The sequence below is a fragment of the Parapedobacter indicus genome (genome assembly GCF_900113765.1).
GTDB classification, from domain to species: domain Bacteria; phylum Bacteroidota; class Bacteroidia; order Sphingobacteriales; family Sphingobacteriaceae; genus Parapedobacter; species Parapedobacter indicus.
Map to the genome: position 1 here is coordinate 173015 of NZ_FOQO01000007.1, position 57671 is coordinate 230685.

The following is a 57671-nucleotide window of genomic DNA, read 5'->3' on the forward strand; positions in this document are numbered from 1 at the left end:
GTCGGAAATAAATCGGTTGAATTCAGCACAGAGATACTATCGGTACCACCTGCACGCACCCGGCCGGGCCAACGGACAATAAACGGCATGCGTATTCCACCCTCGTACAGGGAGAGTTTAGTACCCCGCAACCCACCTGCACGGCTACCCCGAAAGCTGGGTAATGGCCCATTATCGCTCGTGAAAATCACAAGGGTATTTTCAGCCACGCCCAGTTCTTCCAGTCCATCAAATAAGCGCCCCAGCTGCCGGTCAAATTCCGCCAAGACAAGCTTGAAAGTAGCTTCTTCCGCAGGGTCCATCGGAAATTCCCCCTGTTGCCGCTGGTTTTCCTCCGGCACCCATGGCGTATGCATATCATCCGGCCACAGGTTCACAAAGCAGGGCGTACCCCGATGACGCCGCAAAAAATCGAGCGTCTTATCCACGAAATAAGCCGTGCGATTCCAACGCTTTACACTGTCTACCTCCGACCAAATCCAATCCGTAGCGGTCAGTGCCGGATCTGGCTCCGGACTTTCGTACGTACTGGCATGCTCGTCAAACCCGTATTTTTTAAATTTCGGGGCATTTTTTATATCCCTTCCGCCTCCCATGTGCCATTTTCCGAAATGCCCCGTTGCATAACCCGCATCTTTCAGCACCCTGGCCAGGGACGGTGCATGTACGTTGAGGTAGTTGGCCTGTTCAGCTAACTCATTGCTCCGCCTGTTGTTGAGGAATGTGGTAAAATTCCATTCCGAAGGAAACATGCCGGTCAGAATACTCGTGCGCGAGGGGCTACAAATCGGCGAAGCGCTGTAGTATTGGGTAAACCGGGTGCCTTCCTGGGCAAAGCGATCCAGCCGTGGTGTGGGCACAAAATTGCCACCGAATGCACCAATATCACTGAAACCCATGTCATCGGTCAAGATGACAATAATGTTGGGTTGCTCCTGAGCCCAAGCCGAACTTCGTATTAGCAACCCAACCAATAAGAGACCGAAACCAATTGCGTTCGTACTTTTCATACCACAAGAAACGTATTTAACCCCAACAGTCAAAATGGGATTAACGCAATTTCACTACCTGCGAATAGATCGCTTGATCTTTGCCAACCGGCCTCACGCCTACCCGCGCAAATAAAGGTGCACCCGCATTGAAATCTCCATTACCCGATAAATCCACCGATTGGGTAATCGTGGTACCCGCTTCAGGATCGCTTAGATCTTCCCGAACGATGTATACCACATCATCTACGAACGCCGTTTTACTTACTAATATCATGGCATAATCAACAGCGCCATCTTCTACCACTTGATCAATCTGGAAAGAAGCGCTCAGCGCATTTCCATTTAACGCTAATGAGACATCAGACAACGTAAAATAAGGCGTGACTTCAATATCCACGTTGGTCGTACCCCGCAGATCAACCACGGTCGTATCCCGGTCGTTTACCCAGGGTCCATTGTTATCCCGGGTCACCAATTTATATTCACCGTCAAATAATGTGGCTTCAAAGGTACCGTCCTGCGCTACGTAAACCGGAATGGGATTCCGTAATTCGTACCCATCCTGATAAAGTTGCAACTGCACGGCTTCTCCGGTCCCCCTTACGCCAAGCGCTTCCCCGTTGTAGGTAACCCGCCCGAAAAGCTTCGACTGGGGTTCATCGTAGTTATCGAATCCGCAACCACCGGCCATCAGTGCCAGTGGCAGCAATACAATCCATATCTTCTTCATAATCATTCGATCGTTAAGTTTTTCTTACTGGAACGGATTTAATACGATCCGCGGATTGGCATTCTGCCAGGCGAGATCGATAAAATTATAATAATTACGCAGCTGGAAAAAACGTGGAAACGGAGAGTTACTGAATGGCCGTCTATCAAACACATATTTTCCATCATTGGGCGTGCCCGGCGCCACGACGAGGTAAGGGAATAAGGCATATTGGGTAGCCGTGGGATTATTTTGTACACCATTCCACACGATATGGGCGCGCCGCCAGCGCTTCAGGTCCCAGTACCGGTGATCCTCAAAGGCAAATTCCACGCGCCGTTCCCGGATAATGTCGTCGAGGGTCATCGATTCCAACGGCTGGATGCCCGCCCGTTCACGGATCTGATTCAGGTAATCCAGCGCGACTGACTGCTGTCCCAGCTCCAATGCGGCTTCGGACGCAATCATCAATGCTTCAGCAAATCGCAATCTTGGGAACCACATTTCACTGTTCCGCCCCCGGGTGGACGCTCCCTGTGCCTCGTCCAAGAATTTTCGGAAGAAGAATCCGGTTTTATTAATAAACTGTTCATTGGAATTATTCGGGCCATTGGTGGATGTGATCAACCGGCCCTCGTCATCCTCGTCTCCCGGCTGGCTTGTCCGGGTTTGCCACGATCCGTTGTTCCAGATTTTCTGGCCTGCCTGGAGGATGACCGGTTCTCCCTTAAAGAGTGCCCCCGGCACAATGACAGAGCCGCCCAAACGCGCATCCTTATTCGCAAATGCGTCTTCAAGGTTATCGTAAAAAATGTAGTCACCATTGACATCCCGGATGTGTATGGTTCCGTCGCGGTCATCGGTATATTCAAAAGCCTCCACCAGGTTCAAAATCGGGCCCGCATACGCCCGGTCAATGTCTTCGGCATGGGAGCCCGGAATATTAACCCTTGTAAATCCGGTCTGTTGCCCGGCTCCTGGATAGATGTGATCCCGTGCCCAGATTACTTCGCTGTTACTCACTTTGACACTGAGGGCCTCATAGAAGTTACGTTCCAGGTTGCCCGGTTGGGTCATGTTCAGCTGATAGGGGCTGTTATTAATGATGTCCTCGGCGGTAGTCAGCGCCGTTTGGTAATATCCTTCCGTCAATTCCGCCGGAATACCAACTTCGCCGCCGGCTGTCCGGATGGGGCTGGGCATTTTGTTATTGTAATTGGCCAACGATCCGGCATAAATGGCAGCACGTGCTTTCAACATCAATGCAGCCCATCGATTTGCACGTGCGGCATTGATGGTCGGCTGATCGGATAAAAACTCCGCAATCGCATCACATTCGGAAATGATGTAATCGTATAAACCCGCTTCGGTAGACCGGGGATATTGCAGGGCAGTCACATCCATTCCCACCTCATAATCAAAAACTTCGTCGCCTACAATGGGCATCCCTCCCATTCCGCGGCACATGTTGAAATAGACCCAGGCACGCAAAAACCGGGCTTCGCCCTCGTAAGCGAGTTTATCTCCTTCTTCGAGGGCGCTGCTAGCACGTAATCCTTCCAAAAATTGGTTAATGTTCCGGATTAATTCATAGTCATAGACCCGCCACAATGTATTGCTATAGTCCTGAATGTTATCCGGTCCGCCGTCGGATTTACCCGCCTCATCCAATATGGTGTATTGATACGAATCATTAATGTGCTGTCCCCACATCACCCGGCCATAAAAATTGGCCAGTACCGATTGGATCAGCGCTGGATCCGCAAACACCTGTTCATCATCAAAAATCCGATCCGGTTCCCGGTCAAGGAAATCGGAACAGCTGTTGAATGCGGTCATCAGACACGCAAGCAACACCGTTTTAACTGTCGTTATGATTGACTTTTTCATCTTATTCTTTCTTTACACCGCTGCCTTATAAGCTTAGGTTAATACCAAAATTATAGATCGTCATCGTGGGATATCCCAGCCCGTTTGTTGCATCACCCTCGGGGTCAACACCTTCAATATTGGCTAGCGTAAACAGATTCTGGCCTGAGAAGTACACCCGTACTCCTGTGATGGACAGCGGTTCGAGGATGCGAGTGGGAAGTGAATAGCCGAATTCGAGGTTCCGGAGTTTCAGGTACCGTACGTTGTGCTTCCAAAAAGTACTGTTCCAGTAATTACTATGCGCGCTGTTACCGATCAATGGCATCGGATATTTGCCAGGAATGAGGTCGCTGTTAGGGTCGAAGATATCTCTTAGTCGCCAGCTATCGTCAAAATAAGATTGCGGATTATTGCCCCCATCGTGGAAAGGATTACGCTGTTCCCACTCCTGGTAAAAGGTAAACATGCCGCCTCCTGTAAAATCAAACGCCAGGTTGAATCCTTTCCATGCAAACGAAAAATTGAGTCCGAAATTCAGAACGGGAGTCTCATTCTGCCGATACCCGATCGGCCGTTCGTCCAATCCATTGATCACTTTGTCGCCATTCTGATCGACATATTTAACATCTCCGGGACGGAGCGTCCGATTGCCTTGCCGATCGTTATCAACCGGCCAATTCTGAATTTCTTCCCAACTCTGGAATTGCCCATCGGCTTCAAGTCCCCAATTCAGGTAGCCGAACCGGCGTACCAATGAATTCCGGTATTCGTCCCACGAGTTGCTGAAACGCGGACGATAACGATCCCAGTCGTAAAACCGAGAGTAGGTGATGTTGCCGCCCACCGAATAGTTCAGTTCGCCCGCTCGGTCGGCCCAACGGACCATACCGTCATAACCTTGATGCATATCCGAATTCAGGTTTTCATTGGGTAAGCCAAAGCCCACTTCGCTTGGAATCAATACATCGTATCGGGCCGCAGGCAATCCGGTACGTTCGCGACGGAAATAGTCCAAGGTCACGGTCAACCGATTATTCAGAAATGCCGCGTCCAAGCCGACATCGAACATCTTTGCACGGATCCAGGATAACGTCCGGACCGGTAGGCCACGTGGTCGTGTACCCAGCACATATTTCCCATCGATCACGGCACCGCCCTGTTTATAATTGTATCCCCCCAAATAGTCAAACGCAGAATAAATAGGTACATCATTGATCGTTCCCAAATCATCATCACCGACCAACCCATACGAGGCGCGGACCTTAAAATCATTTGCGATTGTTCCCAGCTTTCCATCTTTCCAGAAATTCTCTTCGGATATACGCCAGCCGATCGACCCACCGGGGAAGAAGCCCCACCGGTCGCCCGGAGGAAATTTCCACGACCCATCGTATCTACCCATAAATTCCAGCAGGTATTTATTGGCGAAGTCGTAATTTGCCTTAAAAATATAACCCAACCGGGCTTCCGGCCGATCCCCCAGATCGTCATACGTATCCATCGACTCGAAATCAATCAACGGCAGATTGTTCGAGACGGGGATGGAATGCACCCATGTGGTCGGTTCATTGATCAGCATCGTTTCCATACCACCGATGACCGCTACGTTGTGGTTTCCGAACACCTTGCTGTAATTGAGCTGCACGTTGGAGTTCATGCGCTCTTCGTGCCCCATCCGCCGCTCACGCCAGGGATTGTTGTTCTGAAAAATAACCGGATAGGTATCCGTGGCTTCGTCATAGCCGTACAATTGATACGTGTATTCGTGATTGTCCAGACGCTGACCGGCGTAGTAATACCCCACCAATGCCTTCGCCTTCAGCCCGTCGATAATAGTATATTCCGCATCGAAGTTAAGTTGCCCCACACGCCAGGTTTCTTGAAATTTTCCGGAGAGGTCGTAATTCAGCCAGGCGAAATTTGTACCCGGGTCATTAGATGTCAACGTCGGATAGGCGGGGTTGTCGTTGGCAAATGGCCGCACGGTAGGCAGGTTACGAAACGTTGCAAAACGGGGCAGCCACAAATCGTCTCCTCCCGGAACACCGGGATTCTGTGTCTTCTCGTAGCGTGCATTAAAACTCCCGCCGACCTTGAACCGTTCGGAAATCTGGGAAGTGATGTTCATCTGTACGTTTGTTCGTTGGAACCCGCCGTAATTTACGATTACGTCATTTTGATTCAGGTGACCTACGCTGAAATAGTAATTGATGTTTTCAGAGCCTCCGGATACGTTGGCATTCAGATAGGTCTGCGGAGAAGTCTCCCAGATGTATTCATACCAGTCGAAAGGCACATAACCCTTTTCGGTGCCCTGCCGCCATTTGTCTAAATCTTCGGCTGAAAACCGATAACTGTCTACGCCCTGAACGGTCTCTGCCTGGATGTATTTCTCGACGTAGGTAACGGCATTCGCTGGTTTCGGGAAAGTGGACAAATCCTGAAAGCCATAATTGGCCGTCACGTTGATGGTATTTTTAGTGTTCCGTTGTCCCCGCTTGGTGTTCACCACCACAACCCCATTTGCTGCGCGCACCCCGTAGATGGATGCCGACGCGTCTTTCAGTACCGAAATAGACTCAATGTCATTAAAATCTAAGTTGTTAAATTGCCCGGCATCCATCTGGACACCGTCCACTACATACAGCGGCGTGCCCATGTTACGGATCTTGAGTGCAGTCTCAGCACCCGGCCTACCGTCTGTTTGCCGTGAGTTCAATCCGGCTACCTTACCGACCAATGCTCCGGACGCGGTTGAGGAAACCGACCGGCTGATATCTTCCGAACTGATCGAAGAGATCGCACTGGTTAATGATTCTTTTTTCTGCTGTAATCCGAAACCGGTCACCACGACTTCCTGCAAGGATTCGGAGCTGACTGTCAGGTCTACGGATACCGTGCTGGCGTTCGCTTCTATATGGACCACGGCTTGGTCATAACCGATAAAAGAGACCAACAGCGAGTCATTTCCTGACGCCACTTCAATGGAAAATGTACCATCTTGCGCACTTGAAGTGGTACGCTGTGTACCAAACGCCTTGATGGTAGCGCCGTCGATAGGAGTCTTCCCTACCGCATCCCGCACCACCCCATTAACGGAGCGAGTTTGGGCCATTGCTATGGATAGTCCCACACACCATAGCAACGTCATTAGTAACGCTTTGTTCATATTTGTTTTGTTTTAATTGTGTACAACCGCTTTTTGACGCCGGTAATTACGTCAGCAATGTTAACCCGAAGCCTGGAGCATTCGGTGGAATCAGCCTGCCCTCCTTAATTTGGTATCCGCTAAGATCTACGTCGTCGCTGGTACTGGTAACCCCCTCGATCGTGACCGTATTTCCAAGCCCTCCTGCTAGATGCGCGGTATAAAATGACTTAAGGAGCGAACCCCAGGCATGGGGCGATGCCTGCACGCCGTACCGGATCAACGAAGGCATGAGTTTGCGCCAATTGGTAAATCCCAATCCCTCGATATCCGTAATATGCACATCCATCAGCTTCTGCTGCATAAGTGTGTCAAGCAATGCCGGATCCGGATCGGCTTCACCCTCCGCGAGCAGGCTGCTCACATTGGCTGCACGCATCCAATCCCGAAGTTTACGATAGTCTGCTACGGTCTCATGGAAAGGCTCTTCGATCCAAAACAGCGGGGTATCGCCGATTCCCTTGAGGTAGGCGATAAATTCATCCACCGTAAAACCGTTGTTTCCATCCACGAGGATCTCGCAATCGGGAAATGCCTTCGCTACGGCTTTTGTTACCTCAATATCCCGGGCCAAGCCTTCTTTTTGCGACATCCACCGGTTACCCCGGCCAATTTTCAACTTAAACTGCCTGTACCCGTACTCGTAGTCGTAGCGGCATTCGTTAAGCACTTTGTCGATGCCGCCCGGCGCATGTGCCGGCTCCAGGTCATCGAAATAAATCATGCCGCTGTAATACTTGGTAGTATAGGGTGTATCCCTACCCAGCAGTGCATATACGGGCTTATTGAGTACCACCCCGGCGAGGTCGTGCAGTGCCATATCGAAAGGCAAATACCGGTCGTCCGAAATGCCGACCGCCAGGTTGAATACATCGGATAATTTCTTTCCCACCAGCTCGGGAACGAGGCGCTGTGCGTCGTTGCGGCCACCACGTAGCGATGCCCACCCGGCGGCTCCTTTATCTGTGGTTAGGACACAGGCATCCAAACGCGGCCCGAAACCATGCACATCCAGTCTCGCATTCTTTCCTACGAAACGAGGATACTGCATCCGTATCGCCCGAAAGCTGATGGACTGGATGGTATGATAAGCAAGTTCATCCTGCATACGGACGTGCGTCTCCGGCTGCAACCACGCAGCAAGGGACGGCTTAGATACCAGACCGAGTGCCAAGCCTGCATGTAGCGCACGGATAAATTCTCGTCGTTTAATCATTTGGTTTGTTTTAATTAGTTTGTTTAATTGGTTTGTGTACTTACTAGATCTGCCTCATCCAGAAAGGGGCGCTGCCCGCCCGCAAAACGTTTTCTTCAAAAATTCAAAGCCTTCACCAGCCAGTTCGTCGGCGCTGGCCGCCAGAGGTCTCCAGATACTGGCTGCCCGAGCCAATTCTTTGGATGGGGCGCCGAATGTTTCAATCACCAGACTTCCCTGATAGCCGATCGTCTGTAAGGCATCTCGGATTCCCAGCCAATCGAGGTGGCCGGTGCCGGGTGTGCCCCGATCATTTTCGTTGGCCTGGATATGCACCAGCCGGTCGCCCAGTTTGAGAATGCTCGCTGGAATATCTTTCTCTTCGATATTGCTGTGAAACGTATCCAACAGAATCTTCAACCGGTCATTCTTAACCTCATCGACCAAAGCAATCGCCTGGTCGATCGTATTGATCATGTCAGTTTCAAAACGATTTAGCGGTTCCAACGCCAAAGTGACCCCCAACACTTCCGCACGCCGCACCGCCAGGTGAAGATTTTCCAGACACCATTCCCGCTCTTGGCGTTTCTGCGCTTCGGAAACCAGCCGGGTCTTGCCCACCGCAGCGTACAGCGGCCCACCGAAAACCGGACTTTCCAGTTCATTCGCTATTTCAAGGCAATCGATGATATAGGAAAGCCCATTCGCCCGGATTTCAGGCCGTTCGCTGGAAATATCCCGGTCCATCCCGAATGCACCGCTCACGGTTACTTTCAGGCCCAGGTTGCGGCAGGTCTTCAGCAAAGCCTCCCAGTCGATCAATTCCCGGTCTTCCACGGCAATCTCAATAACATCGTAGCCAATGTCTTTGGCTTTTTGCAGGATATCAAAAGATGCCGAGGAAAACGGCGAAACCCAAACAAACGTGCTTATTCCTATATCCATTGTTGTTCGTTCACTTACTTATTCAAAACTTGGAATTTCAATCCGGATGCCGCCGTTCATGGCCGACTCATGTGCACAAATACCCGCGCAGGTGTAATTAGCCGCGAGCGCCGCGTCCACGGCTGAATCCCTTCCTTCCACGATGGCCGCCACAAATTCCTGCACCAGGTGTGGGTGCGAGCCACCATGCCCTGCCCCTTGCAGGAAAGACACGTGATTCGGATCGTCTATTTTCTCACGCTTTGTAAAGTCGGCGATTTCCGGTATCAACAGCTCATCGGTATCCGGTACATCCATCCGTTGTGCATTTTCACCACCGTCAAAGATGACATGTTCTTCATCCTGCAGTTGCTCCCACTCAAAAGACATCTTGGTGCCGTATACATCATAACTTTCACGGTACTGGCGCACCACATCAAACAGCGAACGGGTTGCCTCGGCTACCACATCCGAATCCTTCAATTTGAATGTTGCGGTCTCTACCGCATAGGGTGCATTGTAACGGCTGGCCAAATCGTCCGACAGCCTGCCGGAACCATGGCAAACAACCGACTCAGCAATCGTATTATTAATGCGCAGCAACGGCGATATCGCATGGGTACCGTTCAGCATTGGCGGGTATCCTTTCCAATACTCGGCCCACCCTTCCATGCTCATATCCTGAATATGTGAGCCGCGCACGAACTGGATTTTTCCCAGCTGCCCACTTTCCGCCAGCTTCAGCCCGTAGAGGAACTCCCGGGTATACAGCGCCGTCTCCATCATCATGTACACCTTGCCGGCCCGGCGCTTGGCTTCCACAATTGCCTGGCAGTCTTCCACCGTCATGGCCATGGGGATGGTACAAGCCGTGTGTTTATTCGCATTTAGCGAGGCCAGGGTCATCCGGGCATGTTCCGGTACAGGTGTGACGATATGGATGGCATCCACATCGTCCCGTTTTACCACTTCTTCAAAGTCCGTAAAAACAAGATCCTCATCCAGATTGAATTTATCCTTCAATTCATTGAGCGTGTTTTCGTTGCGTGTACAAATGCCGACAGCTTTGATGTTCGGGTGCTTCTGATAGATGGGAATGAATTCTTTCCCGAATCCCATACCGACGATGACGACTGTAATTTTTGACATGTTCTGATTCTTATTTAGCTAATTATAGTTCCCAGTTAGTTCGAAATCCAGTTAATCGCGTTGATTAACAATTTTTTATATGCCTCGTGGTGATGGCTTCGCTCATCATGACCTGTAGTAATCCCGGCAATTTTTGCCTTCCGGTGCTTCACGGTAAATACTCCGGGATAAACGGCGTCGGTTTCTTTGGATTGACCGATGACCAATACCTCAATTCCTTTCGCAGCGGGGTCGGGCACGAACCGATACAGCTCATCGACAAACTCAAATTTGTCGGAAACCCCTTGCGTGATTGGATGTCCGGAATTAACCACAAAGTTTTTTATTTCCTGAAGCTTTTCGTGGCTCTTGCTGCCACCTCCCACATAATTTAGGTTGTAAGCCGGCCAATCTTCCCAATTATACCATACGGCGGCATGCAACAGCAGCAGTCCCTGTCCTTTCTCGATAAATTTGGTAATCGCTGCTTGCCCCTCGGCATTGATCGGTTGATTGTTGGTTAGAATCAAAAGATCCGTTTGTTTTAGATAGACCGGTATGGAATCGGTCTGCTCCGTATACGTCACACTGTATGCACCGGTTGATTCAATCGTTTTTTTATCTTCTTGTCCGTACCAACGGGCAAAATCATGGGATCCGCCACCGCCCACCATCAGGATACGAAGGGGCTTGGTCTGGGCCAAGGCAATTCCGGTGGTCATCAACATCAGGGCAATCCCTGTTAATAGCTTCATCGTGTTATTCATCATCATATAGTTAGTTCATTGTTTTCATTTTACCACTCGCATAATACCATTCATCCCCCGCCAGTGTCCCGGGAACGTGCATAGGTAAGGATAATCGCCGGGCTGGGTCGGTGCCGTAAATTCCAGTGTAAAGCTCTCTCCCGGATTCACCAGTGGCGTATGGTGCAATACTTCGGGAATCGATGGGATGTATTGCTTTTCATAGGCCTCCGACGACCGGAGCATATCATCTGCTGCCTTGCCTACGATTTCCAGCGTTCCCGGCTGTGCAATCAGCAGATTATGCTGCATGCCGTCCGGGTTTTCAAATACCAGCGTGATTCGTTTGCCTGCCGGCACGGTGACCAACTTTTTATCGTATTGCATGATGTCTTTTACCGCTTTCAGCTCAATGCGCGCCGACGGCGTACTGCTTGCAGAATCATCGGCTCCCGTCTGCATGTGACTGGCATGCGACGGCAAACGGTTTGCCTTGCTCAGTCTTACGGTGATATTATCGAAGCCACCGGTAAATCTCGACGGTCCGCCATAATCTGTAAATGCAGATTCATCGTCGAAATCTTCACTTGATCGGAGATGCAACGTCAGGGGTTCAGCGAAGAGATGCATGATCTTCGCTTTGCCCTGGCTGGCCCCATTTATCGATAATTCGATTGCCGCATCGGCCGTCACCTTTGCATCAACCACGAAACTGTTGGGTGCATTTCCCCGCGAGGCAACCGTCGAAGTCTGGCCGTGCTGGTACACTTCAAAAAAAAGCCGGTTATTTTTCATGAACAGTGCATAACCCGCGTCTTTATCGCCCTGGCCTACGATCAAACCGTTATATGGCTCATTGTCTCGCCTCCTCACCTCGGTTTGGATATGGATTTCTTTATTCGATACGTCGGGCGAAAACTGGAAGCGGCTTCGGCGACCGAGTACATACTGTTCGTCGGCTAGCGATTCGAGGATACGCTTGGCAAAATTGCCTGCGGACTGTGCCCCTGTCACATTGAAGAATTCATCTTCATGGCGCGTGATGGCCCCAAACAACGCTTGCGACAACCATGGGTCCTGTTCGTTGACCGAGTCGTCGGTCGCCTTCAGCAAGGCTTCAGCAATTTCCGTCGACACCGGATATTCGGCTAGCTTCACGAACGCTGCCAACCGCGCGTTCAGGCCGGTATCTGCCAGGATACCGCTGCCTAATATTGCGTCTCGGGCTTGATTAGTTACCGGCAATACCTGCACCGCTGCCTTACGTACACCGGCGGTGGGATGATGCAACGATTTTACCACAGCGTCAAATGCCTTTTGGTTTGATCCAATGACATTGAGTCCCTGCAATGTCCAAAGGGCATGGATAGCGGGGGCATTCAGTCCGATCTTATCCTTTTTCTGGTCGAGTGCGATATCGATCAGATCCGCTACCACATCCTCCTGCTGCCGCTCTACCAAGAGGCGTTGGGCATGCATCCGCCAAAATTTATTATTGCTCTTCAGCGCCTTCAGGAGGCCGTTCGCATCATCCTTCGACAGCTTGTGGGGTGTTTTGTGTTTCGCATCTTTATAGATCAATCGATACACCCGTCCGTGTTTCTTGTCACGCAGGTCGCTATCAAAAGCATTGCCGGGGCCGTGCGGTTGCTCAATGAAGGGCAACACCTTATCAGACGGAGCCTGCGCCGGCACGAACACATTGTGCTGGATAATGAAGTTATACCAGTCGAGTACCCAAACGGCGCCATCGGGACCGACTTCCGCATGGATGGGTCCGTACCATTCATCCGAACTGGCCACCAAGTTCCACCCATCGCGCTCCTTGAAGCCCGCGCCATCGGGTTCGATGATCGCCTTGTGTACCAAGCGTACGGTGGGTTCGGTGACAAAGGCTACCTTGTTCCAATATTCTTGCGGATACTCCCTTGCCGTGTACAATTGGTGGCCCGCAGCAGCCGTAAATCCACCAACGACATCCACCTGCCGGAGATTGGGTTGCATGGCATGAACATCGTAGTGCCCGTCTATTTTCTGGATAGCGCTGAGCTGCGATTGACGTTCACGCTCGATTAGCTTACGGGCAAACAACTGTTCTGGCATCGAATAATACCCACTGTGCGTATTGTTTGCTGTAGAGATAAAGACATTGTTATCTTCACTCATGCCAAGCCCCCACGTGTTATTGCTGGTTGTCGCCAGGAATTCAAAATCCGTTCCGTCAGGCTTAAAATGATATACACCTTGGCCGAAAGCCATCCGTTGACCCTCAATGCGACCATTGAAACCCGAATATCCCACAACTCCCCAAATTTTATTATCAAACCCGTATTGCAGGTTCGACGGACCGGAATGTGTATCGCCCTTGCCCCATCCGGTTATCAACGTATCCCACTGATCGGCAACATCGTCACCATCGGTATCTTTCAGGAAAAGAAAATTGGGTGCCATGGCTACAATGATGCCGTCGTTGGCAAACGTAAGGCTCGTGGCGATGTTCAAACTATCTGCAAATACCGTAAACTTATCCGCTACGCCGTCACCATCTGTATCTTCACAGATTTTGATCCGGTCATTTGCCGCACCTTCGATCTCCACAAAATTATTTGGATAATCAATCGTTTCGATTACCCAAAGTCGTCCTTTTTCATCCCAATTCATGGCAATGGGATTAACGATATCAGGCTCCGATGCAAACAGCTTCAATTCGAAACCGATGGGAACCTGCATGAGTTTCATCGATTCTTCAGGAGATAGCGGATCCTGCATCTTGGGCACGAAATGACGTGCCGTGAAGTCAGCGATGGTATCTTCGTAGATACTGACGTTCGGGATGTCCAGTTGTGCCACTAGTCCCATCACTTTATCGCCGATCGCCCATTGCACGCCTTCGCTGACTAGCCTCAGAAAATCCAGACGCTTCCACGTCGACTCATCACTGCCATACGTGGCATGGAAAATGCGGCCACTCCCTTTCACTACTCGCAGTGCCGAGTCTGCTGTTTCGACCCCCGATACGCCATTGGCCGTTGGCGGTTCATTGATGGCTTCTACATACCATGCTGGGGCATTTGCTGCATCCGCTCCAAGAACAATCAATCCGTTTCCGTCATCTACAAAATTCTCCACGGCGTCCGCTTGATCGGTAGAAAGTGAATCTAACCTGGAAAACAGGATAACGCCGTCGTATTGTGCCAGGTCATCTTCGTTTAAATCGTCCCGATCAGACGTATACGTAAGGTTAATCCCGTTTTTAAAGAGTTCAATAGCCAACCATGATGCGTATTTTGCCGATTCAGCCGATGCATCGGTATTTCCCCAAAAAAGAACTTCCGCCCTTCTGGGAAAGTCGCTTGCACAACGGACAAGCGACAGGCAACAGATGCTAATGATGACGCAGGATAATCGGCTCATAATATAGAATTTTACAATTGTTCATTACAAAGGTAGGTTGGAAAGTGTTCGAAAAACCGTGCTATATTATCACTTTATAGTCAAATTATATCATTATATATTACATTTGCAATCATATAAAGATAAATTATGAAGAAAGGCCATGTAATACCCAAAGCGCTCATCCCTGAAAACCGTTCTTTTGTCATACGGAAACAAATTGAGCCCTACTTCGATCCGACCTTCCATTTGCATCCCGAATTCCAGATTTCCTATGTCATGGAAGGCGAAGGAAACCGTTTCGTGGGCGACAGCATAAAACCCTTCAAGGCAAACGACTTAGTCCTGATCGGTCCGAACCTTCCTCATGTTTGGCGCAGCCACAACGCTTATTTTGAAAAAGACAGCCAGCTAAGCACAACAGTAGTAGTCATTTATTTCCATGACTACTTCTTGGGTGAAACTGTCCATGAGCGAGAAGAACTTGAAAGCATCCGGCACTTGTTTCAACGTTCGCAGTGCGGTATCGAGATTACCGGTAATACGCAGAAACAGGTAGGCGAACTGATGGTGGAATTACTGGAACTGAACGGCATCGACAGCATCATCCAGCTATTGAAAATACTGAATACCATCGCGCTTTCAAACGAATGCCACCTGATTACGGATACGCATTCCAAATCCTATAATACGGAAGCCGAAACTGACCGCATGAATAAGGTATACGAGTTTATCATGAACAACTTTCACCGCAAAATCCAATTGGAAGAAGTAGCCTCCATCGCCAGCATGACCTGTACGTCTTTCAGCAGGTACTTCAAATCACGTGTCAACCAATCGTTTTCAGATTTCCTGAAAGAAATACGCATTGAATATGCCTGTAAACTCCTGAAAGAAGATAAAATGAACATCAATCGCATTGGTTACGAATGTGGCTTCCAATCACTGACCAATTTCAATAAACAGTTTAAGATGGTTATCGGAAAACAACCGCACCAATATCGCAACGAATACCAGAAAATGGCGGTGGAATCTTATCACCACTATTCTTGAAACACCGGCGCACCCTGCACCTTTGTACTTGGCGTACCCCCCGAAATCGCCGGCCAGCCGTCCTGCCACGTAATCCTGTCAAGCATCAACATTCGCCGGCTGGCGCCGCTCGGGGCCTTACCACGCATTTTGTCTATGCCGTGATAGATGAACCAGTCCGTTCCCTCGTCGTCGGCAATCAGTCGCGCATTGTGTCCGGGCCCTACGAACTTATCGTTGCCTTTGAGTAACAGCGTTCCCTTACCCCGTTCCGAAATATCGTCGCCATTTTGGTCCAAGTAAGGTCCTTTCAAGTTTTCAGCCCGCGCCACCAGCACGTGGTATCGGCTGTTAGCACCCTCACAGCAGCTCCCCTTCGAGCCAAAGAAATAATAATATTCATCTCGTCTATGGATCATTACAGCCTCAAAATCGCCAGCCGCGATTTTGAATTTCCGGCTCAAATCCGGTACAGACAGGCCGTCATCTGACAGGGGTACACCATAGGTGCCTTGCGTGGGAGCATTACTGAAACTACCCCAAAAGATGTATTTTTCACCTGCTTCTTCAAAATAAAACGGATCGATCGAATTGGGAACATCCACTTCTTCGCTCGTAAACAGTTTACCGTGATCAATAAATGGCCCTGTAGGTTTCTCCGCCACCGCCACGCCGATACCCGGATTGGGATCGCCCCAAGTGGAGTACGCATAATAGAGGTAATACCTTCCATTTATCACGTTCACATCAGGTGCCCAAAGCCCCCCATTATCCTTCCACGTGGGCTTGCTGGAAAACGCTTGTCCTACCACCTTCCAATCTACCAGATTGGTTGACTGCAAAATCGGCATCAGTCGGCTACCCTGTCCGTCACCCCAGTTGTCCTGTGTGCCGTATGCATAAAAATAGCCCGATTGTGGATCGCGGATGACTGTCGGATCGGCAAGGATCGGCTCGAAAACAGGATTCACATAGGTGCTTTGCGCATCGGCTGGCGGTTGCTGCTCATCTGGATGTGGGTTGTCCGGCGATTTAACACAGCCTATCAATGCGAAAAAAACTGCGAAAATTGGATTTCCGATTATAGTTAGTATCATCCTCAACGATTTTAAATTCTACTGTCAATCTGCAACTAGTTGCCTTACAGGTTTAATGACCTCGTTGCCTTTCACTCGAAATTTGTAAAGGCCTGCTTCCGCATCCCACTGCTTAGTTATGGGAACGATCCGTGTCCTCCGTGGACCTACTTGCTGCTGATCAAAGTGAACGTGGTATACATAATACAAGTGACCGTCTAACCCTTCAAACAAATCTCCATGCCCAGAACCGTTTTCACCCACAATAGAACGATGAAGGATCGGGCTGTCTTTTTGCTTGACCCAAGGCCCGTATGGAGAATCGGCTACTGCGTAGCCAACCGCGTAATCGATATTGCGAAAGTGGTTGGCCGAATAAAACAGGTAATATTTATTGGCTAATTTGATAACAGTGGGGCCTTCCATGATCGGTGCCGACTCATAAGCAGGCGTGGCTTCCCAAGGTTCCGTTTGGTCAAAGCATTTGCGTAATGTTTCGGGCTTGATCTTGCCTTTTTCCAAATCAAATTCAGCCACCCATAGGTAATTACCTCCACCGAATCGAACGTGATATAGATAATAGGTACCATCATCATCTTTGAAAATGTAGGAGTCAATGTTTTTCTCAGTGCCGTCAATCGGTGCGATTTCCTTTTGAGTATAGGGCCCCAATATAGCTGTTGATTGCGCCAATACCGTTTGCTCATCGGCCGTATATGTCAAATAATAGGTGCTCTCTGCCTTGAACAGTTGCGGTGCCCAGAAGCCCCGGGTACCGAAGGCGCGATCGCCTTCGGTGAGGATCTTATATACCGGATCTTCTGCTCCCGCGGGCGGAGTCCAGGTTTTCAGATCGCTCGATACCAAAATCGAAAAACCGGACGCCTCTTTTCCAGTTCCTCCTGTTCCGGTCAGGTAATATTGACCGTTTTCGATATAGATCGTCGGATCTGCAAAAAACAGCTCCTGCTTTTCCTGCGCGGCTAATTGCACGGACGAGATTAACAGTATCGTGATTAAGATAACAGCATAAGAAAGGCAGATTTTCATTTTTGATTAGTTAACGATTAATTTCGGTGTGATATAATTCTCGTCGATGACCATAACCTGTTCACCATCTAGCTCTTCGAATGACACGGAACTAATGTTCATGTATCGGGGATGAATCGACGAAGTACTGCGGTGCGAATGAAAGACAATACGTAATTTCCCTTCTTTGTCCGTAAACATTGCACTATGGCCTACACCTACCAATTCGCCCGGTTTTTGCAGGATCGGATTACCGACATGCTTGGTCCAAGGACCGGTTACTTGGTCGGCCGTTGCATAACCTATCCCGTAAAATGGACTTTCATAGCTATTGGCCGAATACGTCATATAGTATTTATCGTTATGTCGCATCACATAGGGTCCTTCGTTTACCCGTGGCCATACCTCTTCCCACTCTTGAGAAACGTGGATACACTTCTTCATGGTTTCCATCCGTACGGTCATCAAGTCGTCCTCCAATTCAGCAACCCATATATTCAACCCGTCATTGAATCGGTCGAAAAACAAGTAGGGTTTCCCATCTCGATCGATAAACAGTGAGTTATCAATGCATTTTTCTCCTTCGATCATTGGTTTTTTCTGAATCTGTTTAAAGGGACCTAACGGATGATCACTCGTTGCGACACAAATGTGTTCATCTGCTGAATAATACATATAGAATGTACCATCCACAACGTATACCTCAGGTGCCCAAAACCAACGATCACCCCATGAATTCTGCTTACTTAAAGCCAATCGATTGCCGGGCACCCGCTCCCATGACAACAGATCTTGCGAGACAAATACGCCGATACCATCTTCCTCAGAAGTGCCGTATGCATAATAGGTACCTTCGTGCAGGAGAATGAATGGATCGCCCAAAAAGACGTAGGTCTCCACAAAGCCTGGCTTTTCCGGCGATTCAGGCTGCACTCCCGAATCGCTGGAAGAGCAGGCCAATATACTGAAAGCAATACTTAGGATAACAAAAAGAAAATATTTCATAGCTATTGTGATGGGCTTACTTTGGTAAGGTACTTAATTCGTCGTTTACGATTCCAAACCGGCTTACTAAGGTATCGTATTCTTCTTTTGAAATCGTAATCATACAACCATGACGCACGGACTCCGGCAAGCTGTATTTATCCCAATCTGCGTGGAACGTATATCCCGACGCTTGGTACCAAGGACCATTCAAATGATCGGCAATGGATAACCCATAGGAAACACCGGGATATTGTTCATAATATAGATACCAAATTTGATTATCGGGTGAGGGAATCAACATGGGCGCTTCCCTGAAATTAGGACTGACCGGCGGTGACGGCTCAGAATAAGGACCTATGAGCGAAGGCGATCGTGAAATGCGAATCGTTTTCCCAGTAGGCCAATACAACGTCGGATACGTTTCGTCCTTAATGACGGCATAATAATGCCCCCCTATTTTCCGGATGAATACATCGATCGTACCCATATCCCAATCAAATAATTTAACAGGATGATCTGAAAATGTTTTTAGATCTTTTGACAACACATAAAGTGTTCGCTGGCTTGCCCAATACCGTTCGGGGTCTTCTTTGGTCCCTTCCTTGTGCGGGGTATGCCATGTAAGGATATACTGTTGGGTGGACGCATCAAAATAAAGCTTCGGAGCACCTATTCGTTGCAATGCATGTGCATAGTCAGGAGTGCTTCGCAGATCAGGTGTATACGTATGGTGTTTTTCCCATTTTATGAGATCCTGAGAAACCCAGATATCAATAGCTGGCGAAGCATCGTTCGTATTCCCAACCAGGTAGTACCGGCCGTCATGGCCTTTACAGATGTCGGGATGACCACGATAGTCATCGAACACTCTTTTTTTTTCATTTAAGGCATACCAGTGCAGGCCATCCACACTGACCGAATAATATAACCGGCCATAATCCTGATGGGTCATGTGAGCAAATAGATAAGCTTGGTTCACCGCGTCTTCTACACGGTGAACCTGACCCGGTGGATTCGGTTGTTGCCCCATGCTTTTCACGGAGGCCGTTACAACCGATGCCAAAACCAAAATAGTCTTTATGATAATTCCGTTAAATCTATGCATTACCTTAATAATTCGGATTCTGTGTCAACTTGCCATCACTGTTATCTACTTCAATCTGCGGAATAGGTAACCGTTTATGCTTATCGACGATGAAGTTATTGAAATCGGCATCCCTTGATTTCAACTCGTCAATCCCTGTTTGCGTATCCAGCAATCCCCAACGCTTCAAATCCGCCCAACGCCACCCTTCAAAACACAACTCTAATGCTCGTTCCATCTGCAGCCGTTTCAAAAACGCTTCCTTTGAGTTTAACGCACTTGCAAACACGCTGTTCTGTAACGTTGGCAGGTTGGTAGACGGGCGACGACGAACTTTGTCGACATACACGGCCGCCTCTTCCGGCGAACCACCTGTTTCCACGATACATTCCGCATACATCAATAACACATCTGCATATCGGATAAGCCGGTAATTGTTGGGTGCAAAGTAATCTTCCCGATCACGATAGTACCCAGTCGAATATTTCCGGATGAATAGGTGATCGCCCCAAGCGCCATCATCCCACTGCCTGCCGTAAATCAACGGGTTTTCGTCGGGGAAATCCGCCGGACTGCTTTTGTAATACAGGTTATGGTATAAGCGGATGTCGTTATCGCCATCGAGGTTCTTTTCGCGTTTATATTCGCCGACCAGCCAAGCGCGTGCTTTACCATCCTGCCAACCGATTCCACCGGGCGCATAAAACTGGGTGCGCTGGAAGCCGGTAGCCATTGAGGCATCGTTGCCTGTACCGCCCTTATTTTCGTCGTTAAACTGGATCTCGAATACGCTTTCTTTGTTATTTTCATTGTAATGGGTAAAGTTGTCCATGTAGTCATCCATTAGCCCATACAGCGAGTTCTCACGGTCTATTAGCCATTGCAATTCCGACTTGGCTTCTGCAAATTTATGTTGTTGCATGTACGCTTTAGCCAGTAACGCTTTGGCCGCACCCGCCGTTGCCCGGCCCCTGTTCTCTGCATCCCATGCATCGGGCAACTTGGCAGCAGCACTGGTTAAATCTGCTTCCACCTGTGCCCAAAGTTCGGCTGCTGGCACTTCTTCGGGTTTATAACTCCCGTCCTTGGGTTCCAATACCAACGCACCCTTTTCCCAAAGTGTTGCGATTTGGAAATACCATAGCGCTCGCAGAAATTCTGCTTGTCCGATTACGCGATCTTTGTCGGTGGAGTTTTCAAACGGAATTTCCGGGACATACGTAAGCACTTGGTTGGCGCGGTATATACTCACGTAAAAATCTTCCCAATGCACATTATTTCCTTCCCAGAAATTATAATTCACGTAGTTGAACCGCGTCCAATCGGCCAGTTCATTCCACGGACTGGTGCTCCAACCTTCGTCAGATGTCAGATCATACCTGAACGATAGCCAGCGCATCCACGTACCTTCCTTATAAAACCGGCTATATGCGGCATTCAACCCTTTCTGTGCATCGTCTTCTGTTTTCCAGAACGTACCCGTCGTGGGTTCATTGGGATTTTCGATATTCAGTAAATCGTGGCTACAACTTGTATAAATCAAGGCAGCGAGTAGCCCACATAGTATGATATTAATTCTTTTCATCATCGTCAATTTAAAACAGGTTAGTCACTAGAAACTTAACTGCAGGCCTGCCATCACCGTCCGCGGGTTGGGGAATGCCATGTTGTCGGTACCCCGGTCCCACACGCTGGTGTTGATAAAATCCGGGTCTAGCCCTTTGTACTTGGTCAGTGTCAGCAAGTTGTTTCCGCTTATGAATATCCGCAGGCCACCGAGGTTCAGGCGAGCCAATGTTGCCTTGTCAAATGTGTAGCCCAATTGAACATTGCGTAACCGCAGGTAAGAACCGTCTTCCAGCCATAGGTCGCTATCTCCCCTGGTATTGCGCACATCGCCGTAGATAATACGCGGGAAATCGCTGTTTGGATTTTCCTGATAAGGTTCATGTCCCTTTTCGAAGCGGATATAGTTTGAATTGTCGGAAAAAAAGCGCCCCTGCCGTATACCGCCGTTAAGCACATCGTTGCCAAACTGGCCATTCCAAAACATGGAAAAGTCGAAGTTCTTCCAATTCACGCCGGCGTTTACCGATACCAAGGCATCGGCCCACGGATCGCCCACGATCTGTCTGTCGTTGGTCGTAATCTGTCCGTTATCGTCGGTATCAATGTACTTCAGATCGCCCAATTGCGGCCTTTTGCCTTCAATGGTGATCGGAACTCCCTGGGTGTTTACATATGCATCGATATCGGCTTGTGAACGAAAAAGTCCATCGGTTTTGAGTAAGTAGTATTCACCCAGCGAGCGGCCGATTTCGCTGCGCGTCTGGCCGGTATAAAACACTTCGTTGCCATAGCCCAGTTCAAGAATGGTATTCTTCTGTGTCGTAAAGTTTGCACCTACGGTGTAGCTAACATTCCCAACTTTATCCCGCCAGGTAGCCGAAAGCTCCACACCCGTATTCCGGAGACTTGCCGCATTAGCCAACGGAGCACCGCCTTGATTACCAGTGGTCATCGAAATCTGCATACCGGTCAGGATATCAACGGTCTTCGAATTGTAGTATTCGGCCACTAATGCCAAGCGATTCGACAATACGGTGGCGTCTATTCCGATATTGGTCTGCTCATTCTTTTCCCACCGCAGGTTTTCGTTGACAATCTTCACTTGGGTGGCACCATTCACGATCTGTTGATTATCGCCGAAAATAGTAATAATATTGGGATTGATGGTTCCCAGGTAATTCCAGTCGCCATCGATGGCGGCATTACCCAATTGGCCGTAGTTGGCCCGTAGTTTCAGGTCATTGATCCACGGGACGTTGAAAAACCGCTCGCCGCTGATCCGCCAGGCGCCGGATACCGAATAGAAATTATCCCATCGATTTGTGGGGCTTAGCTTGGACGAACCATCCCGTCTGAATGTGAACGTGGCATAGTACCTATCGTCGAAGTTATAATTTGCACGTCCCAAATAAGAGAGTAAGACAGACTCGCCAATGCTGTTCCAGTTGGTTTGATTGCTTTGGCCCGCGTTGAGCACCGTGAAATATTCCCCGCCCAAAAATGGAAACTTCAGCCGTTGAGCACCAACATCTTCAAAATAATAATGCTGATAGGTTAGTCCCGCTACAGCATCAACATGATGTTTGCCAAAATCCTCATTGAAATCGAGTGTGTGTTCAATAAGCTCTGTGGTCCGCTTTATCCGGTTTTTCTGTCCGGTAGGATCGCGGTACTCTTGATTCATTGTCCAGTTACCTTCTTTTCGAAAATACCGGTATTCATCGAACGTGTAATCTATGCCGGCATTGAGTTTGTACTTGAGGTAATCGGTAATCCGTACTTCCCCCCAAAATGTACCCCGCAACCGATAAATCTTCGTATTGGTATCTTCCAGCTCTTCCCGGGCGATTGGATTGGTACCGAAAGTCCGTGCATTGGCTTCGCTGCCATAGCCAAACCCGCCCAGATTATCGGGATCATAGACAGGGATCGTCGGCACCATCCGGACAATGTCTATATATGAGCTCGTCTGCAGCGGATCGCGGTCAGTCTGAGCAAAATTGAACGTCTGACCGAACGAGAACCTTCCCTTCGTACCCGCTGTATTTACACGGAAGGTGTAACGGTCAAACGAGTTGCCATACATCATTCCCTCGTTGTTATAATAACCGCCGGAAACGAAGTAGTTCCCCGCCTTTCCGCCACCCGACAATGAAACGTTGTAATCCTGCACGAGCGCTGTCTTCATGGTTTCCTTTTGCCAATCGGTATCAAAGTTGCGGTGATCCTGCAGCGTCCCACTCCAGGTGCCATCTTTTATCCCCTCACGATAGGCCATGTCATTATACTTCTTGAATTCCTCAGCGTTCATCAAGTCATATTTAGGCGACCAATCAAACGATTCGCGCACGGAAAAATCAACTATGGCAGGGCCTTCCTTCCCCTTTTTTGTAGTCACGATAATCACGCCGTTCGCAGCCCGAGATCCGTAGATCGCCGCCGCCGAGGCATCTTTCAGTATCTGGATAGATTCCACGTCATTGGGATTGAAATCAGCACCGCCCGATGTAATCATGCCATCGATGACCCACAAAGGATCGTTATTCTGGAGCGTTCCAATCCCCCGAATCTCGATCGTCGCATCACTCCCCGCATTACCGGTATTCCGTATATTCACGCCTGTAGCGAGTCCTTGAATGGACTGCCCGATCGTGCTTGCCCCCACCTTGGCCATCTCCCGCGTATCAATAACAGATACCGCTCCGGTCAAGTCCTTTTTCTTTACGCTGCCATAGCCAATGACAACCACCTCCTCCAGTTCTTCCAAACTGGCCTGCATGGTGACATTCAACTGTTGCCCTGCAGTGGCCGTAATCTCCTGCGATTCATACCCCACCAGGGAGAAAACCAGCACCGCATTGCTGGCGGGTATCGAGATGGAAAAACGACCATCGTCCGCTGTTGAAGTCGCCACGTCACTGTCTTTCACCTTCACCGTGATGTCTTCCAACGGGTTCCCATCGACGTCGGCAACACGTCCGGTCACGGCTGACTGCTGAGACGCGACAATGACGGCCGCCCCATGCGCCATGGATGCCCGCGAGTTTACCCCGTAGGCGCTTGTTGATGTACCGAAACAAGCGATCAGAAAAGCCATCGCCTTGAAATGCTTCAGCACATAAGTCATGTTTGTTACGTGTGTATTCATATCATAACTATTAATTGGTTAACTATGCGTTCAGCAACTACCTATTTGTTAGAAGTTGTTTAATCAACTGGACCTCTTCCTGCTTGTACGGAGTACCGTCTCTCCTGAAAATATCGTGGAACCACAACGGCGGCTCAGCAGTGTACGTTTTCGTCCAGCTATCCCACGGGTAGATGGTCTGCGTCTTGCCGTCTACAAATCCCCAGTTAATCATGGCTACGTTGTATTTCTTGGCTATAGGCAGAAATCCGGCGAATGTGCTACCGTTCGGCCGCGCCATGTACTCTGTGCATAAAAGCGGCTTGCCATAGCGTTGGAGTTGCTGAATACGCTTTTCGAAATCCTCGGGCGTATCGTAGTTGTGGAAACTGATCACATCCGATTGCTCAATCTGCAGCCGCTCGATCGGTTTCAACGTACTGTCTGACGACCAGTCGCCGGCCCAGACACCCGAGGTCAACGGCTGTGACGGATCTGCCGACCGCGCCCATTCGAATACTTGCTCCAACAGGGGCAATACATACGACACCTTATCCTTGATTTCCACGGCTTCGTATGAGGGGCCTGTCATGTTATCCGGCTCGTTCCACACGTCCCAGCCCAAAATCCGTTCGTCATTGGCGAAATGTGAAACAATGCCTTTCACATAGCGTTCCAAACGGGGATACTGCGCAGAATCTTTTAATGCATGCTGCCCGGGACTCTGCACCCATCCCGAATTGTGTACGTGTGGCTTGGGGGCACGCTGCTTTCCAGATACTGGAAATGGATCCCAGCAGGAATCAAAAAAAACAAACAATGGCCGGATACCGTGTTTGTCTGCCAATCGCAAGAAATGGTCTATGCGATCGATAAATCTTGCTGAATCCTGTTGGTAAGCCAGATCATGCAGGTACACCCTAGCCGTGTTCATTCCGAGCCCTTCAGCCCAACCCAATTCCTTGTCAATGGTTTCGGGATCAAAGGTCTCTTCCTGCCACATTTCCAATTGATTAATTGCAGTAGCAGGTGTATAGTTAGGGCCCACCAGCCAACCCTGCCGGGCATACCACGTGTTGGCTTCTTCGGCCGTCCAGATACCGCGTTTTGAATCGCTGTCAACGCGTTCTTTTGGATTATTACAGCCTGAAAATAAACAGGCAGATACTACTAGAAAAAATAAAGATGTTCTGAAAAATCCCATTGTAATTGGTCTCATCATTGGTTATCATTTAGGCATCTTGCCCTCCTCAATTACAAAGGACGTTATTACAGGCGCTGGATGTGATACCAATTTGTTTCAATTTTTCCTTATTTTGTCTCACTAAATTGTTTACCCTAACTGTTTCCCTGCTTAGTACTAAAGTCTGCCGCGACCCGAAGGATAATAAATATCTAGAACTTGCAGTAGCCGCCAACGCATCTTGTATCGTTACCGGCGATCAAGATTTACTTGTTTTAAATCCTTTCCGAAATATTCCAATTTTAACTTCCGCTGATTTTCTAGCACAATTTTAAGCATCAATAGCAAACGAAAGATCGTATGCAATGTAGCGTGGCGAGGATATTGCAAATTTACCGCTATCTTTGACCGATACCCCACAAGGTCTTTTGATGTGAGATTGATTTTGCTAAAATACCTTCTGTGTACGCTGGTATCCTTAAGTTATGCCTACGGCCAGCCCTACTATTTCACCCACTATCAGGTGGAAAATGGACTGTCGAACAATGCCGTGCTGTGCAGCGCACAAGATCAAATGGGGTTTATGTGGTTTGGTACCAAAGATGGCCTCAACCGCTTTGACGGCTATTCCTTCAAGGTATTCCACAGCGACCCCGATAACCCAAACGGCTTGGGCAGTAATTTCATCCGCGCTTTGTTTGTGGACGAAATGGGGCGTGTCTGGGCGGGCACCGATCAGGGAATTTACATCTTCGATCCAACGTCTGAAACGTTCTCGCTGTTTCACCCCACCATTACCAATGAAATACTGGGGATTGAGGGCGATCAGGAGGGCAACATCTGGTTTATCGATAACCTCTCGTTGTATCGATATACGACAGCCACGGATCGTTTAACAAGGATAACCGACGATTCACTGCGCGTCATCAGTTCGCTTGGCGTAACGGAAGCCGGTGAAGTTTGGATGGGTACCGCGCATGGCGACCTCATTCATTACCACCCCGCCCAAGGAATAAAAAGTCGGTATTCGTTGTTCGATCATTCACCGCACGTAGTTTCTCAATGGATTGAAGAAGTGTATTGCAGCAACGACGGGTTTCTCCTTGTGGGTACTTCCAAACAGGGCGTAAAGGTATTTGATACCGGCACCGGCACGTACCAAGATCTGTTGACGCACGATGCATACGGAACGGATATCTTCGTGCGAGATATTCTAGAAAACGAAAACGATGAATACTGGCTAGCTACCGAATCCGGCATTTTCATCTATCAGTACCACAGCGGGCAATGGAGCAACCTGCGGAAACAACGGGGCAATCCCTGGGCCCTTTCAGACAATGCAGTGTATACACTTTGCAAGGACCGTGAGCATAGCATTTGGGCAGGCACCTACTTTGGCGGTGTCAACCACTATGCGACTGCCAATACATTTTTTGAAAAGTTTTTTCCACAGGGCGACGCAACAAATACGCTTTCGGGCAATGCAGTCAGGGAAATTTGTGCGGGTCCGTCCGGAAGTTTGTGGATTGGAACCGAAGACGCCGGACTGAATAAGATGAACCCGTCTACGGGCGAAATTACCAGTTACCACCCTACCGGTAATCCGCACAGCCTCGCCTATTCAAACATTCACGGGCTGCTGGTCACGGGCGACACGCTCTGGGTCGGGACCTTTGAACATGGACTGGACTTACTGGATATCCGTACCGGAAAGGTTATCCGGCATTACGATGCCGAAAACCGAGATGGGGCATTACGTAATAACTTTATATTCAACTGCTATCAAACCCGAAACGGCCGGATATTGCTGGCAACGGGGCAAGGTCTGTATGAATATGTAAAAGCGGAAAAGAATTTCCGTCTGCTTGATGGATTTCCAGAATACATTTTTTACACCACGCTTTTTGAAGATAGCCAGGGAACCATATGGGCCGGTACGTGGCGGGATGGACTGTATTATGCTAACCCAGAAACGGGCCAACGGGGCATGTTTATCCACGATGCCCGCGACCCAAATAGCATTGGCAGCAATCGCGTAAACCGGATATTTGAAGATAGCAGGGGGATTCTTTGGATAGCCACCGAAGGCGGCTTATGCCGTCTGAGTACAACTGGCGGTACGTTCAAGCGATACGGCACGATTCATGGATTACCCAGTAACCTGATATTGGCGATTCTTGAAGATGCGGACAACAAGCTTTGGGTAACTACCTCCAAAGGACTGGTTCGCTTCGATTTCACGACGGAGGAGATCAAGGTATTTACCCAGGCTAATGGCTTGCTGAGCGACCAGTTCAATTACAATTCCGCATACCGGGCTCCCGATGGCACGCTCTATTTCGGCAGCGTAAAAGGGTTGGTGAGATTCAATCCGGCCAACTACCGTGAAAGCACCTTCCAACCTCCTGTATACATCACGGGATTTCAAGTATATAACCACGAACTAGAAATCAATAAAAAGGACTCACCCCTTCATCAATCGATCACGTTTACGGATGATATTGAACTCAACTATAATCAATCGTCTTTCAGTATAGATTTCGCGGCCTTGAGCTTTGTATCGCCCGCCATGACCGGATACGCGTATAAGATGGAAGGACTGGACAATGAATGGACACATATCCGGGCCAACCGGAAGGCATATTTCACCAAACTGCCTCCCGGCGATTATGTATTCCGGGTAAATGCGGCGGACAGCCGGGGTGATTTTAACGGCCGGGAAACCAATCTTCACATCACCATCCTACCCCCGTTTTGGGCCAGCCTTCCGGCATATCTCGTATATGTGTTGATTGCCCTTGCAGCCACGTGGTACGTCATCAGAAGTTACCACCTGCGGGTCAAAGAGAAAAACAGACGAAAGCTAGAACTGCTGAGACATCGCAAGGAAGAAGAATTATACCGGGCAAAGATCGACTTTTTCACCAACGTAACCCATGAGATCCGGACTCCGCTCACGCTTATTAAGGCGCCGCTGGAGAAAGTAATGAAAAAAGCCGACGAGCTGCCAACTGTGAAGCGGCATCTGCAAACCATGGAACGAAATACCGAGCGCCTGCTGGTGCTGACCGACCAGTTGCTCGATTTCAGAAAAACCGAAGTAACGGGTTACCAATTGAACTTTGCTCCCATTTCTATCAACGACCTGCTCCGGGAAAACTGCCGCAACTTCAAGTTAGTAGCCAGCCAAAAGAATATCCGACTTACCCTTGACCTACCTGCTATTTCCTGCGTAGCCCTCGTGGATAAGGAGGCCGTCACCCAGATCATCAGTAACCTGCTGATCAACGGACTTAAGTATGCCAAACGTAGAATTCACATTTCACTGCCAGAGCCGATGCCTTCCGACAACCTATATACGATCGTCGTCAAAAACGATGGTTACCTGATTCCTCCCGAAATGAGGGAAAAGATTTTTGAAACCTTCGTCAGACTCAAAGCAACCGACAGTCAACAAGGTTCGGGATTGGGCCTTGCCCTAGCCCGTTCATTAGCCCAATTGCATAATGGCAGCCTTCGGCTGGGAGCGTCTGATGACGATATGAATGTTTTTATACTGACGTTGCCCTTTAAGCAACCTCCAAAAGAAACGTAACATGGAATGGATCCCTCAACAAACGAAACGTCCGACCCTATTGGTGGTGGATGACCACGTGGAAATCCTGGATTTTATCGCGGACGACCTAAGTGACGATTACGATGTATTGCGCGCGGAAGACGGCTATCAAGCGATAGAAGCATTAGCGGACCATTCGGTTCACCTCGTCGTCAGCGACGTCATGATGCCCGGAATGGATGGCTATGAGCTTTGCAGCCGCATCAAGTCCGATGTCCAGTACAGCCACATTCCCGTGATCCTTCTGACCGCTAAAAATACACTTCAATCAAAAATACAGGGCCTTGAGCAGGGTGCGGATGCGTATATTGAAAAGCCCTTCTCGCCCGAGCACTTGCATGCCCAGATCAACAGCCTCCTGTCAAATCGTAACAAAGTCCGTGAATATTTTGCGAGCTCGCCACTGGCTCATATTAATACCATGGCGCATTCCAAAGCGGACGAACACTTCCTGGAGCGGTTAAACGAACTCATCCACGAATGCATGGCCGAGCCTAACTTTGACGTGGAGCACCTGGCAGATAAGATGAACATGAGCCGCCCCACCTTATACCGCAAAATCAAAGCAATATCAGACTTAACGCCCAATGATCTGATCAACGTTGCCCGCCTGAAAAAAGCCGCTGAATTGCTCGCTTTGGGCGGGCATAAAATTTATGAGGTTTCGGACCTGGTGGGGTATAGTTCACAGACCCATTTCGGGCGAAATTTCCAGAAACAATTCGGCATGTCACCAAGCGAGTACGTGATAAAAAGCAAAAAGTAAAAAGGGGGCGGTGCCCCCTCTCATGTTGTTAATCTACTTTGATTTGGTAGAGTTGTTGATGCCATTGATGCAATTCCGTTTCCGGCATTTTCACCACTTTACGGTCGTACGTCATCAGCCCATTGGTTTCAATTTCCACATCGGTGGTTTGGGTATACACGGCAGCCGATAGTCCCATCGGGATCAAGCGGGCCAAATCATCCACCAAGCCGCGGTAACGGCGCTTCAATTCGTCGACATTCTTGAAGCTTTGGTACCCCCAATTGTCTTTGGCCTGCCAGGTATGGCCTTCCATAGGCAACCCCAATCCACCAAATTCACCGAGCACCAATATCCGCTGGTCGCCGAATAGTTCGGGTCGCGGCATCACCGCATCCGGATAATTATGAATATCCAGGATGTGTCCGGTGGGGAAGAAATTGCCCCCGCTGGCGCTGTTTACCAACCGGGATGGATCATACCCCATGGTCCATTCGGTGATCTCTTCTGTCTTAAACTGCCCCCACGCTTCATTGAAGGGCACCCACACCACAATACTTGGAAAATTGTGCAACGCATCCACGATCGCTTTCCATTCCTTGCGATAGATGGCCTCCGATTCCTGGCTGCGGTCCTTATCGTGTTTACGTCCCGAAGTGATACCCGGCCGCATGTCCCAGTGATTGTCGCCTAAGTCACCACTCGGCATGTCCTGCCAAACGAGTACCCCTAGTTGGTCGCAATGGTGGTACCAACGCGCGGGTTCTACCTTAATGTGCTTACGGATCATGTTGAAACCCATTGCTTTCGTTTTTTCAATATCGAAACGCAAGGCCTCGTCTGTGGGGGCAGTATACAAGCCATCCGGCCACCAGCCCTGATCAAGCGGCCCATACTGAAACACAAATTTATTGTTGATCAGCATCCGTTGAATACCATCGGCGTCTTTTCCCATTGATATCTTGCGCATGGCGAAATACGACGATATTTCATCGATTACCTTTCCTTTACGCAGCACGGCTACCTTTAGGTCGTACAGGAACGGATTTGTAGGCGACCACAACTGCGCATTGCTGATGTTCAACGACACATCTACACCAACCGCCGTGGTTTCTTCTGCAACCTTTTCCTGACCTTTCCATGCAGAGATCCGCAACTGATCACCTTCTCTTATTCCTTCCACCGTCGTCTGTACAGATAGATTGCCCCGGTCAATGTCTGGCGTGTGCTTGGTCGTTACAATGTAGGTTTCGGGCACGCCTTCCAACCATACTGTCTGCCAAATTCCCGTAACCGGCGTATACCAGATGCCACGAGGTTTTACCACCTGCTTACCGTTAGGTTGCGGACCTTCATCCGTGGGGTCCCACACCCCAACCACGAGCTCCTGATCAGCTCCTTTAACCAAATAGGGCGTGATATCGATGGAGAAGGGATCGTAACCGCCTTCGTGGGAACCCGCCTTCCGACCATTTACGTAAACATCACATTGCCAGTCTACTGCACCAAAATGCAAGAGCACCCGCTGCTTACGTAGCTTTTTATCAAGGGTGACCGTTCTGCGATACCACAACGAACTGTCTTTACCTACGGTACGTCCCACGCCCGAAAGTGCTGACTCGACAGCAAATGGCACCAGCAGTTGGCCCTCGTAGTTAGCCGGCGCTGCACCTAATTTACCGGGCACAATCGCGTATTCCCACAAGCCGTTCAGATTCTGCCAGCTTTCCCGCACCAATTGCGGCCGGGGGTATTCCGGAAGTGGGTTAGCGGGATCGATCTGCGCCGCCCAGGACGACTGGATCTTACCTCCCTTGGGTTGCCAAGTCTGTGACTGCTGACCGACGAGCTGCCCCGCCTGCAGGCATACAGCCAATAAAATTAACGTGTGTTTCATGTTTTTTACAACTTCCATGCAATGTCTAATGTTTTTAATTGTATCTGTGTTCATGCACTGGTCCTGGCGACGAAAATATAGATAAAAACCATTTTTTTTGTCTCAAAATTTCCACATATCGTCTCACGCTTACGTCGATTTATAATCATCCGAATGTCAGTTTATTAAAATTTCGTTACTATTCTTGTTGTATGTAACAATTTTAACAATTATTAATTACTTTAAGCATGCTTTTGCTTATTTTTGCAATAGATGATCGCATGACATATGTCAACGAAGGTAACAAGGGTACTATTTGCTAAGCTGTTTTTCGCAATTTTCTTTGCGAAGATGTTTATTTCTACGGTACCTATTTTTATTCAATTCGATCGCGATGCCTTGCTGCAGGTTGTGTTGCAGTTAGAAATCGAAAATAATAACGGTAAATCAGGATCTGGGGATCAGGTTAAGGATATTTTCGCCAAGGGATACCTCAGACTGGCACCGAACTTTGGCCTGCAACCGCCTACCCATTTAGCCACCCAAGTAAACTTTATAGCGAATGACGCACGGCACATCCGTGCGTTCTATCCAGCTGTACCCACCCCCCCTCCAAACTGCTAATCAGATTTCCAGGTTACATATTGTGGGCATCCTTGACGTTGTCCATTGGCTCGGCCATCGCTTTATTGGGCGTTTTCAGTGAAGACTTCCGGTTGGTGGCAGGAGCTGTTGAAATCGATTAGATTCAGTTTATTAATAGTTATCCATATGTTTGGTACACGTACATCCGCATTTTTGAAGTTATCAAAGCGGAATTTAAAATATGATTTTTCGGCAAGTATTGTAGTCTTTCTCGTCGCCTTGCCGTTATGTTTGGGAATAGCACTAGCTTCGGGCGCGCCACTATTCGCTGGTTTATTGACAGGGATTATCGGAGGAATTGTTATTGCTTCGTTCAGTGGTTCACAACTCAGTGTAAGCGGCCCCGCGGCCGGCCTTACTGTAATCGTCTTTGGCGCAATAGAGCAATTAGGGGCATTTGAAACGTTTTTATTGGCCGTTTTGCTTGCCGGAATAATTCAAATCGTTTTGGGCATTATCAGAGCGGGAATGATTGGCAATTATTTTCCTTCATCCGTCATCATTGGAATGCTAGCAGCAATCGGCATCATCATTATACTCAAGCAATTGCCTCACGCTGTGGGATACGACTCCAGTTTCTTTGGCGAGGAAAGCTTTGTTCAACTCGATAATGAAAACACCTTCACGGCGTTGCAAAAGGCCTTCGCTGCTATAAATTACGGAGCTTCTATTATTTGTATCCTTTCATTGGCCATCCTCATCTTATGGCCGAAATTCAAGAAATTGAGCATCGTGCCTGCGCCGCTGGTCGTAGTATTCGTGGGCGTGCTGTTGAGCCAGCTCTTCCTTGGCAGCAGCTTTGAATTGGCACCGAATCACTTGGTGGTTATTCCGGTGGTTGGTTCGTTTAACGAGTTTTTGGGTTTATTCACCTTTCCCGACTTTACACAGATAGCGAATAAAGAGGTTTGGATCGCTGCATTCACGATTGCTATCATTGCCAGTTTGGAAACCTTGCTCAGTTTAGAGGCCGTTGATAAAATTGACCCATTTAAGCGGGTCTCTCCGACCAATAGGGAGTTAATGGCGCAGGGAATCGGCAACATGACTTCCGGATTGGTGGGCGGATTGCCGTTGACAGCGGTTATTGTACGATCTTCAGCGAATGTCAATGCGGGTGGTCGTACACGTCAGAGCGCCATATTACATGGTATTTGGTTATTGCTGGCGGTAATTACCATTCCCTCGATCATTAATCTTATACCCCTCTCGTGTTTGGCAGCCATCTTGTTACATACGGGCTATAAGTTAGCAAAACCATCTGCGTTCAAACAGATGTGGCACAAGGGTCTCGATCAATTCGTGCCGTTTGTCGTAACCATTCTCGCCGTTGTTTTAACCGACTTGCTCACTGGTGTAGGTATCGGACTCGTGGTTGCCATGTTTTACATTCTTAGGAACAATCTTTCCAACGCATTTGAATATGATGTTGAAGAAAATGCGGATGGAGCGAAAATAACTTTTACCTTAGCGGAAGAAGTGACGTTTCTTAATAAAGCGGCTATACAAAAAGCACTTTACGGCCTCCCAAGACGTATCAACGAAATTATCATTGATGGTTCACAAAGCCGATTTATCGATAAGGATGTTATTGAAGTTATCAAAGATTTCGAGCAAAACGCGGTAAGCAAGGGGAAAACGATTGAACTAGTGGGCATTGTGAACAAAAAGAATGTACCCAACATCAAACGTTTTACGCAGGCAATCCTGAAAAATGACTCGTTGAAACGGAAAGCAACGATTACGAAAACAACAGAGACAATTTAATTAACAAAACAAACATAAACGATGTATAAAAAGCAATTAGAAAATCCGGTATTAAAAGCAAGCTTTGAAAAAATATTAGCTGGAAACGATGTATGGGTTCAAGAAGTTAAGGATGATACCACCGGCAAACTCCAACAATTGGCCCAAGGCCAAAACCCTGAGCTGTTATGGATCGGCTGTGCCGATAGCCGGGTTCCGGCCAACCAAATCACCAATACGCAACCGGGAGAGGTGTTCGTTCATCGCAACATCGCCAATATGTGTGTGCATTCAGACATGAATATGCTAAGCGTGCTTGACTACGCAGTCAATGTACTGAAAGTAAAACACATCATCGTAGCAGGACATTACGGCTGCGGTGGTGTAGCCGCTGCCCTTAGCCGCAAGCAATTTGGTATCATTGACAACTGGCTCTGCCACATCAAGGACGTATACCGATTCCACAGTGACGAAATCGATGCCATTGAAGATGAGGAACAAAAAGTAAGCCGTTTGGTAGAGCTCAATGTAGCCGAACAGGTCTTTAACCTTTGCACCACATCGATTGTCCAGAATGCCTGGAAAGAAAGAAATGACCTGGCCATACATGGAATGGTCATTGATATTGCCACGGGTAAATTGATCGACCTGGATATTACGTTTACGGATAGCGTAGGTTTGGGCAAAGTATTTGCATTTAAGTAAAGAGTAAAAAGGGGCCGATTCACGGCCCCTTTTTATTGCTAACCTATTCCTGTTCCATGAACGGATATCGGTAGTCCGTGGGTGGATCAAATGTCTCTTTGATCGTCCGTGGCGATACCCACCTCAGCAGATTGATCATCGATCCAGCCTTGTCGTTTGTACCCGACCCCCTAGCGCCGCCAAAAGGTTGTTGCCCCACAACGGCTCCCGTACACTTATCATTCACATAGAAGTTACCTGCAGCATGGCGTAGGGCATGCGTTGCTTCGCTGATTGCATAGCGGTCGCGAGCAATTACGGCACCTGTCAACGCATAAATAGACGTGTTGTCAATGACCTCCAGCACCTCCTCCCATTTTTCATCGTCATAAATGTATACGGTCAATACCGGGCCGAACAGTTCCTCACACATCGTCACATAATCGGGTCGCTTCGCGCGGATTACCGTCGGATGGATATAGTAGCCTTCACTTTTATCGTATGTGCCTCCTACAAGAATTTCTGCATCCGGATCCTGTTTCGCCGCATCGATGTATTTCGCCAGTTTATCGAATGACTTCTCATCGATCACTGCGTTGATGAAATTGCTGAAATCATCCACTGGACCGATTTTGAATGACGCCACATCCTTCACGATTAAGCCCTTCAATTCCGGCCATAACGATTCGGGAATATAAACCCGGGATGCTGCAGAGCATTTCTGCCCCTGGTATTCGAATGCTCCGCGAACGATTGCCGTGGCAGCGACCTTCACGTCAGCAGAACGGTGTACCAAGATGAAGTCTTTACCGCCGGTTTCCCCTACAATCCGCGGGTAGCTACGATAACGGTGAATATTCTCGCCAATGGTCTTCCATATCTGTTGGAAAACGGCTGTGGATCCGGTAAAATGTATTCCAGCAAAATCCCGATGCTTAAAAATCACCTCTCCTACTTCCGGTCCATCGGCATAAATTAGGTTAATTACTCCGTCGGGTACACCTGCTTCACGAAATACCTCCATCAGCACATGTGCGGAATACACCTGTGTATTGGCCGGTTTCCACACCACCACGTTCCCCATCAATGCGGCCGATGTTGGTAGGTTACCAGCGATTGCCGTAAAATTGAAGGGTGTCAGTGCAAAGACGAATCCTTCCAGCGGGCGTTGCTCGACCCTATTCCAGCTTCCCCGTGGCGAGACCGGCGGCTGCTGCGCATAAATTTCGCTCATATACTTAACGTTGAATCGCAGGAAATCCACGATCTCGCAAGCCGAATCAATTTCTGCCTGAAAGGCATTCTTGGACTGCCCGAGCATTGTCGCCGCATTTAACTTATATCGATATGGACCTGCTATCAGGTCAGCAGCCTTTAGAAAGATTGCCGCCCGTTCTTCCCATGGCAAGTTTTCCCACGCCTTCTTCGCTTTCAGTGCAGCATCGATGGCTGCCTGCACGTGATGTTTATCTCCGTAGTGGTAATACCCCAGTACCTGTCTATGTGCGTGCGGTGGATGGATCGGAACTTTATGTTCTGTACGAATCTCCTTGCCCCCGATGTACATCGGGATATCCGCTTGCGCTGCAAGTGCTGCTTGCAGGGCATGTTGCAGGAGCCTGCGCTCCCTACTCCCCACAGCATACGATTGTACCGGTTCGTTTACAGGATCCGGCACATTGAAAAATCCTTTTAACATGCTAATATTCATTTGTGTGACGCAACAAAGCTACCAAAACCCGTAGGACTGTGCAATTAATTTGTGTCTCGGGCGGTGATGGCATTGTAGTCTTTGACGATGGTATGAAGAAAGTTCAGTTCATCCATCCCTTCGGGAATTTCAATATTCAGGTGGTTCTTCATCTTGTTTGCCAACTGATAAATCAAGAGGCTATTTCCCGACTTTGAATAATTGCTTAACACTTCGTGCACCAACCCAATGTCACGATCGTTCAATAAGTCGACCTCCTGAAAGTGTGGTTCGTAATTTTCGGCAGACGGTTTAAACGCAACAGCTGATAATCCTGTACGCGGCGTGGTTTTGATGAGGGTTGTATTAGCAACAATGTCGCCGATCCGTTGTTTCTTCGTGGTTACCGCCACGGATATCAGCGCTCCCAGACCACTGGTCAGTAAAAAATCCACAATCCGGAAAGTCCACCTCAACAGGTATTGCCCAAGACTCGGTTGAGCACCATCCAGGCTGATGACTTTAATTTTCATGGCGCGCTTGCCCACACTCTGCCCATTAAAAAAGAGCTCACTTATCAGATCGTAAAACACATATAACGCACCGAAAATAATCAACATAACGATAATGCCGATTTCACCCATCCCTGCGTCTGCGAGAATGGCCATAAAAATGATTCCCAGGAAATATAACAAGATAAATATAGCCATGTCGATCAGCCGGGCGGCAATCCGCTCACCAAGTCCAGCAACATCGTATTCGATATCGACATGTTGTGTGGTACTGACTTTGATCGTGTCCATCTTCCCACAAATATAGCGGATGCACGGCAAAACGCAACAACAGAAAAATTCACACAAAACTTTACGAGAAAGAAACCTAAAACATTGGCCGATGTTTGCTATTTTTATTGCCATCCATTGACGACAAGTGATTAAACATGCGCGAAGCGTTATTTGTAAAGCAAAATGCAACGAAGTGGGAACAATTTGAAAATATGCGGTCCGCCTCGCCGGATGAATTAGCAGACCGTTTTATTTCCATCACGGATGATCTTGCCTATGCCAAGACATTCTATCCCAAATCACAGACCACGGCCTATCTCAATGGATTAGCCGCCAAGCTGCATCAATCAATCTACCGCAATAAACGCGAAAAAGGCGGGCGTTTTTTAACGTTTTGGAAACACGAATTGCCACTACTTTTCAAGCAGTACGAAAGGCAGTTGCTCTATGCATTCCTATTTTTCCTGACTTTTTGCCTTATGGGTGCCTTATCTGCGCGTTACGATGACACCTTCGTACGGCTTATTCTAGGCGACAGCTACGTAAACATGACGAATGAAAACATAAAAAATGGAGATCCCTTCGGTGTTTATAAGCAAACGAACTCATTTGAAATGTTTTTTTTCATTGCCGTCAATAATATCTGGGTGTCGTTTCTTGCCTTTGCCATGGGGATTATTTTTTCGGTGGGCACACTGTACGTACTGATCCGTAACGGCATCATGCTGGGTTCGTTTCAATACTTCTTTTTTAGCCAAGGCCTTGGTTGGGATTCCGTGTTGGTTATTTGGATTCACGGCACATTGGAAATTTCGGCTATCGTTATCGCGGGTGCCGCAGGCCTCGCGATGGGCAATAGTTTCTTGTTTCCAAAAACGTATAAACGCATGGTTGCATTCAAACAGGGAGCTAAAGATGGACTGAAAATGATCATCGGTTTGATCCCCGTTTTTCTCACAGCGGCTTTCCTCGAGGGCTTTGTCACCCGTCATACCACCATGCCCGTGTGGATAAGCTGCTCCATCTTGGCAGGTTCGCTCGCTTTTATCAGTTGGTATGTCGTGATCTATCCGAATCGCTTATATCAATCCTCCCAATTAGCTACTTTGCGCCATGGAACCGAAAGTCGAATTTAGTCGTATACGCGATTTTGGCGAAACCATCAATGACAGCATCAATTTCGTCAAGCAAAATTTCAAAGCACTGTTTACCCCGTTGCTCTACATAAGTCTTATTTTCATTCTTGCCGCCATGGCTACCGGAATCCTTGTGCAGGTCAAGACCATTGGACTGGTAGGCGCAGAAATGGCCGGTCCCGTGAATGCGTTTGACGGCACCGCGTTTCTCGCTGGATTTGGAATTAACTATGTATTATATCTACTGTTTTATTTTATTTCCTTTACCGTTGTCCAACTGGTCACGCTGTGCTTCATCGATCTATACAGGAAAAACGGCAATGTGCCCCCTACCAAAGAAGAGGTCTGGATTGCCTGTAAAGCACACTTTTGGCGGTTCATCTTGGCATCCCTTCTACTGAGTATCATCGTAGCGATTGCGACTATGCTTTGTATTCTTCCGGGTATCTATTTATTTCCGATTGCCAGTTTGGTCTATGCGATTGTCGTCATGGATGAAGCTCCCTTTGACCAAGCGTTTACCCGGGCATTCACACTGATCAAGGACAATTGGTGGAAAACATTTGGGGTGCTGTTTATCGTTTGGCTGATCGCCTACTTCAGCATCGGTTTGGTTGCCCTACCGGGCACCCTGATGACCATGAGCGGATTCCTTTTAGGCGAATCATCCTCGCTAACGCTGACTGGTGCGATCTTGAACGTAGTTATCCAATCCTTTGGCATGCTGGTCTACTCCCTTCCTACGATTGCCTTGGCCCTTTGTTACTTCAGTCTCAGCGAAGAAAAAGAGGGTACTGGACTGATGGAACGGATCGAGAATTTAGGCACCCATGCCGACACCGGCAAGGATCTGCCGGATGAAGAATATTGAAACAAATGAGGAATTTCCGCTATATCTTTTGGTTTTTTCACTGTATTTGCGGGCTAACCAGCCTCACTTCTTATGCCGACGGTGGACCCAAAGACCGTCCCATCAATGCCGTTGCACCAGACACGACTCAGAACCCGTCTTTCGATTCATCTGCAGTAAATGTCCGCCAGTTCGATCAAGCTTCACTGGATAGCTACAAGGAGCGCACTGATTTTCAATATAATGAGCAACAAGTAGACCTTTCATGGTGGCAACGCTTCAAACAATGGCTACGGTACAAAATCGCTGAACTGATGAGCCGTGAGGGGTCTTATGCTTTATTAAAGAACATCGGTATCATCGCTGGCGTTGGCGCGCTGTTATACCTCGTGATGAAATTGTTGGGGATGGATGCAGCCGGCATATTTTCACGTAAATCCCACACGGCGAATACAAAGTCTACTGTACACACCGAGAATATCCACGATATCGATTTTACGGCAGAACTCCAGAAAACTATCGAAACCGGCAACTATCGATTGGCCGTGCGGCTCTTGTATTTGGATTGTCTTAAAAAACTGAATGATTCCGGCCTCATCCGTTGGCAGCCGGCTAAGACCAACATCGCCTATGTGAATGAACTAGACGATGCCATCCTTCAATCGGAATTTAAAAAGCTTACCCGGCAATTTGAGTACATTTGGTATGGCGATTTCAGCATTAATCACCAACATTTCATCCAATTGCATGCTGCATTCCAACAGTTTGATGAAGGTTTGAAATGAGAGATCTGAAGGTATATATCGTCGTCGCCTTACTGGCCTTGGGCATCTTTCTGTATATTCAATACCGAAAGCCGGCTCCCGTGAACTGGAGTCAGACTTATAGTAGAACGGATAAGATTCCGTATGGGACATATATCTTGCATCATGAATTGTCTACATTATTTGAGGGAGTAGCTGTCCGCTCTTATCGAAAACGGATGTATAACATCCTTGAAGAACTAGGCAACGAAGCCGATAGCTACCTTATTGTTGCTCCCGAACTGGATATCGATGAACCGGATTATCAGAAACTATTGGCGTATGTAAAAAGCGGAAATGACCTGTTTATCGCCGCCCATACATTCGGGGCCTTGATGACTGACAGCTTAAAGCTGAGAATCCAGAACCATTTTCCATGGGCCGACAGTGTTAACACGGTAAACTTCACAAATCCTGAACTCCGTTCGGAAACGGGATATCGGTTTGACAAACGCATAGCAGCGGGTTACTTTACTGAATTTGACACGTTGCAGACTACCGTATTGGCAACCAATGGCCATGGCAATGCCGTCTTTCTCCGGTATCCGATGGGCGACGGCAACCTATATATACTATCTTCACCCGACTATTTTACCAACTATGCGCTCTTATCATCGGAAGGCGTTGCCTTTGCGGGCAAGGCCCTTTCTTACCTAACCCCCCAGCAACAGATAATCTGGGACGATTTCCAAGCGATGGGAGACCGGATACAACAGTCGCCCTTGCGCGTATTCCTGTCGGATGAGCACCTGCGCCCCGCTTATCTAATAGCGTTATTCAGTCTACTTGCTTTTGTAATCTACGGCGTCAAACGTCGCCAACGGGCAATTCCCATTGTGGAACCGCTCAAAAACACGAGCATTGAATTTGCTCAGGTCGTCAGTTCGGTATATTATCAACGTCGGGACAACCTCGATTTGCTTACCAAAGAATATCGCTATTTTCTGGAACACGTGCGAACTGCTTACCGTGTGAACACCAGCAACATAGACGAAAACTTCATGCAGTACCTCAGTATGCGTTCTGGAGTGGAGAAGTCCATTCTATTAAACATCCTCCGGGGTATGAACGATTTACAACGCTACGAGACCATTGACGATGGGACTTTGCTTTCACACCATCGTTTTCTTGAACTTTTTTATCAGCAAGCTTTATGGAAGAACAACACTTCGAACAACGTATTGACCTGAGTGGATTGACCGGTGCCATCCAACAAATAAGGGAACTTCTGGCAACTGTTATTGTCGGGCAACAGCAGATGGTGGACTTACTTATCGCCGGAATCCTTGCCGACGGGCATATCCTGATTGAAGGTGTTCCGGGTGTAGCCAAGACACTCAGTGCTAAACTGATTGCTCAAAGCATTGATGCCAAGTTTTCCCGAATCCAATTCACCCCCGATCTCATGCCTTCAGATGTTTTGGGCACATCCGTATTTAATCCCAAAGAAAATGGGTTCAGCTTTAAGCCCGGCCCCATTTTCGGTCACCTAATTTTGGTCGACGAGATCAACCGATCGCCGGCAAAAACCCAGGCTGCCTTGTTTGAAGTAATGGAAGAACGGCAGGTCACCCTAGATGGCCATACCTATCCCATGGAGGAACCCTTCGTGGTACTCGCCACACAGAACCCCATTGAACAGGAAGGCACCTACCGGTTGCCGGAAGCACAATTGGACCGCTTCCTATTTAAAATAGAAGTCGGATATCCCTCATTGGAGGAAGAAATACAGATATTAGCCCATCACCACGCGCAAAAACTGGATGAACGGATAGCATCCATCAAACCGATACTCCGTACCGCGGATATCCGCAATTACCGCAAAACGGTAAAGGGTTTGCATATCGAAGATAAACTACTGGATTTTATCGCGCGCATCGTGCACGAAACACGCAACCACAAATCCATTTACTTGGGAGCGTCTCCGCGCGCATCGCTGGCAATCGCCAATAGTGCAAAAGCAATCGCAGTGATGGATGACCGTGACTTTATCACACCGGACGATGTGATACGTGTGGCTCCTGCGGTATTACGACACCGCCTCATCCTTACCCCCGAGCGGGAAATGGAAGGACTCACCACGGACGACGTGGTGTCTCAGATTATTAAGGGAATAGCTGTACCTAGATAGATCAAGCGCGCCAACAGAAAGGAGCATAATACAATGACTAAACTCGTAAGAACCGATTCCAACAGTACGGACTTCGTGGTGCTCGTGCGGCTACTCGACGCTGACCTCGCGCAGCGAGACGGGGATGAACATGCATTCTACCACCAATTCAATAAGATCGATCACATCAAATACGTCGTCGTGGCTTACGAAAACGACAAACCGATCGGCTGCGGAGCCATAAAGGAGTATGCGCCTGACACAATGGAAATCAAGCGGATGTATGCGTTGCCCGAGTTCAGGGGACAGGGAATTGCCACACGCATACTCACTGAACTGGAAACCTGGGCGGCGGAATTGGGTTATAAACGTTGTATCTTGGAAACGGGGAAAAAACAGCCCGAAGCCATCGCCCTTTACAAAAAATCTCATTACATGCCGATCGAAAACTACGGTCCGTACATCGGTGTCGAAAATAGTGTTTGTTTTGAAAAGAAAATGAATTAGCCCATGTGTCCACTGCGCTCTTTGATACCAGCATTCGTTGCCCTCACCATTACGGTTGCTGCCTACGGTCAGGAAAAATGGCCGCACGGTCGGCTGCAGGTTACGCCCGATGGCCATTACCTGCAATATGAAGATGGAAGCCCGTTTTTCTGGCTGGGAGATACGGCATGGGAACTATTCCATCGTTTGACGAAAGAAGAAATCCAACACTATCTCGATAACCGGAAGGCCAAGGGATTCAATGTTATCCAGGCCGTGATATTGGCCGAAATGGACGGTTTGCATCGCCCGAATCAATACGGGGATGTTCCGCTGATCAACCAGCATCCGGAGAAACCGAATGAATCTTATTTTCAACTGGTGGATGATGTAATCGCATCCGCGTACGAAAGAAAACTATTTATTGGGTTACTACCGACATGGGGCGACAAGGTGACGCGCATGTGGGGCGTAGGTCCGGAGATTTTTACTACCGAAAATGCTTATCGCTATGGCAATTGGCTTAGCAATCGTTACAAAGACCGGGAAAACATCATCTGGATTTTAGGAGGCGACCGTCCGGCCATCCATGATTCCGTAGATACCCGCCCCATATGGCAAGCCATGGCTAAGGGGATACTGGAAGCCACCGATGGGAAGGCACTCCTCTCCTATCACATCTCAGGTGGAGCGCATTCGACCTCACAGCAAATCCATGACGAACCGTGGCTGCACATAAACATGATGCAGTCGGGCCATGGATCGGGACACGACGTTCCTGTATGGGAATGGATCACGCGCGACCGTGCCTTGACACCGACCAAACCTACCCTGGATTCGGAACCCAACTATGAGGACCACCCTGTAAACCCGTGGCCAAATTGGGACCCTAAAAATGGCTATTTCGATGACTATGATGTTCGCAAACAGACTTACCGCTCGGTTTTTGCGGGTGCCTGTGGGGTAACCTACGGTCACCACAGTATCTGGCAGTTTTGGAGCGAACGGGAAGAAAAGATCAACCACGCCGACCGGTACTGGACCGAAGCACTCGACCGGCCGGGAGCTTTCCAGGTCGGTTACCTGCGACAGCTCATCGAATCACGCCCGTTTGTCGATCGCCTGCCCGACCAAACCATTGTTGTAGACGGACAGGGAGAAAAAGGACAGCACATACGCGCGTTTAAGGATGGTAAGGGTAGTTATTTGATGGTGTATATTCCGCTGGGAGGAACCATTGCTGTTAACACTTTGGTACTTAAAGCCGATACCTTACGCGGATGGTGGTTCAATCCCGCGACCGCGGAAACCATCGATTTGGGTACGTTAAGCCGTGGCGGCGAGCTTCAGCTGACGACGCCGACTCAAGGCTTGAATAACGATTGGGTACTGGTAATAGATGACGTAGCTGCAGGGTACCCGATCCCGGTATTTAGAACATTTTTCTCGCCAAATTCCCCAAAAGCTTCAACGCTCGCTCCACCTGTTCATTCCATAGCAGTCCGTAACTGAGCCGGATACAATGATTATATTGATTTTGCAGCGTAAACATTCTTCCCGGGGCAATACTTATTTTAAATTTCAGCGCCGTTTCATAGAGCTTTATCGTATCTATTTGCTTCGGTAGTTCCAGCCAGAGCAGAAACCCTCCTTCTGGCCGGCTTACCCGGGTCTCTTCGGGGAAATATTCGCCGATGGCCCGGAGATATTGCAGCGAATTGGTATGCAGGGTATGTCTGAGTTTACGTAGATGGCTTTCATAACGGCCGGTTTCTAAAAAACTGGCAATGGCCTCTTGGGTTAGCGTGGTGGATGAAACCGAATGATAAAGTTTAGTGCGGATCACCTGTTCTTTAAATCTTCCCGGCGCTACCCATCCAACCCGATAGCCCGGAGCCAGGGTCTTCGATACCGATCCACACCACAGCACGATGCCGCTCTCGTCATAGGTCTTGCACGACTTCGGCCGATGTTGGCCAAAATAGACGTCACCATACAGATCGTCTTCGATCAGCGGAACACCATGTGTTTCCATTAACCGTACGGCTTCCCTTTTGTGTTCATCCGGCATACAGCTCCCTAACGGGTTGCTGAAATTGCTGACGAGCAGACACGCCTTTATTTTTTTGGTTTGCAATGTTTTTTTAAGTGCTTCAAGGTCGATCCCCGTAATGGCGTGGGTAGGCAGTTCAAGCACTTGCAACCCTAAACTTCTCGCCAGCTGCAGGACGCCGAAATATACTGGACTTTCCACAACGATTTGGTCGCCCCGTTCTGTCAGCGCCATCAGGGAATACGCCAGTGCATTCATGCAGCCTGCAGTGGTTAAGAGATCGCTTTCCCGAAGGTGTCCTTCCCAACTAAACGACCACCGCGCAATTTGTTGCCGCAGCTTGCTATTGCCCTGCACCTGTTCGTAAGATGTACCGCCGGCCGGCAACAATCGCATCGCGTTGATCATCGTCTTATTGAGTTTGGCTACAGGTAACAATTCTGGAGCTGGGACACCCAAAGAAAATGTCAGGTTCGTCTCCCTCCCTAATTCGGCATAAACCTTGGCAACGAGCCCATCCGTTCCACTGGCATCCGCGTGATATACCGGATTACTGGTTTCCGGCATCGCCGGAAAAAACTTGTGTGAATAAGTAACGTAATAGCCCGATTGCGGGCGTGACTCGATCAGGCCTTTGCTCTCCAGATCATAGTATGCTTGCAATGCTGTGCTCATGCTTACGCCATGTTCCCGACAGATCATGCGGATGGAAGGCAATTTATCGCCGACTCTCAACACCTCATGCTGAATCTGATGCTCGATGTTATGGGCAATACGCTGATAGAGTAATCCGTTCTTAGACATATACTTTCTTTAAAAAACTGCTCCGGTCAAAAATAATTAAATTGTATCTGTATTGGTAGTCTCATTTTACGCATTTTTGTACAATAGATTATTTATATGATGTACAGGGTTCCATGAAAAAAATCATCCTCATCACCGGATCCAGCCGCGGTATCGGTGCAGCCACCGCGCTTCTCGCGGCCAAGGAAGGCTATGCGGTCGCGGTGAATTACTACGCTGACAAGACCGCAGCTGACGCGATTGTTTCCCGAATCGTCGAATCCGGTGGCTCGGCGGTTGCCATACAGGCCGATATTTCACAACCCGACGACATCGTCCGATTGTTTTCAGAAACGGACCGTTTGCTGGGCAGGCTGGACGCGTTGGTGAACAACGCGGGGATTCTCGAAAGGCAGATGCGGCTGATTGATATGGACGCAGCGCGACTTAGCCGGATTTTCATGGCCAACGTCATTGGTCAATTCCTTTGTGCCCAGGAAGCGATCAAACGCATGTCAACGAAGCACGGCGGAAATGGTGGTTCGATCGTCAATGTTTCTTCACTTGCTGCCCGGACAGGCTCGCCCAATGAGTACCTGGATTATGCGGCTTCAAAGGGTGCGCTGGATACTTTTACCCTTGGGCTGTCCAAAGAGGTTGCTGGCGAAGGAATCCGGGTGAACGCGGTTAGACCCGCATTTATCTACACCGACATTCATGCAGCTGGCGGTGAACCCAATCGCGTAGAACGGCTTAAAGATAGTATTCCCATGCAACGGGGCGGGTCTGCGGAAGAGGTCGCCGAGGCTATCCTGTGGCTGGTATCTGAAAAGTCTTCTTATACAACGGGATCATTCATTGAGATAAGCGGAGGAAAATGAAAACTTTTTTTGAAGAACTATTTACGTATAGCCACCACTGCAACCAGCAGTTGGCAACTGTATTGAGTGAGCAATCGGAAAAAATTGATGTAAAATCAATGGCCCTGTTCAGCCACATGTTGAACGCACATCAAATATGGAATAACCGAATTTTAGGGCAACCCATGGGATGTACCGTATGGGAAAGCCGACCAAGTGACACGTTTGTGGCAATCGACCGGCATAACTATGAACAAACGCTTACTTTGCTGGACAGATCCGGATTAACGGACAACATCACCTATAAAACCAGCGACGGAAGACCTTTTCACAATACCGTGGGAAACATCCTCTTCCATGTCGTCAATCACTCCACTTATCACCGCGGACAGCTAGCGCTGTTGTTCAGGCAAAACGGAATGGAGCCATTGGTTACGGATTATATATTCTATAAGCGATCAATGCCCGAGCAGTAACTTTGTCAACGGCTATTGGTTACTTCTTCAATCGCTCCTTGAACACTTTCTTAAACTTATCCAGCTTGGGAACAATGATATACTGGCAATATGCTTGTTCGGGATTAAGGTTGAAGTAATTCTGGTGATAATCTTCCGCGATATAAAATGCCGTATAGGGTTCAAGAGTGGTCACAATCGGCCGATCGTATACTTTTTCTTCATTTAGGCGTTGAATGTAGTATGCTGCTTTTTCTTTTTCCGTATCGTCGTGATAAAAAATCGCCGACCGATACTGCGGTCCGATATCGTTTCCCTGCCGGTTAAGCTGCGTTGGATCGTGCGCTACAAAGAATGCCTTTAGCAACTCGTCGTAGGAGATGACATCCGGTCGGTAAATTACATGGATCGCTTCTGCATGGCCGGTCTTTCCCGTGGTTACCTGTTTGTATGAGGGATTTTTTATCGTACCGCCGGTATAACCTGACAAAACCGTATCAACACCTTCCAATTGCTGAAACTGTACTTCGGTACACCAAAAACACCCTCCCGCGAATGTTGCCGTATCTACGGAACCTTGACCATCGGTACGCTCATGCATCTCCTGGGACCGTGCGACCCCTGATCCATTGGATTGCTGACACGCAGCATACAGCATCACGCCACTAAAAAACAATAAGATTCTTTTCATTTAAAAATAATTTACCGCCACTGCCCACACAAAGTTACGAGGTATGGGTTGCCTTTCGTAAACTATCTCGAAAATACACCATTTTAGGTAGTTGGTTTAGCTGTGTAAGCTCTCCAGGCTCAATACGATTTTTCCAAACTGAGACGAGTTGTCCATATTCCGAATCGCAGCTTCTGCATCCTCAAGCGGATAAACGCTGTCCACCATAGGCTTGATGCGATGATCGTTGACAAAACGTAGCATGTGACTAAAATCACGCGGCGAACCCATGGTACTTCCTAATATGGAAAGTTGCTTCCAGAAGATCTTGCGAGCATTGAGTGGCGGAATGTTTCCAGCCGTTCCCCCAAAGAATACGATCCGGCCTCCGGGGTTTGCGAGGTCAAGATGGTGCGCGAACCCATCTCCCAGCGCACTGTCTACAATTACATCGAATCCACCTGCATCTTCTCGTAATTGTTGTGACCAGTTTTCATCCGTATATAACACACCCCCCTTTGCTCCCAATGCGATTGCCTGCTCAATTTTTATCGGACTTCCCGAGGTGACGTATACTTCCGCGTCAACATGTAACGCCCATTGCAGGGCAAAAGACGCCACACCGCCCCCGATACCGACGATCAGCACTTTTTCACCAGCTACCAAGTTGGCCCGACTGAAAAGAGACCGGTATGCAGTAAGTCCGCCGAGGGGTAAAGCTGCGGCTTCCTCAAAAGAAAGATGCCGGGGTTTCTCATGCAGATTTTCAACGGGCACACGCACGTATTCTGCAAAAGTCCCATCCTGGGGCAGGCCCAGGATGGACGAAGTCTTCTGCTGAAAGCCCTCGTGCGCACCCCACTCAATCGATGGATTGATGATAACGGCTTTGCCAATCCATGCATTATCCGCACCTGCGCCCACCGCTTCAACGATACCCGCACCGTCAGACCCCAAAATAATGGGGAATTTTAGTCCAGCATATTGCCCTTGTTGTATCCACCAATCCCGGCGATTAAATGCCGCTGCTTTAACACGTATCAAGGCTTCTCGGTTACCCAATTGGGGCGCAGGCACATCCTGCAACACTAACGGCTCTTTCTCTCCGTGAAGGACAATTGCTTTCATTTTATTAGACATGAGACATCGCTATCAGCTATCGGGTGTCAGCTTTCAAATTAAACTCAGGGATTTTCCGTCTTCGGGCCTATAAAGCCAAAAAAAGCGGCTCATATAAAAATATAGGCCGCTTCTTTTTATTTCTTACTTTTTATTTTTTGGCATCCGCATAGCGTTGGGCTACCGCATTCCAATCGATTACATTGAAAATTGCTTCTAAATAACCCGGACGTTTGTTTTGATACTTTAGGTAGTAGGCGTGTTCCCACACATCAATACCTAATATAGGGGTACCTTTTACTTCTGCGATATCAAATAGCGGATTGTCTTGATTGGCGGTAGATGTCACCTGCAATTTGCCTGAGCCATCCACAACGAGCCAAGCCCATCCCGAACCGAAACGGGTAGCTCCTGCTTCCTGCAGTTTCTTTTTCAACTCATCAAATGAGCCAAACGCTGCATCAATGGCTGCAGCCAGATCGCCCGAAGGCGCGCCTCCACCGTTTGATGAAAGAATCGTCCAAAATAACGAGTGATTGTAATGCCCACCACCATTATTGCGCACAGCTGCGGGGTATTTGGAAATGTTTTTGCAAATTTCTTCAATCGTCAAATTCTCCGCATCGGTACCTGCAATGGCTTTATTGAGATTGTCTACATAAGCTTGGTGATGCTTACCATGATGAATTTCCATGGTTTCCTTGTCGATATGAGGTTCTAATGCATCTGAGGCGTAAGGTAACGCCGGTAATTCAAAAGCCATAATATGTTATTTTTAATTAAAAATTAGTTATTAGTGTTGGACAAACTTAGCGAATGTTGCCCACAAAAGCAACTCTATTGATCGGATGTTGGCCGCTTAAAAGCAACCCTGTTGGCATAACTAACGATTATCCACGCAAATTTGTTTTTGAAATAAATCGTTAACGATTACTTAATACGTTTATTACGAAAAAATGACGTGATCAGTCCGGCACATTCGACTTCCAATACACCACGCATTAGTGTTGTCTTGGGATGCAGCACGTTGCTATAACCCAAGTTGGAAAAACCACGCTTTTCATCCCGTGCTCCAAACACAATACGCGTGATCTGAGTCCAATACGCTGCACCTGCGCACATGACACAAGGTTCAATGGTCACATACAAGGTACAATTGTGCAAATATTTACCTCCCACATAATTAGCCGCTGCGGTAAACGCCTGCATCTCGGCATGAGCGGTCACATCATTCAACCGCTCTGTCAGGTTGTGGCCACGCCCGATGACCCGGCCATTGGATACGATAACCGCACCAATCGGAACTTCCCCCTGCTCCAACGCTTTATGAGCTTCCTTCAGCGCTTCTTTCATGTATATTTCATCGGAAACCGCGTCACTCGCTTCTTCAAAGTTGATGTATTTCATTCGCCTTCAGACTTTCCCTGCTTCAAATCAATTTGGCTCCATTGGGAACCCTTCGTTCCACGGTACTTAGCACGATATCACCCTTTTCATCGGGAAATCCCGTGATAAGGCACTCCGACATGAAATCAGCTATTTGTTTCTTCGGAAAGTTAACCACACCAATTACTTGCTTCCCCAACAGGTCTTCCTTGCTGTAATGCTTGGTAATCTGTGCGCTGCTTTGGCGCACTCCCAGTTCTTCGCCAAAATCGACTTGCAACTTATAGGCTGGCTTTTTCGCTTTGGGAAACTCCAAAACACCGATAATAGTGCCTACATGCAATGCCACCTTTTCAAAGTCCTGCCAGGAGATTTCTTCCATCGATGTTTTCACTAAACTCGATTGCTTTCTAAATCAACCAATCCTTTTTTTAAGGTAAAGAGCACATAGTCGCGCGTACGTTTCACCCGGTTCGCTAGTCGGCTGATCAATTCGTCCTCTTTCCCCTGCTCAAAAGCAAGATCTTCATCAGAAAGATGATTGTATTTCCGCCTGAACTTCTCTTTCAATATTCGCCATTCCTCGGGAGTAATGCTGATTGTTGCCATAACTTTAGTATTTGACCACAAACTTAGTCAACTTGCCATTTATATCCAAGCCGTCTTACGACGACTCGATTTGCAAACCTGGCACGTGTTAAGTCCCGTCTATGATCTGATTTTGGAAAATTCGGCTTGAATTTTGCGGTTGACCCTCCGAACAGTTTTATTATACCGTTACATTACTTAAAAATTAAACGAATTATCGCTATGAAAAAGTACTTTATGATCGCTTTGCTTGTAACATCGACAATTTGGGGAGCAAATGCCCAATTATTGCCGAGTTTGCAATTTGGCGTAAAAGCGGGGTTAAACTTCTCCAGCTTAAAATCGGAAGAAGGGGGTTGGCTTGACGCGAGTACACGGACCGGTTATCAAGCCGGTGTTTGGGCACGCATTGGTGGTGCAGGTGTTCACTTCCAGCCCGAACTTTATGTAACAGGCAAAAGTTCTGAAGCAAAATTGGTTGAAGAAAATGAAGAAGGAAAGGTATCCTTTACGTCGCTGGATTTGCCACTGTTATTAGGCACGCGCATCGGTTTAGGCCCTGCGGGATTGCGTATCGTAGCCGGACCGGTGGTATCGTTTGTAGTGGATAAGAACATCGGTCAATCACTACAACAAGTAACTGAATTTGGTGAGTACAAAAACCAAGCATGGGCAGTAACCGGCGGACTGGGCCTTGACATCAGCAATTTTCGGGTAGACTTGCGGTATGAACATGGGCTTAGTGAGCTCAGCAAAAACGAAAGTGCCCCTCAAAAACTAAATCTTTGGACTGTCGGAGTCGGCTATAGATTGTTTTAATCCTACTCCGAAAGCTATTTTCTAAAAATCCATGCCGCTTTCCGGCATGGATTTTTTTATAGACAACCCGCAAAAAACTTAGAACAGTTCTAAATTAACTATTTTGCTTGTTTGTTTTTACCGAGTATTAAATCAATTGGTAGATTTGCTTACCAAAAGCAAAATAATCGAGGAGAATGAGCAAGTCAAAACATCTGCTTTCTTCATCACTGGGGAAAAAGCTGATAATGAGTTTAACAGGTCTGTTCTTATGTACATTCCTAATCGTCCACCTGGCCGGCAACCTGCAGTTGTTTTACGATGACCAAGGCAAAGCTTTCAACGACTATGCCCATTTCATGACCCACTTTACACCCATCCGAATCGTTTCCTATTTGTTATATGCGTCCATCGTAATACATGCGATTTATGCGCTGCTATTGACTATCCATAACCGGAAAGCCAGGCCCGTGAGCTATGCGGTATATCGCGGATCTGAAAATAGCGCATGGAGTTCACGTAACATGGGAATACTAGGCACCGTATTATTGGTTTTCATCGTTACGCACATGAGCAATTTCTGGTGGAAATACCACAACGATGGTGTCCCGTATATTGAATACCGTACCGATCTTGCTACCCAAGAAACCACGGTAACTGAGTTGATCGGAGATGAGTATACGGATTATGTCAAGTACATCGACAATGATGTGGAGGTACTCAAGGCAAAGGATTTATATAAACAGGTTCAGTTTACATTTAAAAACTGGCTCTTGGTTGCGTTTTATGTACTCGCAATGGCTGCCCTGTCATTCCACCTAATCCATGGCTTTAAAAGTGCCTTTCAAACCCTGGGATTTGACCACAGGAAATATGCTCCGGTCATTCGGTTTCTGGGGATCTGGTTATTCGGGGTCGTTATCCCGATAGCATTCGCAGCGATGCCTTTGTATTTTTATTTTTCCAGCTAAGCGATTCACGATGCCCCATCGCGGGCATATTGATATAATGGATATTACACTATGTTAGATTCAAAAGTACCAGCAGGGCCCTTGGCCGAAAAATGGTCGAAACATAAGTTCAATCTGAAACTGGTCAACCCGGCTAATAAGCGGAAATACACCATCATTGTAGTAGGCACAGGATTGGCTGGATCTTCCGCCGCCGCATCACTGGCTGAATTGGGATACAACGTCAAGGCTTTTTGTTATCAGGATAGTCCCAGGCGGGCACACTCTATTGCTGCCCAGGGAGGAATCAATGCGGCGAAGAACTATCAAAATGATGGAGATAGCGTATTCCGACTGTTTTACGATACCGTAAAGGGGGGCGATTATCGCTCCCGCGAAGCCAACGTGCACCGCTTGGCGGAAGTATCGGTAAACATCATCGACCAATGTGTGGCACAAGGGGTACCGTTCGCCCGTGAATATGGAGGACTGCTGGATAATCGTTCTTTCGGTGGTGCACAGGTATCCCGTACGTTCTACGCACGTGGGCAAACAGGGCAACAGTTACTTTTGGGCGCTTATTCCGCATTAAACCGCCAAATCAACAAAGGCACGGTAAAAATGTATAACCGGCATGAAATGCTGGATTTGGTAACCATCGACGGACACGCCCGCGGTATCATTACCCGCGATATGGTTACCGGCGCGATCGAATCACACGAAGGTCATGCGGTGTTATTATGCACAGGCGGGTATGGCAACGTATTCTTCCTATCGACCAACGCGATGGGCTGCAACGTGACAGCAGCTTGGCGCGCGCATAAGCGGGGAGCTCTCTTTGCCAATCCCTGCTATACACAGATTCACCCTACCTGTATTCCGGTGACGGGCGATCACCAATCCAAACTAACGCTAATGTCCGAGTCACTGCGAAACGATGGCCGTGTGTGGGTACCTAAAACGGTTGAATTGGCACAGAAGCTGCGCAAAGGAGAACTAAAAATAGCCGATATCAAGGAGCAGGATCGCGATTACTACCTTGAGCGTAAATATCCGTCATTCGGCAACCTCGTGCCTCGTGACGTAGCTTCGCGCAATGCCAAGGAGGTAGTAGACGAAGGACGCGGCGTTGGGGCCTCGGGTATCGCCGTATTCCTCGACTTCGAAGATGCGATTAAGCGCTTGGGCGAGGATACTGTACGTGCCAAATATGGCAATTTGTTTGATATGTACTATCAGATTACGGACGAAAATCCGTATAAACAACCCATGCGTATTTATCCTGCAGTGCATTATACCATGGGAGGAGTTTGGGTAGATTATAACCTGATGACTACCGTACCCGGTTTGTATGCATTGGGAGAATGTAACTTTTCAGACCATGGTGCCAACCGCTTAGGTGCCTCCGCTTTAATGCAGGGACTCGCCGATGGATATTTTGTGATCCCGTATACAGTTGGTGATTACCTGGCTGGATTGGGCTTTGCTCCGGTAGATAAAAACCACCCGAATTTCGAAATAACACGCACGGAAGTAGAAAAACGTGTACGTAAGCTGCTCTCGCTCAAGGGAAGCAAAACGGTGGATGACATCCATAAAAAACTCGGCCACATCATGTGGGAGTATTGCGGTATGGCACGAAACGAGGCCGGGCTTACCAAAGCGAAAGGGCTTATACAAGAGCTTCGCAGGGAATTCTGGAATGACGTGACCGTACTGGGAGAAAATGAGGAGATGAATCAGTCGCTCGAAAAAGCAGGTCGTGTAGCTGACTTTCTGGAATTAGGCGAACTGATGGTAGACGACGCGCTGAATCGTCGTGAATCCTGCGGCGGACACTTTCGCGAAGAAAGTCAAACCGAAGAAGGCGAGGCCAAACGTAACGATGAGGACTTCAGTTATGTTGCCGCATGGGAATATAAAGGTGAGGATCAGCCCGAAGTGCTACACAAAGAAGCCTTGGTATTTGAGAATGTCAAATTGACACAACGAAGCTATAAATGATTGTAGATTGTAGACTATAGGTTTTACATGACACATCTAGCCTACAATTGGAATAGGCTTTATGAGACTGTAAATCTAACATCGTAAGTCTAAAATCGTAAATAAAGAAGTAATGAGTGGAAACATGAACCTGACGCTGAAGGTATGGCGTCAAAAAAACGACAAAACTCGGGGAAAATTTGTAACCTACCAAGCCAACGGTATATCGTCGGATATGTCTTTTCTGGAAATGCTTGACGTTGTCAACGAAGATCTGGTGCGGAAAGGCGAAGACCCCATCCACTTTGACCACGATTGTAGGGAAGGTATTTGCGGAATGTGTTCCCTACACATTAACGGCAGACCACACGGGCCGAAACAAGGCACCACAACGTGCCAACTGCATATGCGCAGTTTTCACGACGGCCAGACCATTGTTATCGAACCGTGGAGAGCTGCGGCCTTTCCCGTTATTAAAGATCTAGCGGTTGATCGTTCAGCCTTTGACCGCATCCAGCAAGCCGGCGGATATATTAATGTAAATACCGGTGGCGTACCGGATGCCAATGGCATCCCGATTCCAAAAATTGTGGCTGACGAGGCTTTTGAATCCGCCACCTGCATCGGTTGCGGTGCCTGCGTAGCAGCTTGCAAAAATGCATCAGCCATGCTTTTCGTTTCCGCAAAAATTTCACAATATGCGTTATTACCACAGGGTCAGACTGAGCGATACAGTCGTGCGCAGGCCATGGTGGCACAAATGGACGCAGAAGGTTTTGGCAGTTGTACCAATACAGGTGCTTGCGAAGCGGAATGTCCCGTAGGTATCAAATTGACAAATATTGCCCGCATGAACCGTGAATACCTCGGTGCCAAAATCTTGAAGCAAGTAGAGCCTCATTGATAGAATTGGCATTTAGCGGGGAATTTGCTATTTTTACGTGATTAACCCCGTCTGAAGGTTGAGTACGGTCGTCAAAATAAGATTGCTGTTGTTGGTGTTAACGTTGTGTTTCATCGGCACGGCTATTTCCATTAACCTAACCTTTAACGATGAAGAGATCCTACTTTTAGATGCCGGAAAAATCCAAAATAATCTTCACAAGAAAGAACAAATCGTTTTCAACTTTCTCGATGATACCAGCAAATTTAATGCGCTGAAAGCGATAGACACCGATGTTCAACTGACGGAAGACATTCTGGATTACTTCGTTGATCAAAATGAAATCTATCCATTCACTTACGTAAACAGCGAATTAACGTTCTGGGGGACGGATACATTCGTTCCCAAAACCGATGCAGGTATACGTAATGGCGTTGGTATTATTGAAACAGACAACGGATCGTATGAATCCATCAAAAAGAGCACGGGAAACTTTGCCGTCCTGTTTCTGATACCGATAAAATCAGATTTCCAAAAAAACAATGAATATTTACAAAATGTCTTCTCGAAAAACCTCATTGAGACCAATAACCTTGAAATAGCCGGATACGATGACCAGTTGATCTACAACATTCGGAGCATAACCGGCGAATACCTATTTTCCGTCAAACTACGCGATGGGCAACATGACACCTTCTTTTCAAAACTGGAACTTGCCATGTGGTTGCTTGCAGGCTTTTGTGTCGTACTATTACTCAACATCATTTGCATATGGATGGCCAAACGGGGCTGGGTTTGGTATTCCGTTCTGTTGTTTGCTGGCGGTCTCGCCGGCATCCGCTACTTGGAACTTTACTACGGCTGGCTCGCTTCTCATTTTTATACCGGAATTTTTGATCCCAGAAATTTCGCTTCTAGTTTTCTCTTCCCCCACCTGGGGGGGCTATTGCTCAACGTCATCGCCTTCACTTGGTTCACCGGATATCTTTTCACTTTCCGGGATCAGTTAAAAATCCCGGCATTTGGATATACCAAAACGGGAAGCGTCGTTCTTTTGCTGTTATTCGGGCTATTCATTTATTTGGTGAGCCTGGGCATAACCAATGTATTTGCAGGATTGGTTACCAATTCAGACATAAATTTTGATGTCACCAATATATTGAACCTTACTATTTACAGTTGGATTGGAATAATTGCCCTGTGTCTGAGCGTCATGTCATTGCTCTTGCTCATTGATTTGCTTGTTGCACTTGCTCATACACTTGTTCCGAATTCAAAAAGACTACTTTTCATTGGCATTCTATTTATTGTATGTGCTGCCGTAATACGCAATATTTTCTTTGTTGAGTTTTCCTTTGACAATTTTCCGCTGACATTCGTCTTGCTATTTGTACTGATCGGATTACGTGGTTGGTATCTCCGTAAATGGAAAGGCCAATTTGATTTAGCTGTTTTTATTTCCACCCTGTTATTACTTGCGGCCATTACTGCCATAAAACACGATCAATTCCAGCGTAATAAAAAAGAAGAGGCACAAAAACAGGCTATTTTCAAAATGGAAGCTGTAGATGATGCCAACGCACTCGCCTTGTTCCGTGATCTGGAAAAAGAAATTGTAAAAGACCCCGTGTTGATCGAATATTTCGAATGGCCGAAGAACGAGAATCGTGATTTGCTCAATGAACACCTCAAAAGAACCTATCTAAGTGGTTATCTCTCCAAATACGAATTCGTGGCCAATGAATACAACACCAATTGGATTCCCATCGGCGAAAGTTCGGCAAGCAAGCTGGAGGCCTATCGCAATAAGGTAATATCGGGCGCCATTAAAGTATCTGAAAATTTTTATCGAGGGAACAGCCGATTTGGCAATTTTGAATATTTCGCCCAGTTGCCGGTGGAAAAAGATGGAAACCTGTTGGGTATCTTGCTGATTGAATTGCAAAATCGGTCCTTCAATCAGCTCGCCGCCTATCCCGACATTTTGATCGATAATCGAATCGATCAACGGCAGACTGAATTGGCTACGCAATATTCTTTTGCATTTTACCGTGACGGTGCCTTAGTGAGCCAATATGGCGACTATGTTTATCCGCTTTCTTCCGAAGCATATCCTCCCGAACAACGGAAACACATATCACTTGGCAACAACGAAGGCTTTGATCACATGATGTATCGGCCAAACAATCGGACGTTGATTGTCATCAGCCAGCCGCAGCAAAGCAATTGGAAACAATTGGCTGCACTTTCATTTATTTTTCTCGTCTTCCTATTCTTTGCGATACTCGCCTTCATCTCCAGGTGGTTGGTATTGACATTAAACAGCAACGATTTCAGTTTACGGAATCTACGATGGAGTTTCTTGATTCTGACCAACCGGGTATTATACAGCACACGCATTCAAACGTTTATGGTCGTAGCGGTTGTATTTACATTGATCGTAACTGGGATCATCACATTTTTCAGTATCAGCAGTCAGTTTAGGAAGCAACAAGAAAGCGGCGTATTAAAATATGTGGTAGACATCGCTGGACGGCTGGAGTCCAAAATACTCAAGGAGGCAACTATCAACCGAGAAATATCCACCGATGAGCAATTCAATACCATCGCTGAATCCGTTGCTTCGGATTTAAATCTATATGGAATAGACGGACAACTGACCTACTCAACGCAACCACGCATCTATGATCTTCGTCTGACATCGCGCTACATAAATC

The 57671-nt window shown here is 48.0% G+C and carries 47 protein-coding genes (2 of these 47 running past the window's edge); 21 read left to right on the forward strand and 26 right to left on the reverse strand.

The features are described 5' to 3' along the window. The 9 genes in view from BMZ56_RS15265 to BMZ56_RS15305 are tightly spaced (at most 54 nt apart) and all read right to left on the reverse strand, a layout consistent with a single transcriptional unit that may run on beyond the window. On the reverse strand, positions 1-1010 hold the 5' portion of the coding sequence (locus BMZ56_RS15265) for a sulfatase family protein (protein WP_090628166.1). 382 nt of this gene lie to the left of the window's left edge; 1010 of the gene's 1392 nt are visible here — the first part of the coding sequence; the start codon lies at positions 1008-1010; its stop codon lies beyond the left edge, outside the window. 40 nt (positions 1011-1050) lie between these two features. Continuing rightward, positions 1051-1722: a DUF3823 domain-containing protein gene (locus tag BMZ56_RS15270; protein WP_090628452.1), complete on the reverse strand. Its 672-nt coding sequence runs from the start codon at positions 1720-1722 to the stop codon at positions 1051-1053. A 24-nt stretch (positions 1723-1746) separates the two neighbouring features. Continuing rightward, a complete protein-coding gene (locus BMZ56_RS15275) occupies positions 1747-3591 on the reverse strand; it encodes a RagB/SusD family nutrient uptake outer membrane protein (RefSeq protein ID WP_090628168.1) in 1845 nt (614 codons plus the stop codon). Positions 3592-3616: 25 nt separating this feature from the next. Then, positions 3617-6742, reverse strand: a complete 3126-nt coding sequence (locus BMZ56_RS15280; protein WP_090628170.1) for a SusC/RagA family TonB-linked outer membrane protein — start codon at positions 6740-6742, stop codon at positions 3617-3619. A gap of 46 nt (positions 6743-6788) precedes the next feature. Next, positions 6789-7997 carry an enolase C-terminal domain-like protein gene (locus BMZ56_RS15285; RefSeq protein WP_218146577.1) on the reverse strand — a complete coding sequence of 403 codons (1209 nt, stop codon included), beginning with the start codon at positions 7995-7997 and terminating at the stop codon, positions 6789-6791. Positions 7998-8051: 54 nt separating this feature from the next. Then, the gene (locus BMZ56_RS15290; RefSeq protein ID WP_090628172.1) at positions 8052-8921 is read right to left on the reverse strand and encodes a sugar phosphate isomerase/epimerase family protein; all 870 of its coding nucleotides are present in this window, start codon (positions 8919-8921) and stop codon (positions 8052-8054) included. Positions 8922-8939: 18 nt separating this feature from the next. Then, positions 8940-10049: a Gfo/Idh/MocA family protein gene (locus BMZ56_RS15295; protein WP_090628174.1), complete on the reverse strand. Its 1110-nt coding sequence runs from the start codon at positions 10047-10049 to the stop codon at positions 8940-8942. Positions 10050-10084: 35 nt separating this feature from the next. Continuing rightward, a complete protein-coding gene (locus BMZ56_RS15300) occupies positions 10085-10801 on the reverse strand; it encodes a ThuA domain-containing protein (RefSeq protein ID WP_090628175.1) in 717 nt (238 codons plus the stop codon). 18 nt (positions 10802-10819) lie between these two features. Next, positions 10820-14188, reverse strand: coding sequence for a PVC-type heme-binding CxxCH protein (locus BMZ56_RS15305; protein ID WP_090628177.1), 3369 nt, complete (start codon positions 14186-14188; stop codon positions 10820-10822). 129 nt (positions 14189-14317) lie between these two features. On the opposite strand from BMZ56_RS15305, the gene BMZ56_RS15310 reads away from it, so the two are divergent. Then, entirely contained in the window at positions 14318-15220 is a 903-nt protein-coding gene (locus BMZ56_RS15310) for an AraC family transcriptional regulator (protein ID WP_090628179.1), read from the forward strand. On the opposite strand, the gene BMZ56_RS15315 is transcribed toward BMZ56_RS15310, so the two are convergent. From BMZ56_RS15315 to BMZ56_RS15345, 7 genes are read right to left on the reverse strand one after another with little or no spacing between them, the layout of a single operon-like run. Further along, positions 15211-16296, reverse strand: a complete 1086-nt coding sequence (locus BMZ56_RS15315; protein WP_090628180.1) for a family 43 glycosylhydrolase — start codon at positions 16294-16296, stop codon at positions 15211-15213. The genes BMZ56_RS15310 and BMZ56_RS15315 overlap by 10 nt on opposite strands. 24 nt (positions 16297-16320) lie before the next feature. After that, positions 16321-17325, reverse strand: a complete 1005-nt coding sequence (locus BMZ56_RS15320) for a glycoside hydrolase family 43 protein (RefSeq protein WP_090628182.1) — start codon at positions 17323-17325, stop codon at positions 16321-16323. A 6-nt stretch (positions 17326-17331) separates the two neighbouring features. Beyond that, the gene (locus tag BMZ56_RS15325; protein WP_090628183.1) at positions 17332-18309 is read right to left on the reverse strand and encodes a glycoside hydrolase family 43 protein; all 978 of its coding nucleotides are present in this window, start codon (positions 18307-18309) and stop codon (positions 17332-17334) included. Positions 18310-18325: 16 nt separating this feature from the next. Continuing rightward, on the reverse strand, positions 18326-19396 hold the full coding sequence (locus tag BMZ56_RS15330) for a glycoside hydrolase family 43 protein (RefSeq protein ID WP_218146578.1): 1071 nt from the start codon (positions 19394-19396) through the stop codon (positions 18326-18328). Between the two features lie 4 nt (positions 19397-19400). Further along, on the reverse strand, positions 19401-20963 hold the full coding sequence (locus tag BMZ56_RS15335) for a RagB/SusD family nutrient uptake outer membrane protein (protein WP_245893254.1): 1563 nt from the start codon (positions 20961-20963) through the stop codon (positions 19401-19403). Between the two features lie 24 nt (positions 20964-20987). After that, positions 20988-24092 (reverse strand): SusC/RagA family TonB-linked outer membrane protein, encoded by a 3105-nt coding sequence (locus tag BMZ56_RS15340; RefSeq protein ID WP_090628187.1) that lies wholly within the window; start codon positions 24090-24092, stop codon positions 20988-20990. 37 nt (positions 24093-24129) lie between these two features. Further along, positions 24130-25293 carry a glycoside hydrolase 5 family protein gene (locus BMZ56_RS15345; protein ID WP_245893255.1) on the reverse strand — a complete coding sequence of 388 codons (1164 nt, stop codon included), beginning with the start codon at positions 25291-25293 and terminating at the stop codon, positions 24130-24132. Between the two features lie 62 nt (positions 25294-25355). On the opposite strand from BMZ56_RS15345, the gene BMZ56_RS26185 reads away from it, so the two are divergent. The 3 genes from BMZ56_RS26185 (at position 25356) to BMZ56_RS15360 (ending at position 29636) form a co-directional block, all read left to right on the forward strand. Beyond that, on the forward strand, positions 25356-25589 hold the full coding sequence (locus tag BMZ56_RS26185; protein ID WP_369678704.1) for a putative toxin-antitoxin system toxin component, PIN family: 234 nt from the start codon (positions 25356-25358) through the stop codon (positions 25587-25589). 98 nt (positions 25590-25687) lie between these two features. Continuing rightward, the gene (locus tag BMZ56_RS15355) at positions 25688-28849 is read left to right on the forward strand and encodes a ligand-binding sensor domain-containing protein (protein ID WP_143072936.1); all 3162 of its coding nucleotides are present in this window, start codon (positions 25688-25690) and stop codon (positions 28847-28849) included. Between the two features lies 1 nt (position 28850). After that, a complete protein-coding gene (locus tag BMZ56_RS15360; protein WP_090628193.1) occupies positions 28851-29636 on the forward strand; it encodes a response regulator transcription factor in 786 nt (261 codons plus the stop codon). A gap of 28 nt (positions 29637-29664) precedes the next feature. Here the strand turns inward: BMZ56_RS15360 and BMZ56_RS15365 are convergent, their stop codons facing one another. Further along, positions 29665-31512: a glycoside hydrolase family 2 protein gene (locus BMZ56_RS15365; RefSeq protein ID WP_090628457.1), complete on the reverse strand. Its 1848-nt coding sequence runs from the start codon at positions 31510-31512 to the stop codon at positions 29665-29667. 267 nt (positions 31513-31779) lie between these two features. Between BMZ56_RS15365 and BMZ56_RS15370 the strand changes: the two genes are divergently transcribed. The 3 genes from BMZ56_RS15370 to BMZ56_RS15380 all read left to right on the forward strand — a co-directional run bounded on the left by BMZ56_RS15370 (position 31780) and on the right by BMZ56_RS15380 (position 34587). Continuing rightward, positions 31780-32115, forward strand: coding sequence for a hypothetical protein (locus BMZ56_RS15370; protein WP_090628194.1), 336 nt, complete (start codon positions 31780-31782; stop codon positions 32113-32115). A 147-nt stretch (positions 32116-32262) separates the two neighbouring features. After that, positions 32263-33903, forward strand: a complete 1641-nt coding sequence (locus BMZ56_RS15375; RefSeq protein WP_090628195.1) for a SulP family inorganic anion transporter — start codon at positions 32263-32265, stop codon at positions 33901-33903. Positions 33904-33924: 21 nt separating this feature from the next. Beyond that, positions 33925-34587: a carbonic anhydrase gene (locus BMZ56_RS15380; protein WP_090628196.1), complete on the forward strand. Its 663-nt coding sequence runs from the start codon at positions 33925-33927 to the stop codon at positions 34585-34587. A gap of 43 nt (positions 34588-34630) precedes the next feature. Here the strand turns inward: BMZ56_RS15380 and pruA are convergent, their stop codons facing one another. Next, positions 34631-36265: an L-glutamate gamma-semialdehyde dehydrogenase gene (gene pruA / locus BMZ56_RS15385; protein ID WP_090628198.1), complete on the reverse strand. Its 1635-nt coding sequence runs from the start codon at positions 36263-36265 to the stop codon at positions 34631-34633. A 56-nt stretch (positions 36266-36321) separates the two neighbouring features. Continuing rightward, positions 36322-37059, reverse strand: a complete 738-nt coding sequence (locus BMZ56_RS15390; RefSeq protein ID WP_090628199.1) for an RDD family protein — start codon at positions 37057-37059, stop codon at positions 36322-36324. 137 nt (positions 37060-37196) lie between these two features. Between BMZ56_RS15390 and BMZ56_RS15395 the strand changes: the two genes are divergently transcribed. Genes BMZ56_RS15395 through BMZ56_RS15425 form a run of 7 tightly spaced genes read left to right on the forward strand, consistent with a single transcriptional unit; the run spans position 37197 to position 43938 of the window. Then, positions 37197-38177, forward strand: coding sequence for a stage II sporulation protein M (locus tag BMZ56_RS15395; protein ID WP_090628201.1), 981 nt, complete (start codon positions 37197-37199; stop codon positions 38175-38177). After that, a complete protein-coding gene (locus BMZ56_RS15400; RefSeq protein WP_090628203.1) occupies positions 38155-39048 on the forward strand; it encodes a hypothetical protein in 894 nt (297 codons plus the stop codon). Before BMZ56_RS15395 ends, BMZ56_RS15400 begins: the two co-directional genes overlap by 23 nt. Positions 39049-39053: 5 nt before the next feature. Then, on the forward strand, positions 39054-39812 hold the full coding sequence (locus BMZ56_RS15405) for a DUF4129 domain-containing protein (RefSeq protein ID WP_090628205.1): 759 nt from the start codon (positions 39054-39056) through the stop codon (positions 39810-39812). Next, positions 39809-41020 carry a DUF4350 domain-containing protein gene (locus tag BMZ56_RS15410; protein ID WP_090628458.1) on the forward strand — a complete coding sequence of 404 codons (1212 nt, stop codon included), beginning with the start codon at positions 39809-39811 and terminating at the stop codon, positions 41018-41020. The genes BMZ56_RS15405 and BMZ56_RS15410 overlap by 4 nt, the downstream gene beginning before the upstream one ends. After that, entirely contained in the window at positions 40984-41961 is a 978-nt protein-coding gene (locus BMZ56_RS15415; protein ID WP_090628206.1) for an AAA family ATPase, read from the forward strand. Before BMZ56_RS15410 ends, BMZ56_RS15415 begins: the two co-directional genes overlap by 37 nt. A gap of 33 nt (positions 41962-41994) precedes the next feature. Then, positions 41995-42447: a GNAT family N-acetyltransferase gene (locus BMZ56_RS15420; protein ID WP_090628208.1), complete on the forward strand. Its 453-nt coding sequence runs from the start codon at positions 41995-41997 to the stop codon at positions 42445-42447. A 3-nt stretch (positions 42448-42450) separates the two neighbouring features. Continuing rightward, entirely contained in the window at positions 42451-43938 is a 1488-nt protein-coding gene (locus tag BMZ56_RS15425; RefSeq protein ID WP_090628209.1) for a glycoside hydrolase family 140 protein, read from the forward strand. Here the strand turns inward: BMZ56_RS15425 and BMZ56_RS15430 are convergent. Next, a complete protein-coding gene (locus BMZ56_RS15430) occupies positions 43859-45283 on the reverse strand; it encodes an aminotransferase-like domain-containing protein (RefSeq protein ID WP_090628211.1) in 1425 nt (474 codons plus the stop codon). The two genes, BMZ56_RS15425 and BMZ56_RS15430, sit on opposite strands and share 80 nt — an antisense overlap. 113 nt (positions 45284-45396) lie before the next feature. Here BMZ56_RS15430 and BMZ56_RS15435 point away from each other — a divergent pair, with 113 nt between their 5' ends. Together BMZ56_RS15435 and BMZ56_RS15440 are read left to right on the forward strand one after the other, a co-directional pair. Next, the gene (locus BMZ56_RS15435) at positions 45397-46143 is read left to right on the forward strand and encodes an SDR family oxidoreductase (protein WP_090628213.1); all 747 of its coding nucleotides are present in this window, start codon (positions 45397-45399) and stop codon (positions 46141-46143) included. Further along, on the forward strand, positions 46140-46598 hold the full coding sequence (locus BMZ56_RS15440) for a DinB family protein (RefSeq protein WP_090628215.1): 459 nt from the start codon (positions 46140-46142) through the stop codon (positions 46596-46598). The genes BMZ56_RS15435 and BMZ56_RS15440 overlap by 4 nt, the downstream gene beginning before the upstream one ends. Before the next feature lie 19 nt (positions 46599-46617). Here the strand turns inward: BMZ56_RS15440 and msrA are convergent, their stop codons facing one another. The 6 genes from msrA to BMZ56_RS15470 all read right to left on the reverse strand — a co-directional run bounded on the left by msrA (position 46618) and on the right by BMZ56_RS15470 (position 50361). Next, on the reverse strand, positions 46618-47268 hold the full coding sequence (msrA, locus tag BMZ56_RS15445) for a peptide-methionine (S)-S-oxide reductase MsrA (protein ID WP_177195166.1): 651 nt from the start codon (positions 47266-47268) through the stop codon (positions 46618-46620). A gap of 96 nt (positions 47269-47364) precedes the next feature. After that, on the reverse strand, positions 47365-48375 hold the full coding sequence (locus BMZ56_RS15450) for a zinc-binding dehydrogenase (RefSeq protein ID WP_090628461.1): 1011 nt from the start codon (positions 48373-48375) through the stop codon (positions 47365-47367). A 142-nt stretch (positions 48376-48517) separates the two neighbouring features. After that, complete coding sequence (locus BMZ56_RS15455; protein ID WP_090628217.1) at positions 48518-49129, reverse strand: superoxide dismutase; 612 nt, start codon at positions 49127-49129, stop codon at positions 48518-48520. A gap of 167 nt (positions 49130-49296) precedes the next feature. Continuing rightward, positions 49297-49773 carry a nucleoside deaminase gene (locus BMZ56_RS15460; protein ID WP_090628218.1) on the reverse strand — a complete coding sequence of 159 codons (477 nt, stop codon included), beginning with the start codon at positions 49771-49773 and terminating at the stop codon, positions 49297-49299. Positions 49774-49795: 22 nt separating this feature from the next. Further along, positions 49796-50134, reverse strand: a complete 339-nt coding sequence (locus tag BMZ56_RS15465; protein WP_090628220.1) for a tRNA-binding protein — start codon at positions 50132-50134, stop codon at positions 49796-49798. Positions 50135-50145: 11 nt separating this feature from the next. Continuing rightward, positions 50146-50361: a CsbD family protein gene (locus tag BMZ56_RS15470; RefSeq protein WP_090628222.1), complete on the reverse strand. Its 216-nt coding sequence runs from the start codon at positions 50359-50361 to the stop codon at positions 50146-50148. Between the two features lie 201 nt (positions 50362-50562). Between BMZ56_RS15470 and BMZ56_RS15475 the strand changes: the two genes are divergently transcribed. From BMZ56_RS15475 to BMZ56_RS15495, 5 genes are all read left to right on the forward strand, one after another. After that, entirely contained in the window at positions 50563-51159 is a 597-nt protein-coding gene (locus BMZ56_RS15475; RefSeq protein ID WP_090628223.1) for a porin family protein, read from the forward strand. Positions 51160-51335: 176 nt separating this feature from the next. Beyond that, the gene (locus tag BMZ56_RS15480; RefSeq protein ID WP_090628225.1) at positions 51336-52109 is read left to right on the forward strand and encodes a succinate dehydrogenase cytochrome b subunit; all 774 of its coding nucleotides are present in this window, start codon (positions 51336-51338) and stop codon (positions 52107-52109) included. 51 nt (positions 52110-52160) lie between these two features. After that, positions 52161-54092 carry a fumarate reductase/succinate dehydrogenase flavoprotein subunit gene (locus tag BMZ56_RS15485; RefSeq protein WP_090628226.1) on the forward strand — a complete coding sequence of 644 codons (1932 nt, stop codon included), beginning with the start codon at positions 52161-52163 and terminating at the stop codon, positions 54090-54092. Positions 54093-54204: 112 nt separating this feature from the next. Beyond that, on the forward strand, positions 54205-54975 hold the full coding sequence (locus tag BMZ56_RS15490) for a succinate dehydrogenase/fumarate reductase iron-sulfur subunit (protein WP_218146580.1): 771 nt from the start codon (positions 54205-54207) through the stop codon (positions 54973-54975). Positions 54976-55033: 58 nt separating this feature from the next. Further along, positions 55034-57671 carry the 5' portion of a sensor histidine kinase gene (locus tag BMZ56_RS15495; RefSeq protein WP_090628227.1) on the forward strand. 1127 nt of this gene lie beyond the right edge of the window, so only the first 2638 of its 3765 coding nucleotides appear in the window; it begins with the start codon at positions 55034-55036; its stop codon lies beyond the right edge, outside the window.

Coding starts and splice junctions, on each gene's coding strand:
- BMZ56_RS15305 (WP_090628177.1), bottom strand. CDS start 14,188: ATGAGCCGATTATCCTGCGTCATCATTAGCATCTGTTGCCTGTCGCTT.
- BMZ56_RS15300 (WP_090628175.1), bottom strand. CDS start 10,801: ATGATGATGAATAACACGATGAAGCTATTAACAGGGATTGCCCTGATG.
- BMZ56_RS15460 (WP_090628218.1), bottom strand. CDS start 49,773: ATGAAATACATCAACTTTGAAGAAGCGAGTGACGCGGTTTCCGATGAA.
- BMZ56_RS15360 (WP_090628193.1), top strand. CDS start 28,851: ATGGAATGGATCCCTCAACAAACGAAACGTCCGACCCTATTGGTGGTG.
- BMZ56_RS15290 (WP_090628172.1), bottom strand. CDS start 8,921: ATGGATATAGGAATAAGCACGTTTGTTTGGGTTTCGCCGTTTTCCTCG.
- BMZ56_RS15490 (WP_218146580.1), top strand. CDS start 54,205: ATGAGTGGAAACATGAACCTGACGCTGAAGGTATGGCGTCAAAAAAAC.
- BMZ56_RS15415 (WP_090628206.1), top strand. CDS start 40,984: ATGGAAGAACAACACTTCGAACAACGTATTGACCTGAGTGGATTGACC.
- BMZ56_RS15435 (WP_090628213.1), top strand. CDS start 45,397: ATGAAAAAAATCATCCTCATCACCGGATCCAGCCGCGGTATCGGTGCA.
- BMZ56_RS15275 (WP_090628168.1), bottom strand. CDS start 3,591: ATGAAAAAGTCAATCATAACGACAGTTAAAACGGTGTTGCTTGCGTGT.
- BMZ56_RS15370 (WP_090628194.1), top strand. CDS start 31,780: ATGTCAACGAAGGTAACAAGGGTACTATTTGCTAAGCTGTTTTTCGCA.
- BMZ56_RS15425 (WP_090628209.1), top strand. CDS start 42,451: ATGTGTCCACTGCGCTCTTTGATACCAGCATTCGTTGCCCTCACCATT.
- BMZ56_RS15475 (WP_090628223.1), top strand. CDS start 50,563: ATGAAAAAGTACTTTATGATCGCTTTGCTTGTAACATCGACAATTTGG.
- BMZ56_RS15405 (WP_090628205.1), top strand. CDS start 39,054: ATGAGGAATTTCCGCTATATCTTTTGGTTTTTTCACTGTATTTGCGGG.
- BMZ56_RS15270 (WP_090628452.1), bottom strand. CDS start 1,722: ATGAAGAAGATATGGATTGTATTGCTGCCACTGGCACTGATGGCCGGT.
- BMZ56_RS15390 (WP_090628199.1), bottom strand. CDS start 37,059: ATGGACACGATCAAAGTCAGTACCACACAACATGTCGATATCGAATAC.
- BMZ56_RS15280 (WP_090628170.1), bottom strand. CDS start 6,742: ATGAACAAAGCGTTACTAATGACGTTGCTATGGTGTGTGGGACTATCC.
- BMZ56_RS15420 (WP_090628208.1), top strand. CDS start 41,995: ATGACTAAACTCGTAAGAACCGATTCCAACAGTACGGACTTCGTGGTG.
- BMZ56_RS15285 (WP_218146577.1), bottom strand. CDS start 7,997: ATGATTAAACGACGAGAATTTATCCGTGCGCTACATGCAGGCTTGGCA.
- BMZ56_RS15450 (WP_090628461.1), bottom strand. CDS start 48,375: ATGAAAGCAATTGTCCTTCACGGAGAGAAAGAGCCGTTAGTGTTGCAG.
- BMZ56_RS15440 (WP_090628215.1), top strand. CDS start 46,140: ATGAAAACTTTTTTTGAAGAACTATTTACGTATAGCCACCACTGCAAC.
- BMZ56_RS15310 (WP_090628179.1), top strand. CDS start 14,318: ATGAAGAAAGGCCATGTAATACCCAAAGCGCTCATCCCTGAAAACCGT.
- BMZ56_RS15400 (WP_090628203.1), top strand. CDS start 38,155: ATGGAACCGAAAGTCGAATTTAGTCGTATACGCGATTTTGGCGAAACC.
- BMZ56_RS15380 (WP_090628196.1), top strand. CDS start 33,925: ATGTATAAAAAGCAATTAGAAAATCCGGTATTAAAAGCAAGCTTTGAA.
- BMZ56_RS15365 (WP_090628457.1), bottom strand. CDS start 31,512: ATGAAACACACGTTAATTTTATTGGCTGTATGCCTGCAGGCGGGGCAG.
- BMZ56_RS15430 (WP_090628211.1), bottom strand. CDS start 45,283: ATGTCTAAGAACGGATTACTCTATCAGCGTATTGCCCATAACATCGAG.
- BMZ56_RS15395 (WP_090628201.1), top strand. CDS start 37,197: ATGCGCGAAGCGTTATTTGTAAAGCAAAATGCAACGAAGTGGGAACAA.
- BMZ56_RS15320 (WP_090628182.1), bottom strand. CDS start 17,325: ATGAAAATCTGCCTTTCTTATGCTGTTATCTTAATCACGATACTGTTA.
- BMZ56_RS15470 (WP_090628222.1), bottom strand. CDS start 50,361: ATGGCAACAATCAGCATTACTCCCGAGGAATGGCGAATATTGAAAGAG.
- BMZ56_RS15375 (WP_090628195.1), top strand. CDS start 32,263: ATGTTTGGTACACGTACATCCGCATTTTTGAAGTTATCAAAGCGGAAT.
- BMZ56_RS15465 (WP_090628220.1), bottom strand. CDS start 50,134: ATGGAAGAAATCTCCTGGCAGGACTTTGAAAAGGTGGCATTGCATGTA.
- BMZ56_RS15485 (WP_090628226.1), top strand. CDS start 52,161: ATGTTAGATTCAAAAGTACCAGCAGGGCCCTTGGCCGAAAAATGGTCG.
- BMZ56_RS15335 (WP_245893254.1), bottom strand. CDS start 20,963: ATGATGAAAAGAATTAATATCATACTATGTGGGCTACTCGCTGCCTTG.
- BMZ56_RS15330 (WP_218146578.1), bottom strand. CDS start 19,396: ATGCATAGATTTAACGGAATTATCATAAAGACTATTTTGGTTTTGGCA.
- BMZ56_RS15325 (WP_090628183.1), bottom strand. CDS start 18,309: ATGAAATATTTTCTTTTTGTTATCCTAAGTATTGCTTTCAGTATATTG.
- BMZ56_RS15315 (WP_090628180.1), bottom strand. CDS start 16,296: ATGATACTAACTATAATCGGAAATCCAATTTTCGCAGTTTTTTTCGCA.
- pruA (WP_090628198.1), bottom strand. CDS start 36,265: ATGTTAAAAGGATTTTTCAATGTGCCGGATCCTGTAAACGAACCGGTA.
- msrA (WP_177195166.1), bottom strand. CDS start 47,268: ATGAAAAGAATCTTATTGTTTTTTAGTGGCGTGATGCTGTATGCTGCG.
- BMZ56_RS15345 (WP_245893255.1), bottom strand. CDS start 25,293: ATGATGAGACCAATTACAATGGGATTTTTCAGAACATCTTTATTTTTT.
- BMZ56_RS15480 (WP_090628225.1), top strand. CDS start 51,336: ATGAGCAAGTCAAAACATCTGCTTTCTTCATCACTGGGGAAAAAGCTG.
- BMZ56_RS15295 (WP_090628174.1), bottom strand. CDS start 10,049: ATGTCAAAAATTACAGTCGTCATCGTCGGTATGGGATTCGGGAAAGAA.
- BMZ56_RS15410 (WP_090628458.1), top strand. CDS start 39,809: ATGAGAGATCTGAAGGTATATATCGTCGTCGCCTTACTGGCCTTGGGC.
- BMZ56_RS15340 (WP_090628187.1), bottom strand. CDS start 24,092: ATGAATACACACGTAACAAACATGACTTATGTGCTGAAGCATTTCAAG.
- BMZ56_RS15455 (WP_090628217.1), bottom strand. CDS start 49,129: ATGGCTTTTGAATTACCGGCGTTACCTTACGCCTCAGATGCATTAGAA.